52 protein-coding genes (2 of these 52 only partly in view) are annotated in these 57,278 nt (G+C 67.4%); 26 read left to right on the top strand and 26 right to left on the bottom strand.

Annotated features, from left to right (window positions below; all coding sequences use genetic code 11):
• A protein-coding gene (locus tag AC5Y47_RS01515) for a bifunctional FO biosynthesis protein CofGH (RefSeq protein WP_499941298.1) crosses the window boundary here: on the top strand, positions 1-1,650 show its 3' portion. 978 nt of this gene lie to the left of the window's left edge; only the last 1,650 of its 2,628 coding nucleotides appear in the window; the start codon falls outside the window, past its left edge; it ends in the stop codon at positions 1,648-1,650.
• A gap of 62 nt (positions 1,651-1,712) precedes the next feature.
• Here the strand turns inward: AC5Y47_RS01515 and AC5Y47_RS01510 are convergent, their stop codons facing one another.
• Both AC5Y47_RS01510 and AC5Y47_RS01505 read right to left on the bottom strand, forming a co-directional pair.
• Positions 1,713-2,042 carry a hemophore-related protein gene (locus AC5Y47_RS01510; protein WP_499941422.1) on the bottom strand — a complete coding sequence of 110 codons (330 nt, stop codon included), beginning with the start codon at positions 2,040-2,042 and terminating at the stop codon, positions 1,713-1,715.
• Positions 2,043-2,277: 235 nt separating this feature from the next.
• A complete protein-coding gene (locus AC5Y47_RS01505; RefSeq protein ID WP_499941296.1) occupies positions 2,278-4,308 on the bottom strand; it encodes an FAD-dependent oxidoreductase in 2,031 nt (676 codons plus the stop codon).
• Positions 4,309-4,712: 404 nt separating this feature from the next.
• On the opposite strand from AC5Y47_RS01505, the gene fdxA reads away from it, so the two are divergent.
• The 3 genes from fdxA (at position 4,713) to AC5Y47_RS01490 (ending at position 7,563) form a co-directional block, all read left to right on the top strand.
• The gene (gene fdxA / locus AC5Y47_RS01500; protein WP_499941294.1) at positions 4,713-5,036 is read left to right on the top strand and encodes a ferredoxin; all 324 of its coding nucleotides are present in this window, start codon (positions 4,713-4,715) and stop codon (positions 5,034-5,036) included.
• A 26-nt stretch (positions 5,037-5,062) separates the two neighbouring features.
• A complete protein-coding gene (gene dapC, locus AC5Y47_RS01495; protein ID WP_499941293.1) occupies positions 5,063-6,160 on the top strand; it encodes a succinyldiaminopimelate transaminase in 1,098 nt (365 codons plus the stop codon).
• A gap of 149 nt (positions 6,161-6,309) precedes the next feature.
• Positions 6,310-7,563 (top strand): alpha/beta hydrolase fold domain-containing protein, encoded by a 1,254-nt coding sequence (locus AC5Y47_RS01490; RefSeq protein ID WP_499941291.1) that lies wholly within the window; start codon positions 6,310-6,312, stop codon positions 7,561-7,563.
• 44 nt (positions 7,564-7,607) lie between these two features.
• Here AC5Y47_RS01490 and AC5Y47_RS01485 read toward each other — a convergent pair whose 3' ends face one another.
• From AC5Y47_RS01485 to AC5Y47_RS01460, 6 genes are all read right to left on the bottom strand, one after another.
• Positions 7,608-8,069: a DUF2834 domain-containing protein gene (locus AC5Y47_RS01485; protein WP_499941289.1), complete on the bottom strand. Its 462-nt coding sequence runs from the start codon at positions 8,067-8,069 to the stop codon at positions 7,608-7,610.
• A 48-nt stretch (positions 8,070-8,117) separates the two neighbouring features.
• Positions 8,118-8,405 carry a CDGP domain-containing protein gene (locus AC5Y47_RS01480; RefSeq protein ID WP_499941287.1) on the bottom strand — a complete coding sequence of 96 codons (288 nt, stop codon included), beginning with the start codon at positions 8,403-8,405 and terminating at the stop codon, positions 8,118-8,120.
• Between the two features lie 217 nt (positions 8,406-8,622).
• Complete coding sequence (gene cysC / locus AC5Y47_RS01475; RefSeq protein WP_499941285.1) at positions 8,623-10,533, bottom strand: adenylyl-sulfate kinase; 1,911 nt, start codon at positions 10,531-10,533, stop codon at positions 8,623-8,625.
• Complete coding sequence (gene cysD, locus AC5Y47_RS01470; protein ID WP_499941283.1) at positions 10,533-11,450, bottom strand: sulfate adenylyltransferase subunit CysD; 918 nt, start codon at positions 11,448-11,450, stop codon at positions 10,533-10,535. The genes cysC and cysD overlap by 1 nt, the downstream gene beginning before the upstream one ends.
• Positions 11,447-12,250: a trehalose 2-sulfotransferase gene (gene stf0, locus AC5Y47_RS01465; protein WP_499941281.1), complete on the bottom strand. Its 804-nt coding sequence runs from the start codon at positions 12,248-12,250 to the stop codon at positions 11,447-11,449. Before stf0 ends, cysD begins: the two co-directional genes overlap by 4 nt.
• Positions 12,251-12,350: 100 nt before the next feature.
• The gene (locus AC5Y47_RS01460) at positions 12,351-13,907 is read right to left on the bottom strand and encodes a PucR family transcriptional regulator (RefSeq protein WP_499941279.1); all 1,557 of its coding nucleotides are present in this window, start codon (positions 13,905-13,907) and stop codon (positions 12,351-12,353) included.
• An 84-nt stretch (positions 13,908-13,991) separates the two neighbouring features.
• On the opposite strand from AC5Y47_RS01460, the gene pruA reads away from it, so the two are divergent.
• Positions 13,992-15,644 carry an L-glutamate gamma-semialdehyde dehydrogenase gene (gene pruA, locus AC5Y47_RS01455; protein WP_499941420.1) on the top strand — a complete coding sequence of 551 codons (1,653 nt, stop codon included), beginning with the start codon at positions 13,992-13,994 and terminating at the stop codon, positions 15,642-15,644.
• A gap of 122 nt (positions 15,645-15,766) precedes the next feature.
• On the opposite strand, the gene AC5Y47_RS01450 is transcribed toward pruA, so the two are convergent.
• From AC5Y47_RS01450 to AC5Y47_RS01410, 9 genes are all read right to left on the bottom strand, one after another.
• Complete coding sequence (locus tag AC5Y47_RS01450) at positions 15,767-17,026, bottom strand: IS30 family transposase (protein WP_499941277.1); 1,260 nt, start codon at positions 17,024-17,026, stop codon at positions 15,767-15,769.
• A 163-nt stretch (positions 17,027-17,189) separates the two neighbouring features.
• A complete protein-coding gene (locus tag AC5Y47_RS01445; RefSeq protein ID WP_499941275.1) occupies positions 17,190-17,804 on the bottom strand; it encodes a TetR/AcrR family transcriptional regulator in 615 nt (204 codons plus the stop codon).
• Between the two features lie 5 nt (positions 17,805-17,809).
• Positions 17,810-18,976, bottom strand: coding sequence for a lipid-transfer protein (locus tag AC5Y47_RS01440; RefSeq protein WP_499941273.1), 1,167 nt, complete (start codon positions 18,974-18,976; stop codon positions 17,810-17,812).
• Positions 18,973-19,428, bottom strand: coding sequence for a MaoC family dehydratase (locus AC5Y47_RS01435; RefSeq protein ID WP_499941271.1), 456 nt, complete (start codon positions 19,426-19,428; stop codon positions 18,973-18,975). The genes AC5Y47_RS01440 and AC5Y47_RS01435 overlap by 4 nt, the downstream gene beginning before the upstream one ends.
• Positions 19,429-20,535, bottom strand: coding sequence for an acyl-CoA dehydrogenase family protein (locus AC5Y47_RS01430; RefSeq protein WP_499941269.1), 1,107 nt, complete (start codon positions 20,533-20,535; stop codon positions 19,429-19,431).
• Positions 20,536-20,538: 3 nt separating this feature from the next.
• Entirely contained in the window at positions 20,539-20,958 is a 420-nt protein-coding gene (locus AC5Y47_RS01425; RefSeq protein WP_499941268.1) for a Zn-ribbon domain-containing OB-fold protein, read from the bottom strand.
• Positions 20,958-21,500: an FAS1-like dehydratase domain-containing protein gene (locus AC5Y47_RS01420; protein WP_499941266.1), complete on the bottom strand. Its 543-nt coding sequence runs from the start codon at positions 21,498-21,500 to the stop codon at positions 20,958-20,960. Before AC5Y47_RS01420 ends, AC5Y47_RS01425 begins: the two co-directional genes overlap by 1 nt.
• Positions 21,501-22,697 (bottom strand): acyl-CoA dehydrogenase family protein, encoded by a 1,197-nt coding sequence (locus AC5Y47_RS01415; RefSeq protein ID WP_499941264.1) that lies wholly within the window; start codon positions 22,695-22,697, stop codon positions 21,501-21,503.
• A 2-nt stretch (positions 22,698-22,699) separates the two neighbouring features.
• Positions 22,700-23,902, bottom strand: a complete 1,203-nt coding sequence (locus AC5Y47_RS01410) for a cytochrome P450 (RefSeq protein ID WP_499941263.1) — start codon at positions 23,900-23,902, stop codon at positions 22,700-22,702.
• Positions 23,903-24,068: 166 nt separating this feature from the next.
• Between AC5Y47_RS01410 and AC5Y47_RS01405 the strand changes: the two genes are divergently transcribed.
• The 6 genes from AC5Y47_RS01405 to AC5Y47_RS01380 all read left to right on the top strand — a co-directional run bounded on the left by AC5Y47_RS01405 (position 24,069) and on the right by AC5Y47_RS01380 (position 32,589).
• Complete coding sequence (locus AC5Y47_RS01405) at positions 24,069-25,529, top strand: aldehyde dehydrogenase family protein (RefSeq protein WP_499941261.1); 1,461 nt, start codon at positions 24,069-24,071, stop codon at positions 25,527-25,529.
• The gene (locus AC5Y47_RS01400; RefSeq protein WP_499941259.1) at positions 25,526-27,742 is read left to right on the top strand and encodes a CaiB/BaiF CoA transferase family protein; all 2,217 of its coding nucleotides are present in this window, start codon (positions 25,526-25,528) and stop codon (positions 27,740-27,742) included. Before AC5Y47_RS01405 ends, AC5Y47_RS01400 begins: the two co-directional genes overlap by 4 nt.
• A gap of 210 nt (positions 27,743-27,952) precedes the next feature.
• Entirely contained in the window at positions 27,953-28,882 is a 930-nt protein-coding gene (locus AC5Y47_RS01395; RefSeq protein WP_499941257.1) for a GGDEF domain-containing protein, read from the top strand.
• 23 nt (positions 28,883-28,905) lie between these two features.
• Positions 28,906-29,814: an alpha/beta fold hydrolase gene (locus AC5Y47_RS01390; RefSeq protein WP_499941255.1), complete on the top strand. Its 909-nt coding sequence runs from the start codon at positions 28,906-28,908 to the stop codon at positions 29,812-29,814.
• A 1-nt stretch (position 29,815) separates the two neighbouring features.
• Entirely contained in the window at positions 29,816-31,219 is a 1,404-nt protein-coding gene (locus AC5Y47_RS01385; RefSeq protein ID WP_499941254.1) for an acyl-CoA synthetase, read from the top strand.
• Between the two features lie 119 nt (positions 31,220-31,338).
• Positions 31,339-32,589 carry an MFS transporter gene (locus AC5Y47_RS01380; RefSeq protein WP_499941418.1) on the top strand — a complete coding sequence of 417 codons (1,251 nt, stop codon included), beginning with the start codon at positions 31,339-31,341 and terminating at the stop codon, positions 32,587-32,589.
• Here the strand turns inward: AC5Y47_RS01380 and dapD are convergent.
• Complete coding sequence (gene dapD, locus AC5Y47_RS01375; RefSeq protein WP_499941252.1) at positions 32,586-33,530, bottom strand: 2,3,4,5-tetrahydropyridine-2,6-dicarboxylate N-succinyltransferase; 945 nt, start codon at positions 33,528-33,530, stop codon at positions 32,586-32,588. The genes AC5Y47_RS01380 and dapD overlap by 4 nt on opposite strands.
• Before the next feature lie 95 nt (positions 33,531-33,625).
• Between dapD and dapE the strand changes: the two genes are divergently transcribed.
• The 3 genes from dapE to AC5Y47_RS01360 are packed head-to-tail and all read left to right on the top strand — an operon-like array spanning position 33,626 to position 35,369.
• A complete protein-coding gene (gene dapE, locus AC5Y47_RS01370; protein ID WP_499941250.1) occupies positions 33,626-34,690 on the top strand; it encodes a succinyl-diaminopimelate desuccinylase in 1,065 nt (354 codons plus the stop codon).
• 33 nt (positions 34,691-34,723) lie between these two features.
• A complete protein-coding gene (locus tag AC5Y47_RS01365; protein WP_499941248.1) occupies positions 34,724-34,972 on the top strand; it encodes a type II toxin-antitoxin system Phd/YefM family antitoxin in 249 nt (82 codons plus the stop codon).
• A gap of 1 nt (position 34,973) precedes the next feature.
• A complete protein-coding gene (locus AC5Y47_RS01360) occupies positions 34,974-35,369 on the top strand; it encodes a type II toxin-antitoxin system VapC family toxin (RefSeq protein ID WP_499941246.1) in 396 nt (131 codons plus the stop codon).
• A gap of 4 nt (positions 35,370-35,373) precedes the next feature.
• On the opposite strand, the gene AC5Y47_RS01355 is transcribed toward AC5Y47_RS01360, so the two are convergent.
• Entirely contained in the window at positions 35,374-37,491 is a 2,118-nt protein-coding gene (locus AC5Y47_RS01355; RefSeq protein WP_499941244.1) for an AAA family ATPase, read from the bottom strand.
• A 60-nt stretch (positions 37,492-37,551) separates the two neighbouring features.
• Between AC5Y47_RS01355 and log the strand changes: the two genes are divergently transcribed.
• From log to AC5Y47_RS01320, 7 genes are all read left to right on the top strand, one after another.
• Complete coding sequence (gene log / locus AC5Y47_RS01350) at positions 37,552-38,103, top strand: cytokinin riboside 5'-monophosphate phosphoribohydrolase (protein WP_499941243.1); 552 nt, start codon at positions 37,552-37,554, stop codon at positions 38,101-38,103.
• Positions 38,104-38,163: 60 nt separating this feature from the next.
• Entirely contained in the window at positions 38,164-39,945 is a 1,782-nt protein-coding gene (gene fadD6 / locus AC5Y47_RS01345) for a long-chain-acyl-CoA synthetase FadD6 (protein WP_499941241.1), read from the top strand.
• A 215-nt stretch (positions 39,946-40,160) separates the two neighbouring features.
• Positions 40,161-40,985, top strand: coding sequence for a dihydropteroate synthase (gene folP, locus AC5Y47_RS01340; RefSeq protein ID WP_499941416.1), 825 nt, complete (start codon positions 40,161-40,163; stop codon positions 40,983-40,985).
• A complete protein-coding gene (locus tag AC5Y47_RS01335; protein ID WP_499941239.1) occupies positions 40,982-41,935 on the top strand; it encodes a glucosyl-3-phosphoglycerate synthase in 954 nt (317 codons plus the stop codon). Before folP ends, AC5Y47_RS01335 begins: the two co-directional genes overlap by 4 nt.
• A gap of 38 nt (positions 41,936-41,973) precedes the next feature.
• Positions 41,974-42,336, top strand: a complete 363-nt coding sequence (locus AC5Y47_RS01330) for a DivIVA domain-containing protein (protein WP_499941238.1) — start codon at positions 41,974-41,976, stop codon at positions 42,334-42,336.
• Positions 42,333-42,914 (top strand): DNA-3-methyladenine glycosylase I, encoded by a 582-nt coding sequence (locus tag AC5Y47_RS01325; RefSeq protein ID WP_499941237.1) that lies wholly within the window; start codon positions 42,333-42,335, stop codon positions 42,912-42,914. The genes AC5Y47_RS01330 and AC5Y47_RS01325 overlap by 4 nt, the downstream gene beginning before the upstream one ends.
• A gap of 177 nt (positions 42,915-43,091) precedes the next feature.
• On the top strand, positions 43,092-43,259 hold the full coding sequence (locus AC5Y47_RS01320) for a DUF3117 domain-containing protein (protein WP_003406247.1): 168 nt from the start codon (positions 43,092-43,094) through the stop codon (positions 43,257-43,259).
• Between the two features lie 22 nt (positions 43,260-43,281).
• Here the strand turns inward: AC5Y47_RS01320 and glgA are convergent, their stop codons facing one another.
• Positions 43,282-44,445: a glycogen synthase gene (glgA, locus tag AC5Y47_RS01315; protein ID WP_499941235.1), complete on the bottom strand. Its 1,164-nt coding sequence runs from the start codon at positions 44,443-44,445 to the stop codon at positions 43,282-43,284.
• A gap of 163 nt (positions 44,446-44,608) precedes the next feature.
• On the opposite strand from glgA, the gene glgC reads away from it, so the two are divergent.
• Positions 44,609-45,823, top strand: coding sequence for a glucose-1-phosphate adenylyltransferase (gene glgC, locus AC5Y47_RS01310; RefSeq protein WP_499941233.1), 1,215 nt, complete (start codon positions 44,609-44,611; stop codon positions 45,821-45,823).
• 95 nt (positions 45,824-45,918) lie between these two features.
• Here glgC and AC5Y47_RS01305 read toward each other — a convergent pair whose 3' ends face one another.
• The 5 genes from AC5Y47_RS01305 to AC5Y47_RS01285 are packed head-to-tail and all read right to left on the bottom strand — an operon-like array spanning position 45,919 to position 51,471.
• The gene (locus AC5Y47_RS01305) at positions 45,919-47,604 is read right to left on the bottom strand and encodes a CocE/NonD family hydrolase (protein WP_499941231.1); all 1,686 of its coding nucleotides are present in this window, start codon (positions 47,602-47,604) and stop codon (positions 45,919-45,921) included.
• Positions 47,605-47,623: 19 nt separating this feature from the next.
• Entirely contained in the window at positions 47,624-48,298 is a 675-nt protein-coding gene (locus AC5Y47_RS01300) for a methyltransferase family protein (RefSeq protein ID WP_499941229.1), read from the bottom strand.
• Positions 48,295-49,929, bottom strand: a complete 1,635-nt coding sequence (locus AC5Y47_RS01295) for an ABC transporter permease (protein ID WP_499941227.1) — start codon at positions 49,927-49,929, stop codon at positions 48,295-48,297. The genes AC5Y47_RS01300 and AC5Y47_RS01295 overlap by 4 nt, the downstream gene beginning before the upstream one ends.
• Entirely contained in the window at positions 49,926-50,849 is a 924-nt protein-coding gene (locus AC5Y47_RS01290) for an ABC transporter ATP-binding protein (protein ID WP_499941226.1), read from the bottom strand. The genes AC5Y47_RS01295 and AC5Y47_RS01290 overlap by 4 nt, the downstream gene beginning before the upstream one ends.
• A complete protein-coding gene (locus AC5Y47_RS01285) occupies positions 50,839-51,471 on the bottom strand; it encodes a TetR/AcrR family transcriptional regulator (RefSeq protein WP_499941225.1) in 633 nt (210 codons plus the stop codon). The genes AC5Y47_RS01290 and AC5Y47_RS01285 overlap by 11 nt, the downstream gene beginning before the upstream one ends.
• A gap of 123 nt (positions 51,472-51,594) precedes the next feature.
• On the opposite strand from AC5Y47_RS01285, the gene AC5Y47_RS01280 reads away from it, so the two are divergent.
• Positions 51,595-53,355: a PE domain-containing protein gene (locus tag AC5Y47_RS01280; RefSeq protein ID WP_499941223.1), complete on the top strand. Its 1,761-nt coding sequence runs from the start codon at positions 51,595-51,597 to the stop codon at positions 53,353-53,355.
• A gap of 280 nt (positions 53,356-53,635) precedes the next feature.
• Here the strand turns inward: AC5Y47_RS01280 and AC5Y47_RS01275 are convergent, their stop codons facing one another.
• Positions 53,636-54,301: an O-methyltransferase gene (locus AC5Y47_RS01275; RefSeq protein ID WP_499941222.1), complete on the bottom strand. Its 666-nt coding sequence runs from the start codon at positions 54,299-54,301 to the stop codon at positions 53,636-53,638.
• Positions 54,302-54,504: 203 nt separating this feature from the next.
• On the opposite strand from AC5Y47_RS01275, the gene sigE reads away from it, so the two are divergent.
• The 3 genes from sigE to htrA all read left to right on the top strand — a co-directional run.
• Positions 54,505-55,281 (top strand): RNA polymerase sigma factor SigE, encoded by a 777-nt coding sequence (gene sigE / locus AC5Y47_RS01270; RefSeq protein ID WP_499941220.1) that lies wholly within the window; start codon positions 54,505-54,507, stop codon positions 55,279-55,281.
• 144 nt (positions 55,282-55,425) lie between these two features.
• Positions 55,426-55,818, top strand: a complete 393-nt coding sequence (rseA, locus tag AC5Y47_RS01265; protein WP_499941218.1) for an anti-sigma E factor RseA — start codon at positions 55,426-55,428, stop codon at positions 55,816-55,818.
• Positions 55,819-55,957: 139 nt separating this feature from the next.
• On the top strand, positions 55,958-57,278 hold the 5' portion of the coding sequence (gene htrA, locus AC5Y47_RS01260; RefSeq protein WP_499941216.1) for a serine protease HtrA. It continues 194 nt past the right edge of the window; only the first 1,321 of its 1,515 coding nucleotides appear in the window; it begins with the start codon at positions 55,958-55,960; the stop codon falls past the right edge of the window.

Genomic DNA, 57,278 nt, shown 5'->3' with positions numbered 1-57,278 from the left:
ATCGACGACTACCTGGCCACCGTGGCGGTGGCGCGCTTGGTGCTGGGTCCGGGTATGCGCATCCAGGCGCCGCCGAACCTGGTGTCGCGCGAGGAATGCCTGGCCTTGGTGGCCGCCGGTGTCGACGACTGGGGTGGGGTTTCGCCGCTGACTCCCGATCACGTCAACCCCGAACGTCCCTGGCCCGCACTGGATGACCTGGCCGCCGTCACCGCTCAGGCCGGCTACGACCTGGTGCAGCGGCTGACCGCGCAGCCCAAATTTGTGCAGGCCGGAGCGGCGTGGATCGATCCGCGGGTGCGGGGACATGTTGCGGCACTTGCCGACCCGGTGACCGGCTTCGCGCGCGACGTCAACCCGGTGGGCATGCCGTGGCAGGAGCCCGACGAGGTGGCCTCCTCGGGCCGGGTGGACCTGGGCGCCGCGATCGACTCCGAGGGCCGCAACACCGAGGCCCGCAGCGACCTCGAAAGTGCTTTCGGCGACTGGGAATCCATCCGGTCGCGGGTGCATGAGCTCGCGGCTCAGGGAGCCACAGCGCCAGAGCGCCTAGACACCGACGTGCTCGCCGCGTTGCGCGCGGCGGAACGGGATCCGGGCGGCTGCACCGACGACGAGTATCTGGCCTTGGCCACCGCCGAGGGTCCGGCGCTGGAAGCCGTTGCCGCGCTGGCTGATTCGTTGCGCCGCGAGGTGGTGGGCGACGACGTGACGTTCGTGGTCAACCGCAACATCAATTTCACCAACATCTGCTACACCGGATGCCGGTTCTGTGCCTTCGCGCAACGCAAGGGCGACGCCGACGCGTACTCGCTGTCGGCGCAGGAGGTGGCCGACCGCGCGTGGGAGGCCCACGTCGCCGGGGCCACCGAGATCTGCATGCAGGGCGGCATCGACCCCGAATTGCCGGTGACCGGTTACGCGGACCTGGTGCGGGCGGTCAAGGCCCGGGTGCCCTCGATGCACGTGCACGCGTTCTCGCCGATGGAGATCGCCAACGGAGTCACCAAGAGCGGGCTGAGCATCCGGGACTGGCTGACCAGTCTGCGCGAGGCCGGTCTGGACACCATCCCGGGCACGGCCGCGGAAATCCTGGACGACGAGGTCCGCTGGGTGCTCACCAAAGGCAAGTTGCCGACGTCGCTGTGGGTCGAGATCGTCACCACCGCGCACGAGGTGGGCCTACGGTCGTCGTCGACGATGATGTACGGCCACGTCGACAACCCCAGGCACTGGATCGGGCACCTCAACGTGCTGCGGGGCATTCAGGACCGCACCGGCGGCTTCACCGAGTTCGTGCCGTTGCCGTTCGTGCACCAGAACTCGCCGCTGTACCTGGCCGGCGCGGCGCGCCCCGGACCGACCCACCGGGACAACCGCGCGGTGCACGCCCTGGCGCGGATCATGCTGCACGGCCGCATCTCCCACATCCAGACCAGTTGGGTGAAGCTCGGCGTCGAACGCACCCAGGCGATGCTCAACGGCGGCGCCAACGACCTGGGCGGCACGCTGATGGAGGAAACCATCTCGCGGATGGCCGGCTCAGAGCACGGGTCGGCGAAGACCGTTGCTGAGCTGGTCGCTATCGCCGAGGGCATCGGACGGCCCGCGCGTCAGCGGACCACCACCTACGCATCACTGGCGGCATAAACGCCGCAAGCGCAACGCACCCGATCCCGGAGGATCACGGCGTTGCGCTTGCGGGTCAGGACTCAGTAGTTGTTACAGGAAACTGCAACGGACTCGACGAGCCCCACATACTGCGCGGCGCCCGGCATGGCCTGCAACTGCGCCGCCATCTGCCGGCGCTTTGCCGGCGGTGAGGCGATGAAGGAGTTCAGCCAACCGGTCGCCACCGGCGAGGCGGTGAGCTGCGCGGCTGCCGCCGGGTCCTGCGCGTTGAGCGCGGCCATGACCTGCCCGTAGTTGCAGGTCGAGTTAACGGCCGCATCCAGCGGGTCGGCGGAGGCGACACCGGTCCCCAAGCCCAGCGACACTGCCAAGCCCCCAGCCACCACGGCTACTTTGGTAAACGACAACATTTTGGACACCTTCCCCAACTTATTGCACCGTCGACAAGACGGCGACGACATCTGCCCAGCGGTTGCCGTCTGCGTTAAAGGCTACCAGGCTCCCTGGGCATGCTCCCATCAGAATTGTTATCGCCAGATCCCCGCCAGATGTAACTTTTCGCAGGTCAGAGCGGGTATGAGCGGCAGTTTCGCGCAGGGCGAACGGCCTCGGACCGCCGCCCAACGGGCTACCTTCAAAGGTTTTTCACAGCCTGGCCGCGAGCTCGGTGCCCTGTCTGATCGCGCGTTTGGCGTCCAATTCGGCGGCAACGGCCGCCCCGCCGATGACGTAGGGATCGACCCCCGTCCGGCGTAGCTCGTCCTGGAGATCGCGCACCGAATCCTGACCGGCGCACACCACGACGCTGTCCACCGCGAGTATCTGGCGACGCCGCCGGTCCGGGCCGAAGCTGATGTGCAGGCCGGCGTCGCTGACCCGCTCGTAGTTCACCCCGGACAGCTGGTGCACGCCTTTGGCCTGCAACGAAGCTCGATGGACCCAGCCGCTGGTCTTACCCAGTCTCCGTCCCTGCGGGCCCTTGCTGCGCTGCAGCAGGTAGACCACTCGGGCCGCCGGGGTAGGCAAAGCGGGGACCAGGGCTCCCCGCAGGTCCGCGGGACCCTCGTGCGAGTCGACGATTCCCCATTCGGCCTTCCACTCCTTGACGTTCAACGTCGGCGACTGCTCGGTCACCAGGAGTTCGGCGACGTCGAAGCCGACGCCGCCGGCGCCGATGACGGCCACCGTCTTGCCGACCGGCTTGGCGCCGGTGATGGCCTCGGCGTAGGTCAGCACCTTGGGATGGTCGATACCGGGGACGTCCGGGACGCGTGGCGATACGCCGGTGGCCAGTACGACGACGTCGTAGTCGGCCAGGTCGTGGGCGCCCACCCGGGCGCCCAGCCGAACGTCGACGCCGAACTTCGCCAGCATGGTCGAGAAGTACCGGATGGTCTCGCCGAACTCCTCCTTGCCGGGAATGCGGCGAGCCAGGTCGAACTGGCCGCCGATGAAGTCGTTCGCGTCGAACAACGTGACCCGGTGTCCGCGCTGTGCGGCGCTGACCGCCGCGGCCAATCCGGCGGGGCCGGCGCCGACGACGGCCACGTCCCGGGTGTGCCGGGCCGGCGCCAGCACCAGCTTCGTCTCGTGTCCGGCGCGCGGGTTGAGCAGGCACGACACCGTCTTACGGGCGAATGCGTGGTCCAGACACGCTTGATTGCAGGCGATGCACGTGTTGATCTCGTCGGCGTGGCCGGCTGCGGCTTTGTGCACCCACTCCGGGTCCGCCAGCAGGGGTCGGGCCATCGAGACCAGTTGCACTCCGGTGTCGGTAAGGATCTGTTCGGCGGCTTGCGGCATGTTGATCCGGTTGGACGCGATCACGGGGATGCCGACGTGTCCGGCCAACGCGCTGCTGATGGCGACGAACGCGCTGTTGGGGACCGAGGTCACGATCGTGGGTACTCGCGCCTCGTGCCAGCCGAACCCGGAGTTGATGACGGTGGCGCCGGCGGCTTCGACTTCGGTTGCCAGCGCGAGGATTTCGTCCCAACTCTGGCCTTCCTCGACGTAGTCGGCGAGCGACATGCGGTAGGAGATGACGAAATCGGGTCCGACGGCGGCCCGGGTGCGGCGCACGATCTCGACCGGAAATCGGCGGCGGTTGATCGCGGAGCCGCCCCAGGAATCGGTGCGCTTGTTGGTGCGTGGCGCCAGGAACTGGTTGACCAGATAGCCTTCGCTGCCCATGATTTCGACGCCGTCGTAGCCACCGTCACGCGCCAACCGAGCGCACCGCACGAAATCGGCGATGGTCGATTCGACACCACGACCGCTCAGTCTGCGCGGCCGAAATGGGTTGATGGGCGCCTTGATCGACGATGCACTGACCGAAAGCGGGTGGTAGGCATAGCGTCCGGCATGCAGGATCTGCAGCAGGATCCTGCCGCCCTCGTCGTGCACCGCGCGGGTGACGCGACGATGCCGTCGTGCCTGCCGCGAGGTCGTCAGATCCGAGGCGAACGGCAGCAGCCAACCGGTGCGGTTGGGCGCGTACCCACCGGTGACGATGAGCCCGACGCCGCCGCGGGCGCGTTCGGCGAAGTAGCCGGCCAGTCGATCGATGTTGCCGGCGCGGTCTTCCAGCCCGGTGTGCATCGACCCCATGACCACCCGGTTGCGTAACGTGGTGCAGCCGAGATCCAACGGAGACAACAGGTTCGGGTAGTTCACCGGTTCTCCTCGGCGCCGCGCATCTGGGCGGCGATCTCACGAGGACCGTTGTGGCTCAACGCATCACCTCGGCCGGGCGGTCGGGTCGAGCGGCTCGGCGATCCAGCGTGCGAGTTCCGCCCAGCCGTCGTTCTCCATCGTCCGCAGCGTCCGGCATGGGTGGCGCTGCGGGAGACGAGACCAGCGTGGGGAAGCGCCATCCGCGCAGCATAGGGGTGGTTGCACCCGGTTATGCCGCGAGGTGCACCATGACTGGACATATTTACGGGCGTGCCATTTGGTCGGCCTGTATGTGCAACGTCTAGTATCAGTAACCAAAGCAGTACCGGTTCGCGGCTTGGACGCCCCCAGGCCGTGCAGCCGACAGCCCACTTGTTCATGGAGGACACGTTGAGGAGACGTCCGTGACGTACGTGATTGCCCAGCCCTGCACCGACATCAAGGACAAGGCGTGCATCGAGGAATGCCCCGTCGACTGCATCTACGAGGGCGCTCGGATGCTGTACATCCACCCCGACGAGTGCGTGGACTGCGGCGCCTGCGAGCCGGTCTGCCCGGTCGAGGCCATCTACTACGAAGATGACGTGCCCGAGCAGTGGAGCCAGTACACGCAGATCAATGCGGACTTCTTCGCCGAGCTGGGCTCCCCGGGCGGGGCGGCCAAGGTCGGGCTGACCGAAAACGACCCGCAAGCGGTCAAGGACCTGCCGCCCCAGGGCGAGGACTGAATCCGCTGCTGCGCCGCCGGCAACCGGTGTCGGCGTCCTTGCCAGAGTTTCCGTGGGACACCCTGGCCGAGGCGAAGGCGACCGCGGCGGCCCATCCCGACGGCATCGTCGACCTGTCGGTCGGCACCCCCGTCGATCCGGTCGCGCCGCTGATCCAGGAGGCGTTGACGGCCGCCGGAGCGGCACCCGGCTACCCCGCCACCGCGGGCACCCGCAGGTTGCGGGACTCCGCGGTGTCCGCACTGGCCCGTCGCTACGGCGTCACCGGCTTGGCGGAATCCGCGGTGCTGCCGGTGATCGGCACCAAAGAACTCATCGCCTGGTTGCCGACACTACTGGGGCTCGGTGCCGGCGACGTGGTCGTGGTGCCGGAACTCGCCTACCCCACCTACGACGTGGGTGCGCGGCTGGCCGGGGCCCAGGTGATGCGCGCGGACTCACTGACTCAGCTGGGACCGCAGACCCCGGCGCTGATCTACCTGAACTCGCCGAGCAACCCCACCGGCCGGGTACTCGGGGTCGAACACCTGCGCAAGGTGGTCGGGTGGGCGCGTGAGCGCGGGGTGCTGGTGGCGTCCGACGAGTGCTACCTCGGGCTGGCGTGGGACCTGGAGAACGGGTCGGCACCCCTGTCGGTGCTCCACCAGTCGGTCTGCGAGGGCGACCACACCGGGTTGCTGGCCGTGCACTCGTTGTCGAAGAGTTCGTCGCTGGCCGGCTACCGGGCGGGCTTCGTCGCCGGGGACGCGGGTGTGGTCGCCGAGTTGCTGGCGGTGCGCAAGCACGCCGGGATGATCGTGCCGACCGCGGTGCAGGCCGCGATGGTCGCCGCGCTGGACGACGACGACCACGAGAAGGTGCAGCGGGAGCGCTACGCGCAGCGCCGCGCGGTCTTGCTGGCGGCGCTGCGCTCGGCGGGCTTCACCGTCGATCACTCCGAGGCCGGCCTCTACCTGTGGGCGAGCCGCGGTCAGGGCTGCCACGAGACCGTTTCCTGGCTGGCGCAACGCGGCATCCTGGTGGCTCCCGGTGATTTCTACGGTCCCGCGGGCGCGCAGCACGTGCGCGTCGCCCTGACCGCCACCGACGAGCGGATTGCCGCCGCGGCCCACCGCCTGGGTTAGCTTGCTATGGCGAGCAGACGCAAAATCCCCCAAATCACGGGGTGATAGGGGGATTTTGCGTCTGCTCGGCGGGAAGGGAGGGGGCGCTTGGCCGAGGTTCGGCGGGAGCGACCGGATAGATTGGTCAACCAGCGACGGGAGGGAAGACGATGAAGCGGATAGCGGCGATCCTGGTGGCGCTGGCCGGGGTGGTGTTCGCGGCCAACGGTTATCGCCCGTTCAGCAAGCGCGGTTATGGCGCGGGCTACGCGTTCGGCTACGGACTGTTCGCTTCGGAACTGCCGTTGTATGGGCTGGCCGCGCACGTCGCCGCCCTGGCCGCGGTAACTCCTCGGCGGTCGCCGCGGATAAGTCTGCTGAGTTGGGGGTTGGCCTGCGCATCCTGGCTGGCCCTGCTGGGGCTGCGTCGCGCCGGGCACACCGCCCAGGAGACGCTGACGGCGGCGCTGGACGAAGGGCTGGGTCCCGACCGCCGCACCGACGGGGCCGACCTGTGGAAGCGTCCGGCGCCCGATGGTGCGACGGCGAAGAAGCCGGGCCCGGCACGCATGCTGCGCATCTGGCGCGACTACGCCCACGACAGCGACATCAGCTACGGGGAGTTCGGTTCGCGCAACCATCTCGACATCTGGCGCCGCCCCGATCTCGACCGCGACGGGCGGGCGCCGGTGCTGTTGCAGGTGCACGGCGGTGCCTGGATGGTGGGAAACAAACGCGGACAAGCACATCCGTTGATGAGCCACCTGGCCGAGCTGGGCTGGGTCTGTGTGTCGGTGAACTACCGGCTCAGCCCGCGCTCGACCTGGCCGGACCAGATCGTCGACGTCAAACGGGCCATCGCGTGGACCAAAGAGCACATCGCCGAATACGGCGGCGACCCGAACTGGATCGCGATCACCGGCGGCTCGGCCGGCGGGCACCTGTCTTCGCTCGCCGCGCTCACCCCGAACTATCCGCTGTTCCAGCCTGACTTCGAAGACGCCGACACCCGGGTGCAGGCTGCCGTGCCGTTCTACGGGTTCTACGACTTCACCCGCGACGACGCGGTGCATCCGATGATGCACGCAATGATGGCCAAGCGCGTGTTCAAGCTCGGGCGGGCCGACATCGTCGAGCCGTTCCGGCTGGCTTCGCCCATCACCCACGTGTCCGAAGACGCGCCACCGTTCTTCGTGCTGCACGGCGTCAACGACTCGTTGATTCCGGTGGAGCAGGCCCGCAGTTTCACCGCGCGGCTCCGCGAGGTCAGCCGCCAGCCGGTCGTCTACGCCGAATTGCCCTGCGCGCAGCATGCTTTCGACATCTTCGGGTCGACCCGCGCGGCGCACACCGCGGTGGCGGTCGAGCAGTTCCTGGCCGAGGTATATGCCCCGTCTCGGGTGGAGAACCTACGCGCGGGATAGTCGACCCGGACCGCACACGCCCATGTCTTGAGCGCCAGGACCCGTCACGCTATGGCCACCCAGATGGTCTGCGCCGCCGCCAGAACGGCGAAAGCCGTGAGCAGGATGGTGTCCGTCGTGTGCAGCCGTGGGGAATCTGTTGTGCCCAACCGAAATTCGCGGGCGATGAGGAACAACGGAAACGAAACGCTGATCGCGACGGCGAATCCGGCGACGACGTAAAGCCACACGAATCTGATGTCGAGCTTTCTGGCCTCGATCACCATCAGGATGATGACCGCCAGGGCGAGCAGCAACAGGTCGGCCGTCAACGATCGGGACGCCGCTGTGACTTTGGCGTCCAGAGTGAAGTCGTGCAGAAAGCGCGCGGGCCGGTCGAAATACGCGAGATTCTGACTCCAGGTCGCGACGAGTGCGGCTACCGCGATGGCACCGTAGACGACGCAGAGGACCTTGCGTGACGTGGGCATGGGTAGCGCTTGATCGGCTCGGCCGGGAATTGTCATGCGCTCACGCTGGCATAAGAGCCCTCGACGCGCCAGCGTCCCCCGCCGTCAGTCGATGTGCGCGGGCGGGTCGGCGAGCGCCGGATCCCCGGGAGTCCGATCCGGACCCAGCACGTCGCAGTTCTTGACGGGCGTCAGGTAGGAACTGGCGCCGTGCGGAACCAGCTGGGCAACCCCCACGCATCGTTGCCAGGTGCCGTCCGGCTGAACGGGTCCATCGCACTTGCTGATGACGCCTCCGCCGTACACACAGCCGGCGGCGGCCGGCGCCGCCACGGCTACCGGCACCGCGGCCAGCAACAGGGCGGTCAGTCCTGCGACGATGCAGCGTTTCATGGTCGTCTCCCGTCAGCTCGCAGGCGGCGCGCAAGGATCGAGCTTCCGGGTGTCTACCCAACTGTTGGTCCGTTTATGCCGATCAGCTCAGCCGGCCACGCCCCAGTGCAACACACGGGAGGTGAACAGGACGAGCCCCAGCGACACCGAGGCGACGACCGACCAGTGCGATGACCGCGACAACCAGTGGGCGCCAACCGGTTCGGGTGATCTGCCGTTACTTACGCGGACTGCGCTCGTCGAGCAGGCTGATCACCTTGGCGGCGAGATCGTCGATGTCCGCGTCGGTGGTGTCGAGCACCAGGTCGGCTTCCTCCGGCGGCTCGTACGGCGCGTCCACACCGGTCAACCCCTTCAGCTCGCCCTTGCGTGCCCGCGCGTACAGACCCTTGGGGTCGCGGCGCTCGCATTCCTCCAGCGAGGTGGAGATGTGCACCTCGATGAACGGGAGTTTGGCGGCGTCGTTGAGCGCGCGCGCGGTCTCGCGGTCAGACTTCAACGGCGATACCAGCGAGGCCAACGCGACCACGCCCGCGTCGGCCAACAGGCGCGTCAAATGCCCTACCCGCCTGATGTTTTCGGTGCGGTCACCGGGGGAGAAACCCAGGTCGTCGGACAGCCCGTGTCGCAGGTTGTCCCCGTCGAGCAGGTAGGCGACGCGACCGGATTCGACGAGTGCGCGTTCCACGGCCACCGCGACGGTGGACTTGCCCGAGGCCGGCAGGCCGGTGAACCAGATCGTCGCACCCGGTTGGCCCGTCGCCTTCCAGCGGTGCTTGCGGTCCAACGCCGAAGGGTGCCAACGGATGTCGGTGCGCTGACTGGCACCAGGCTTGACTTCCCGCGCCTCGATGATGGTGCCGGCGCCGACGGTGTCGTTGGTGGTCTCGTCGATCAGGATGAACGCGCCGCTGTCCCGGTTGCCGGTATAGGGATCGGCGATGACGACCGAGCTGGTGCGCAACGTCACGGTGCCGATGTCGTTGAGCGTCAACTCGACCGGCTGGTCGATCTCGTCCAGGGTCTCCGGGTCCAGCCGCGAGTGCAGCTCCTGCACGGTGGTCCGCACGGTCTTGGTCGTCTGTTTCAACGCCAGCCGATCGCCGGCGCGCAGCGGATTGTCGATGAACCAGCACACATTGGCGTCCAATTCCCGGGCCAGCACCGGCGGAACCGCATCCTCGGCCCCGCTGACCAGGACGTCGCCGCGACCGACGTCGATGTCGTCCTCCAACTCGATGGACACCGAAAGCGGTGCGACAGCGGTGTTTCGGTCGTCATCGAGGGTGTCCAGAGCGGTCACCGTCGACTTGGTGCCGGCGGGCAGCGAGATCACCGGATCTCCGACGCTCAGCGTGCCCGCCGCCAGCCGGCCGGTGTAACGGCGGCGCTGCTGGTCGGTCGGGCGCGAGACCCACTGCACCGGCAGCCGCAGCCGGGACGCCTCAGCCTGCGGAGCGGCCAGTTCCACGCCTTCCAGATAGTCCAGCAGCGTGGGGCCGTCGTACCACGGCGTCCGGTCGGAGCGGTGCACCACGTTGTCGCCGTGCTTGGCCGCGAGCGGGATCACCTTGATGTCGACTTCGCCCAGCCGCGCCGCCACCTGGCCCAGTTGTTCTTCGACGTCGGAGAACTTGCCCTGGTCGAAGTCGATCAAATCGATCTTGTTGACGGCGGCCACAAAGTGCTTGATGCCCAACAGCTTTGCGATCCGGGCATGCCTGCGCGTCTGCCGCAGCACTCCTTCGCGCGCGTCGACCAGCAGCACCGCCACGTGCGCATTGGAGGCGCCGGTGAACATGTTGCGGGTGTAACGCTCGTGACCCGGTGTATCGGCCAGGATGTAGCTGCGCGTCTCGGTGGAAAAGAACCGGTACGCGACGTCGATGGTGATGCCCTGTTCGCGTTCGGCGCGCAGGCCGTCGGACAGCGCCGCCAGATCGGCCACGCCCTCCTCGTCGGTGACGGCTTCCAGATGGTCCAACGGCAGGCTGTCCGTGTCGTGCAGCAGCCGGCCGATCAGGGTGCTCTTGCCGTCGTCCACCGATCCTGCGGTGGTGATCCGCAGCAGCTGACGCGTTATTCCCTTGGGGTGTACGACTTTCTCGGCCTTGTCGGCGACAGTCATCAGAAATACCCTTCTCGCTTGCGGTCTTCCATCGCAGCGGCTGACGTGCGGTCGTCGGCGCGGGTCTCACCGCGCTCGGACACCGTCGCGGCCGAGATCTCACGGATGACGCCGGTGATGTCGGTGGCCTGCGAACGCACCGCGCCGGTGATGGTCAGGTCCCCGACGGTGCGGTAGCGCACCCATTCCTTGGCGGCTTTCTCCCCGTCCTGCGGGCTGGCGTATTCCGACACCGCCAGCAGGATGCCGTCCCGTTCGAACACCTCACGCTCGTGCGCGTAGTAGATCGACGGAATCTCCAGCTCTTCCAATTCGATGTAGCGCCAGACGTCGAGCTCGGTCCAGTTGCTCAACGGGAACACCCGGACCTGCTCGCCCTTCTTGATCCGGCCGTTGTAGAGCGACCACGGTTCCGGGCGCTGGGCACGCGGGTCCCACTGACCGAACTCGTCACGGAAACTGAGGATCCGTTCCTTGGCCCGCGCGCGTTCCTCGTCGCGTCGCGCGCCGCCGAAGGCCGCGTCGAAGCCGCCCTCCTCGAGGGCGTCGAGCAGGGTGCGGGTCTGGGCGCGGTTGCGCGAAGCCGACGGGCCCGGGTCGGGCACCCGGCCCTTGTCGATCGACTCCTGGACCGACGCGACGATCAGCTTGTGCCCCTCGCCGGTGACCCGCTCGTCGCGGAACTCGATCACCTCGGGGAAGTTGTGTCCGGTGTCGACGTGCATCACCGGGAACGGCAGCGGCAACGGGCGAAATGCCTTCTCCGCCAACCGAAGCAACACGATCGAGTCCTTGCCGGCGGAGAACAGCAGCACCGGCCGCTCCAGTTCGGCGACGACTTCGCGGATGATGTGCACCGCTTCGGCTTCCAGCAGCCTCAGCTCGTCGACGTGCAACGTGTCTGTCGGAGCGCTCATGTGGGGAGCCCCTCTCTTTCGGCATCGGTCCGATAGCGGTCCACCCACTCGTCGGAACGCTGGTCGGCCTGACGCTGGAGCACCGGTTCGGGCGCCAGTCGCGGGTCCAGACCCAGCTCTTCGAGGATGTGGCCGACGACCTGAGTCAGGTTGCGCCACAACACCGGATAGGAAATCTCGATCGGTTTGACGTTTTCTTCGGCAAACCAGTTCTGCCAGCCTTCCTCCTGCGCCCGCAGCATCTTGACCACGTGCGCGATCGCGCCGGCATGGTAGGTGGCGCGCGCATCGCGGACCGGGTCGGGCCGTCCGCGCCACACCCGGGTCTGCACCGCGCGCCAGAACGACACCGCCTGCGAGATGACGTCGGGCCGGTGGATGTGGATGAGCAACGGGTCCTCGCCGACGACGTCACGGATCGCGGACAACAAACCGTCGCCCGACCGGTCGGGCAGGCCGGCCGCCCGGTCCAGCAACAGCGGCGTCTGATTCCACATCAGCTTGCCGCCCCACACCCCGTTCGGCGTGCGGCCGACGGTGCGGATGTAGTCGCGCCAGATCTCCGCCGGTGCGAGGTCGGGCTTTCCCTCGTCGAGCGGGTCCAGCAGGCTCAGGATCGACTCGTCGTCCACGTCGGCGAACCACTGCCGCGGCTGTGGGGACTGACTGGTGGAGGGCAGGTACTGGAAGAACTCCTGCGGCTCGCCGGCCACGCCGGTCGCGCGCAGCGATTCGACCAGCAGCGTGCTCCCGCTGCGCTGGGATGCCAGCACCAGATATGACGACGGATGATCGGCCACGAACCGAAGCCTAACCGCAGGCAAAACCGCTGCAACTCTTGCAGTTACGCTCAGCCTGAGAATAACTATTGCCCGAACAGCGCCGCTGTCTGGGAAAACCTCAGGCCGACGGCTCGGTTGCCCGTAAACCCAGCGAAAACAACAGGCGCGCCTCGGGATCACTCAGCGAGGTCGACAGCACCTTCTCGATTCGGCGCACCCGGTATCGAACCGTGTTCGGGTGCACCTGCAGGCGCAGCGCCGCGGCGGCGACGTCGCCGAAACAGTCCAGGTAGACGCGTAGCGTCTCGGCCAGCATCGGATCCCGGTTGCGCAGGGTGCGGATCCGGGGATCGACGAGTCGTTCGTCGGCGCCGATCAGGGTGACGATCTCGTCGAGCAGCACCGTGGTGCGCGCTTCGGCCAGCGAGGTGACCCGGCCGATGGTGCCGGGGTGGCGCTCGGCGCTGTCGAGTACCCGGTCCACCTCGATGCGGGCTTCCGATACCGCGGCCAGGCCCGGGACCGGCGCGGCGATGGCCGCGCGCAATTCGACGCCGATTTCGGTGCGTAGCGCGGCGATGGTGCCGCGCACCCAGGACGGGATCGACCGGGCTGCGCCGAGCTGCGGTAGCAGGACGTAGACCCGGGACCCGTTGGATGCGAGCTGCGCATCGTGCCGAAAAGCGTTGGCGCTCAGTGCCAAGACGTCGGCGAGGCGCGTCTGGCGGTCGCCGGGCGCGAGGGTGTCCCAGCCGATCAGCACGCCGTCGCCCGCTACCGGCAGGCCGAGTTCGACGGCGATGTCGGTCACCGCGCCGCCGTCGGTCAGGCCGAGTAGCTGCTGCACCCGCAAGGTGTGGGTGGACGGGCGGGCCGCCAAGCGCGACATGATCCGGGCGGCCAGGACCGCGGCCCCGCGCAGCATCTCCTCGGCGTCCTCGGCCAGCGACTGTGACCCCTGCTGCACCCAGATGGTGCCGGTGAACACACCGTTTTCGTGGATGCCGATGGCCAGGCGCGGCCGCAGACCCAAGTTCGGGCGCTCGGCCACCCGCACCACGTCGTTTCCCTTCCGCAGCGCGTCGAAGATGCCCGCTCGACCGATCCACTGCAGATGCTCGGGCGGGCCGGCGCGGCCCAGGATCGACAGCCGGCGCAACTCGTCGGCTTCGTCGTTGGAGGCCGAATAGGCCAGCACGTGCGACTGGGCGTCTTCGATGCTGACCATCCCGTGAATGCGGTCGGCCAGGGACTGCGCCAGCCCGAACAGGTCGGAGCCGGAATCCTGCTGCTGATCGGAAGGGCCGTGCGCCAACACGCGGTTGACCAGCTGGTAGATCCGCTCCCACCGGGCCCGCGGCTCGACGGCCACGACCGCGGCACCGGCCCGCACTGCCGCCGCCACCACCGGCGCCGACGGTTCCTTGACGAAGACCGCCACGGGCGCGTGGGCGGGTGCGGCGATCCAGCGCACCGCGTCGTCGTCGCCGACACCGAGCAGGAAGAAGGCGTCGGCCGAGCCGGCTGCGGCGGCCAGACCCAGTCGCACGTCGTCGGTATCGATCAATGCCGCGCTGGCCACCGGAAGGTCCAGGCCCCGCGGCGCGGCGACCAGGCGCACCATGGTCGCGTCCAGGGCCAGCAGCAAATGGCCGAGTCCGACGCCGGACCGCATGTTGTCCGATGCTACTAGCAACAGCAGCAGTTGTTGGCTGATCAGCCAACCGATCGAGGCGCTGCGGCGCGGATCCTGACCTGCATGGACGCCATCACCCAGGTACCGATGCCGGCCAACGAGCCGGTGCACGACTACGCGCCGAACTCACCCGAGCGCACCCGGCTGCGCACCGAACTGGCTGCGCTGGCCGGTAACCCGGTCGAGCTGCCGCATGTCATCGCGGGCCGGCACCGGATGGGCGAGGGCGAGACGATCGACGTCGTCCAGCCGCACCGGCACGCCGCCAGACTGGGCACGCTGTCCAACGCCACCCACGCCGACGCCGCCGCCGCGGTCGAAGCGGCGATGACCGCGAAGGACTCCTGGGCGGCGATGCCGTTCGACGAACGTGCGGCGATCTTCCTGCGGGCCGCCGACCTGCTGGCCGGGCCGTGGCGGGAAAAGATCGCCGCGGCCACGATGCTCGGCCAGTCCAAGTCGGTGTACCAGGCCGAGATCGATGCACCCTGTGAGCAGGTCGATTTCTGGCGGTTCAACGTCGCGTTCGCGCGACAGATCCTGGCGCAGCAACCGATCAGTGGTCCGGGGGAGTGGAACCGCAGCGACTACCGCCCGCTCGACGGTTTCGTCTATGCGATTACGCCGTTCAACTTCACCTCGATCGCCGCGAACCTGCCGACCGCGCCGGCGCTGATGGGCAACACCGTGGTGTGGAAGCCGTCGATCACGCAGACGCTGTCGGCGTATCTGACCATGCGACTGCTGGAGGCCGCCGGGTTGCCGGCCGGGGTGATCAACCTGGTCACCGGCGACGGTCTGGCGGTGTCCGACGTCGCGCTGGACGACCCGCGGCTGGCCGGCATCCACTTCACCGGGTCGACGGCTACCTTCCAACACCTGTGGCGCCAGGTTGGGGCCAATATCGGCCGCTACCACAGCTATCCGAGGTTGGTGGGGGAGACCGGCGGCAAGGACTTCGTGCTTGCGCATGCCTCCGCGCGGCCAGATGTGTTGCGTACGGCCCTGATTCGCGGTGCGTTCGACTACCAGGGCCAGAAGTGCTCGGCTGCCTCGCGGGCTTTCGTCGCCCACTCGGTGTGGCAGCGGATGGGTGACGAGTTCCTTGGTGCGGTTGCCGAATTGACCTACGGCGACGTCACCGAGCTGTCCAACTTCGGCGGCGCGCTGATCGACCGTCGCGCGTTCGTCAAGAACGTCGACGCCATCGAACGGGCGAAGGGTGCCACCGGTGTCACTGTCGCGGTCGGCGGCGAATACGACGACAGTGAAGGGTATTTCGTGCGGCCCACCGTGCTGCTGTCCGACGACCCGACCGACGAGGCATTCGCGACCGAGTATTTCGGGCCGCTGCTGTCGCTGCACGTCTACCCGGACAGCCAGTACGAGCGGATCCTCGACGTCATCGACACCGGATCCCGGTATGCGTTGACAGGCGCGATTATCGCCGACGACCGTGAAGCGGTGCTGACCGCTTCGCGGCGGCTGCGGTTCGCGGCGGGTAACTTCTACGTCAACGACAAGCCGACCGGGGCGGTGGTCGGACGCCAGCCGTTCGGTGGCTCACGCGGATCCGGGACCAACGACAAGGCCGGGTCGGCGCTGAACCTGATGCGCTGGACGTCGGCGCGCACCATCAAGGAGACGTTCGTCCCGGCCATCGAGCACGCGTATCCGCACATGGGCGCCGATTTGGGTTCTTCCTGCCAGCGTTGACGCATCGATCGTGAGGTTAGGGCGTTGAGAGTGAGCGTGTGGCGTTGAGAGTGAAGGTGCGGCGTTGAGAGTGAAGGTGCGGCGTTGAGAGTGAACTCAGGGCGGCGAAATCGCGGGCGGTTTCACGCGGTCGATGCAACAGTGGGTGGGTTAGACAGTAGTTCGTCGAGAGCTTGGGCGGGTGTTTTCCAGTCCAGTGTTTGGCGTGGTCGGTTGTTGAGTTTGGCGGCGACGTAGTCGAGGTAGTCGGCGGGAAAGACCGATAGGTCGGTGCCTTTGGCAAACCATTGGCGCAGTAGCCCGTTGGTGTTTTCGTTGGTGCCCCGCTGCCATGGTTTGTGCGGATCACAGAAGTAGATGTCGAGGTCGATGGCCTCGGCGATGGCCGCGTGGTTGGCCATTTCTTTGCCTTGGTCCCAGGTCAGGGTGCGGCGCAGCATCGCGGGCAGCTCGGACATCTTGGCGATGATGGCCTCTTGAACGGCCAGGGCTGTGTGGTTGTCGGGCAGGTGCAGTAGCAGCGTGTAGCGGGTGCTGCGTTCGACCAGGGTGCCGATCGCCGAGCCCGATTCGGTACTGCCCAGAATCAAGTCGCCTTCCCAGTGACCGGGCACCGCGCGGTCGGCCACCTCCGGTGGGCGCTCGCTGATGTTGATCATGTCTTTGATGCGCCCGCGGCGCTCGCCGGGACTGTTGCGGGGTTTGCGCATCGCCCGCCCGGTGCGCAGGCAGCGGTGGACATCGCGGCGCAAATTACCCCGCCCTTGGACATAAATCGCCTGGTAAATCGCCTCGTAGGACACGCGCATCTCCGGGTCGTCAGGAAAATCACGGCGCAACATCGTCGCGATCTGGCCGGGACTGTGGAAATCGTCTAACCGAGTCTGCACCTCATCGTGTAACCGCTGGCTTGTGGCTAGCTTGCTCTGCTTGGGCCGCCGGGACCGCGCCTCGGCGCGGGTTTGGGCCACCACCGCCCGATACGGGACCTGTGCGGTCTGTCCGCTCTGGTTGGCGCCGAACGCTTCTTTACGCCGATACCCCGACTTGCGCCCGTCGTAGCGGTTAACGGTGCCGTTGAGATCGATCTCGCGCTTGATCGTCGAGGCCGGCCGGCCCAACCGCTTTCCCATGGATTGCAGGGACTCATTTGTCCTTACACCGATTTCGATCGCGACGCGGTCTTCAAAACTCAACCGCGGCCGAGGTCCGCAGGTCTTGGGTTCACACAGTCGTGGTTTCACCCCTCCAGCATCAGCAAACCAGCGCAAACCCGAGCGCTCCGACACACCGGCCGCAACCCCAGCGTCCGCGGGCGCCAACCCATCGCCGATGTGAACCCAGAATTGACGTACCGTCGACCCCAACGCGGGAACTCCCATAACAACACTCCTGATCAGATGTGTTGCATCGATCCCTTGAACCGAAGGCGATCTGGCCGCCCAGGCTTCACATTGAAAGCCGTGGCTTCACAATCAAAGCCGTGGCTTCACATCCAAAGCCCCGACTTCACAATGAAAACCGTGGCTTCACACCCGAGCGTGTTCAACGAGGCCGAATGCTGCGGGCGGGCCGCGCGCGGTCGTCGGCAAAGCCGCGCACCACGTGCGCGCTGACGAACTCGGCGACAACGTCGGGATCGTCCATATCGCGTATTGGCGAGGCGGTGCTGAACAACGAGAACAGGATCCGCGCGAACCATTCGCCGGCCGACTCCACGTCGAGGTCCTTGCGCACCTCGCCGGTGATCTTCGCCGCAGACAAGTAGGGAGCGAAGAAGTCGACGCATTCACGCAACAGCACCGCGGCGTCCTTGGTGAGGAGCAGGCTGATCGCGTCTTCGTCGAAGTACTCCTCGGAGGCGATCGCCCGGCGCGCCTGGGTGACGAAAACCGCTGCGTTAGCGAGTTTTTCCTCGAGCGAGGAGCCGGGGTTCATCGCTCTGGTCATTTCCCGGTAGAACTGCTCGGAAGCGTGCTCCGCGCAGGCCTCCAGGATGGCCCCTTTGTCGGAGAAGTATTCGTAGATCGTGCTGCGCGATATGCCCGCCTCCCGGGCGATGTCGACGATCGTCGTCTTCAGCAGCCCGTGTTTACGGAAACACGCATACGCGGAATCGAGGATGAGTTCCCGCGTATCGGTCGCTTGGGCCTGGGTCATCGGGCCTACCCGTCCCGGGCGAGAATGAGCCCGCTGGTGGGCACCCCGGTACCCGAGGTGACCAGCACATGCTCGACGTTTTCGACCTGGTTGTAGGAAGTGCCCCGCACCTGCCGAACGCCTTCGGTGATCCCGTTCATGCCGTGAATATAGGCCTCGCCGAGCAGGCCGCCGTTGGTGTTGATCGGGAATTCACCGCCCAGCGACAATCGCTCGACGGTGGCGAAATCCTTGGCCTCGCCGCGTCCGCAGAAGCCGAGTTCCTCGAGTTGGGTGAACACGAACGGCGTGAAATGGTCGTAGATGAAGGCGGTTTGGATGTCTTGCGGTTTCAGGCCCGAATCGCGCCACAGCCGGTCGGCGACGACGCCCATCTCCGGCAACCCGGTGATGTCCTGGCGGTAGTAGCTGGTCATCATCTCGCCGTCGGCGGCGGCGCCCTGGGCAGCCGCCGTGATGATCGCCGGCGGCTGGCGCAGATCGCGGGCCCGTTCGGCGCTGGTCACCACCAGCGCGACACCGCCGTCGCTCTCCTGACAGCAGTCCAGCAGGCGCAGCACCGGTTCGACGATCCAGCGCGAGTTCTGGTGGTCTTCCAACGTGATCGGACGCTCGTAGAACCAGGCGTCGGGGTTGCGGGCGGCGTGCGCGCGGTCGACGACGGCGATCCGGCTGAAATCCTCGTTGGTGACCCCGTAGGTCGACATGTACCGCTGGGCGTGGAGCGCCACCCAGGCGGCCGGTGTGATCAGTCCGAAGGGTGCGTAATGCGCCATGAACAAGGGAGTTTCGGCGCTGGTACGTCCACTGCCGCCGAACCGGAACCCGGATCGCTCGTTGAACGCCCGCCAGCACACCACCACATCGGCGACGCCGGTCGCGACCGCCATCGCGGCATGCACGACGGTGCCGGCCGCCGCGCCGCCGCCGTGATGCACGCGGGAAAAGAAGCTCAGGTCGCCGATGCCGACGTTGCGGGCGATGTCGATCTCGTCGCTGGAGTCCATGGTGAAGGTGACCATGCCGTCGACGTCACTGGGTGCCAGGCCGGCGTCGTCGATCGCGGCACTGACTGCCTCGCAAGCCAATTGGAGTTCACTGCGGCCCGACTCCTTGGAGAACTCGGTCTGGCCGATGCCGGCTATGGCACAACGTCCCGGCAAAGCGCTCATGCGCCCGCCCCGTCGAGCAGGCTGAGCACGGCAGTGCCCGAGACGTGGTCGCCGAGGTTGTTGGAACCCCGGAAGGTCACCTCGACGAAGTTCTCGCCGTCCGTACCAGCGTTCTTGGCGGAGACGGTACCGGCGAAGCTCAGCGTGGAGCCCGGAAAACACGGCACCCCAAGCCGAATCGCGAGATTCTTGACCATCGCCTCGGGTCCGGCCCAGTCGGTGAGGAACCGGACGCAGTACCCGTTGGTGGTCAGGATGTTCATGAACAGGTCCGGGGAGCCCTGCTTCTTGGCGTAGTCGCGGTCGTGGTGCACCGGCATGAAGTCACGCGACGCGATCGCCCCAGCGACGATCTTCGTTGTGTCAATGGGGATTTCGAGGGCGGTGACGTCGTCGCCGACCTCGATGTCGGCCCACTTCAACGTGGTCGTGCGACTGGCGGTGGTCGTCATCTACAGTCCTTCCGAGTATATCGAGCCCAGGCGCGCGAGCTGTTGGGAAGCCGGGCCGAGGGTGAGCTCGTTGTGCTTGGCCCACAGGAAGTAGCGGTGCAAAGGATAGGTGGTGTCGATCCCGATGCCACCGTGGACGTGCTGAGCGGTTGCGGTCACCCGCGCGCCGGCTTCGGCGGCCCAGAACTTCGCAATGCGCGCCGCCCGGTCGGCCGGCTGCTCATTCGCGATCAGCCACGCCGCGTGCCAGGTGGTCCAGCGGATCGCCTCGACGTCGATGAAGGCGTCGGCCATCCGCTGTTGGACCGCCTGGAAACTGCCGATGGGCCGGCCGAATTGTTCACGCCCGGTGGTGTATTCGGCGGCGATGTGCAGCGCGCGATCGGCGACACCGAGCTGGATGGCGCACAGCGCGGCCAGCGCCCGGGTGTACAGCGACTCGACCGAGGCGCCTTCGAGGCGGTCGCCGCCGGAAACCGTTGCGCCATCCAGGAACACGTCGGCGTGGGGTTCGCGGTCGGTGGTCGACACCGGCCGGACCTCGACGCCTGGGTCTTCGGTGGCCAGCAGGAACAGGCCGACGTCCCCGTCGTCGATGGTGGCCGGGATCAGCACTGTGTCGGCGAGTTGGCCTGCCGGAACCAGTTCCTTGGCACCGTCCAGGCGCCAGCTCGCACCGTCGCGGCGCGCAGTCGTGGCCGGGCGAGTCGGGTCGGATCGGCCCGGTTCGGCCAGCCCCGCACTCAGGATGCGGTTGCCGGCAACGACTTCGGGTAGCAGGCGCTGCTGTTGTTCTTCGGTGCCGTGTCGGGCAATCGGATCGGCCCCCAGCACCAGCGTCGCGTAGGCCGGCACCGGCGCCACGCTCCACCCGACCTCGGCCAGCAGCACACCGAGTTCCACGAAGCCACCGCCGTTGCCGCCGTACGCTTCCGGCAGTGCGGTTCCCAACAGGTCGACGGCAGCGAGTTCTTTCCACAGCGCCTCGTCGTAGCGGGCCTCGCCCGCCTCCAGTTCGGTCAACCGCTCCGGTGTGGCCCGGCGCTCGAAGATCTCGCGGGCCAGCTTCGAGATGGTTTCCTGTTCCTCGGTGAAGGTGAAGTCCATGTTCTATCCGCTCGGCCGGAACTGGTGCAGCACAAGGTCTTCCTGAGCCTTCCTGGACACGCCTTCGAAGGCCTCGAAGTAGATTTCGACCGGCATCCCGACCGTCACGTCGGACGGGTCCACATCGGTGAGGTTCGACACCAGCCGCACCCCCTCCTCGAGTTCGACCAGCGCCACGATGTAGGGGTAGTCGAAGAACGGGACGCGCGGCTGATGCGGCAGCACGTAGCTGTAGACGGTGCCCCGTCCGGACGCCTCGACGGTCTCCCAGTCCAGCGAGCGGCACTGCGGGCACATCGGCCGGGGCGGGTGCCGCAGCACGCCGCAGCCTGCGCAACGCTGGATCAGCAGCTTGTGGTCCCGCAGACCGTTCCAGAAGAACTCGGTGTCCGGACTGATCGCCGGCGCCATCCGGGTCGCCATCAGCGCTCCGGCCTGAATCGCAGCACCCGGAATCGCTGCCGCCCCAACACTTCCCCGTCCTGGTTGGTGTAGGTGGTCAGCCAGGTCAGGAAGAATCCGGTGCCCAGCGCGGTCTTCTTCTCGTCCGACACCGACTCGTAGACCGTTGTCGAGCTGATCTGATCGCCCAGTCGCGGATACCGTTCGATCTCGAATTCGGAGTTGGTGGCTACGGTGCTGCTGTACCCGGCCTCGTCGAGAAACGCCGTCGGATTGCTCTTGATCTCGATGGGCGCACCGCCGCGGTCGCCGATCCCTTCCAGCTTCGGCGACGGCATCGTCCAGGTCTGCAGCATCACCGGCGGTGAGACGATACCGCCGAAGCGGGACGTCGCCGCGAAATCGGGATCGATGTACACCGGGTTCAGGTCGTCCATGGCATACGCCCAGTGCCGGATCATCGGCTGGTTGACCGGATCCGGTGCCACCGAAGGCTTTCCGCTGCCCCCGGTCGGTCTGTCGACCAGCCCGCGCAGCTTGGCCAGAAGTTCTGCGTCCGTCATTTAACCTGCCTTTTCTGTTGTGGCGCGAAGGTCACGTGGTGCCCGCGGCATGCCCAACCCGGCCATGGCGATGATGTCACGCTGGATCTCGTTGGCGCCGCCACCGAACGTGTTGATGACGGCCTGCCGGTACGCCGTTTCCAGGGCGCCACGAAGCGGAGCGTCGGCACCACGGCGCACCCCGTTGCCGTCGAGGACCTCGAGCAGCTGGCGGGCGACCTGCTGGGTGAGCTCGGTGCCGAAGACCTTGGCGGCAGAGGCTTCTCCCATGTTGAGTACGCCTTTGGTCATCGCGGCGTTCACCCGCAAATTCACCAATTTGTATGCGGCGACCTGTGCTTCGACCCTGGCCAGCGCGAGCTGCACCCACGGCTGGTCGATCACCCGGGCACCGTCGAGCTCGGTGGATTCGGCCCAGGCCAGCGTCTTTTCGAACAGCGGCTCCAGCGCACCCAGATTGCCCAGGGCGGCGCGCTCGAAATTCAGCTGGGTGGTGATCAGCTGCCAACCCTGGTTCTCCTCGCCCACCAGTGCGCTCACCGGCACCCGCACATTGTCGTAGAACGTGTAGAAGGTCGAGATGCCCGGCATGGTGTGCAGCGGCTGCCAGGAGAACCCCGCTGACGACGTCGGCACGATCAGGATCGAAATGCCTTTGTGTTTCTTGACGTTCGGGTCGGTGCGGGCAGCGAGCCAGATGTAGTCGGCGTAGGCGGCGCCGCTGGTGAACATCTTCTGGCCGTTGATCACGTACTCGTCCCCGTCGCGCACCGCCGTGGTGCGCACCGAGGCCAGGTCGCTACCGGCACCGGGCTCGGAGTAGCCGATGGCGAACTCGACGCTGCCGTCCAGGATGGCCGGCAGAAACTTCTGCTTCTGCTCCTCGCTGCCGCGCTGCATCAGCGTCGGGCCCACGGTATTGAGCGTCACCAACGGGATCGGCGCGCCGGCCCGTCGCGCCTCTTCAGCGAAGATGAACTGCTCGATCGCCGAGAAACCCTGTCCGCCATATTCTTTCGGCCAGCCCACGCCGAGCAGGTCGGCGGCGGCCAGCGCACGGACGCACTCCCGCACGGCGGGGCCGCCCTCGATGTTCTTGCCGATCGCTGCGACGCGTTCGGGGGTCATCACCTGTTGCAACGTGGCGCGCATCTCCGCACGCAGTTGTTGTTGCTGCGGGGTGTATTCCAGTTCCATCGCTAGGCTCCCAACCGGACCGGCATGCGCTTCACCCCGGGAACCATCGTGGCCTTCATCCGGTCGACGTCACCGACAAGTTCGAGTCGCGGGAAGCGACGCAACAACTCGTCGAACAACACGGTCGCCTCCAGTCGCGCCAATTGCGCGCCGATGCAGGAATGTTCGCCGCAGCCGAAGGCGATGTGCGGATTGGGGTGGCGGGTCACCTTGAATTCCTCGGAGTCACTGCCGAATACGTCCTCGTCGCGGTTGGCCGACCCGTAGAGCATCGTCACCACTTGGCCCTCGAGAATCCGCTGGCCGCGGATCTCGGTGTTGGCGGTCGCAACCCGAGACATGCTGACCACCGGGCTGTTCCAGCGCAGCATCTCCTCGACCGCGACGGGGATCAGGGTGGGATCCTGTGTCAGCAGCCGGCATTGGTCGGGATGGTTGATCAGGGCCAGGGTGCCCAGCGCGATCAGGTTTCGCGTGGTCTCGTTGCCCGCCACCAGCAACAGGAACGCGAAGTTCAGCAGGTCTTCGTCGGTGAGCCGGTGTTCGTCGATCTCGGCCTGGGCCAACACCGATAGCAGGTCGTCGCGCGGGTCGGTGCGGCGTGCCGCGATCAGTTTCTGGAAGTACTCGAACAGCTGGCCCATGGCCACGAACGCGTCGAGTTCGATCTCGGGGTCGGCGGTCCCGGTGGCCGCATCCGACCAGGCGCGAAACTGCTCCCAGTCCTCGGCGGGCGCACCGATCAGCTCGGCGATCATCCGGGTGGGCAGCGGCGCGGCGATCTCCTCGGCGAACTCGTGCACCGAACCGGGTTCGACGTGATCGAGGATGCCGCGCACGATTTCACGGATCTTGGGCTCGAGGACTGCGACCCGACGGCGGGTGAACCCGGCGTTGATCAGCTTGCGCATCTGTCGGTGCCGGGGCGGGTCGGTGAAGATCAGATTGCCCTCCTGCACCGGGTTCGGCATCTCCGGGTCGGGAATGCTGATGCCTTTGGTCGAGGTGAACAGGGCCGGGTTGCTCGAGACGAACCGGATGTCCTCGTATTTGAGCAACGCCCAGAACTTGGTCTCGTCGTTCCAGTGCACCGGCGACGTCGCGCGCAACTCCCGGTAGGCCGGGTACGGGTCACCGGCATAGAAGTCAGGGGAGTGCAAGGGGAAGTCGGTACGCACGGCTGGCGTCCCTCCGATCCGACACATTGAGCCAAAGTGTCTTGTGCAATGTGTCTACTCTGCGAGCGGCTGCGCTGTCAATACGCATCCAACACACCGAAAAGTGCGCAAAATCCGCCCATTCCATGATTGACGCCCGAGTCCGACAGGTGTACACCAGGGGGATAGATGACCGACTGGGGTGAGGAAGCAGATGGCTGCGGTACCGGCGCTCGTTGACACCTACCAGCTCTACATCGACGGACGCTGGGTGGAACCCGAGGACGGTCGCTACGACGACATCTCGCCGGCCACCGAGCAGACCATCGCCAGCGCCCCAGACGCCAGCGTCAGCCAGGTCGCCGAGGCGATCGGTGCCGCGCGCCGGGCATTCGACGAGGGCCCCTGGGGCGCCAGCACGCCCGAGGTACGCGCGACGTGCCTCAATCAGCTCGGGGAGGCCCTACTCAAACACGCCGACGACTTCTTCGCGCTGTCCCAGCAGGAATGGGGCTGCATCGAGAACGAGCGGTTGATGCAGGTCGACGGCGCGGCGTTCATGTCCATGCACGCCGCCCAGCTGGCCACTCAGTTGGCCGACGAAGCCGTGACCGGTATCGGGGCCGGAACCACTTTGCTGCGGCACGAACCGCTGGGTGTGGTGTCGATCCTGACGCCGTGGAACTTTCCGCATTGCCTCAACGTGATGAAGCTCAACCACGCGCTGGCGGCCGGTGACACCGTCGTCCTCAAACCGTCGCCACTCACGCCACTGGCCGGGCTGGCCCTGGCGCGGCTGATCGAAGAGCACACCGACATCCCGCCCGGTGTGGTCAATGTCGTCACCCCGTCGGGTGTCGAGGCGGCCAAACTGCTCACCACCGACCCCCGGATCGACATGGTCAGCTTCACCGGCAGCTCGGTGGTCGGGCGGCAGGTGATGTCCGCCGCCGGCGACACCCTCAAGCGGATCCTGCTGGAACTCGGTGGCAAGTCGGCGTGCGTCATCCTCGACGACGCCGACGTCACTGACGAGATGTTGCAGCAGATGCTGTTCGACTGTTGCTCGCTGCACGCCGGGCAGGCCTGCATCCTGCAAAGCAGGCTGCTGCTGCCGGATTCACTGCACGACGACGTCGTCGACCGGTTGGTGTCGATGGCCCGCGCGGTGAAGGTGGGCGACCCGACCGACCCGGGCGTGCAGATGGGTCCGTTGATCAGCGACGCGCAGCGCGAGCGGGTGGCGAACCACGTCGCCGGCGCACTCGACGAGGGAGCCAAGTTGGTGACCGGCGGCGGACGCCCGGCCGGCCTGGACGTAGGGTTCTACTTCGAGCCGACGATCCTGACCGACGTGCAGCCGAATTCGGTTATCGCACAAGAGGAAGTGTTCGGGCCGGTGCTGAGCGTGGTCCGCTACCGCGACGACGACGACGCGGTCGCGATCGCGAACAACTCGCGCTACGGCCTGTCCGGGGCGGTCTGGAGCGGCGATGTGGACCGCGCCGTCGGCGTCGCCCGCCGCATCCGGACCGGGCAGGTTGCGGTCAACGGCTGCGGTGCCGGGGCCGCGCCGTTCGGCGGCTTCAAACTGAGCGGTCTGGGCCGCGAGGGTGGCGGCATCGGCGGGGTGCACCAGTACATGGAGCCGATGGCCATCGGAGTTCCCGCGTGACGGGACCCCTTGCGGGGCTGCACGTCGTCGAAATCGCTACCGAGATCTCCGGCCCCTACGCCACCAAGCTTATGGTCGACCTGGGCGCCGACGTCGTCAAAATCGAGCCACCGGCCGGGGATCCGCTGCGCCGCTGGGGGCCCTTTCCGGGTGCAGCCCCCGACCCCGAACGCAGTGGGCTGTTCGAGTACCTCAATGCCGGAAAGCGTTTCATCACACTGGATTTGAGCCAACCGGCCGATCTCGAGACCGCGCGTGAGCTGATCGCGGGGAGCCACGTCCTGGCCGAGAATCTACCGCCCGGGACGCTGCGGAAATACGGACTCGATGGGCTGACGCAGCTCAATCCAAATCTGGTGCGGCTCAGCATTTCTCACTTCGGTCACTGCGGGCCGTGGTGGGACCGCGCGGCGTCGGCGCTGACCATGCAAGCGGTGTCGGGCTGGATCAGCCACCGGGACCCGCAGCGACCGCCGGTACAGGCCGGTGCCCGGATCTCGGAGTACGTGGCCGGCGTCTACGGGGCGCTGGGTGCGCTGACGGCCCTGCGGCTAGCTTCCGGAGCGGTCAGACACGTCGACGTCTCGGAGTTCGAGTCGCTTCTGTCGACGCTGCCGTATCCGATGCTGATGGCCGAGCGGATGAAAAGCCTTGGCCTGCCGCCGAATATCCGCGCGGCGCCGATGCTGGGTGTGGTGCGCGCCGCCGACGGTTGGGTGGGCATCAACTGCCTGACCGGACAGCACTGGCTGGACGTGTGCGCGATGCTGGGCCTGCCCGAGTTCGGTGAGCACCAGATCGCCATCATGATGGGCGGCCCGGAGCGCGCCGAGTTCTTCGCCAAGGCCGAGCCGCTGCTGGCCGCCCAAACCGTCGCCGAGCTCGTCGAACTCAGCCAGGCGATGCGGATCCCGGCCGCTCCGGTCAACGACGGCGCCACCGTGCTGGATTCGCCGCAGTACGCCAAGCGCGGTTTCTTCGTGCAGGGCAACGGATTTCGGCGACCCGGCGCACCCTTCCGGATGGGCGCGAGCACGTCGGCACCCGCGCCGCCGACGGCGCCCACAGGCGCATTGCCGTTTGCCGGACTGCGGGTGCTGGACCTGAGCACGTTCTGGGCGGGGGCGTATCTGACCTGCTACCTGGGCGCGTTTGGCGCCGACATCGTCAAGGTCGAATCCATCCAGCGCCCCGACGGGCACCGCTACTCCGGCGCCTACCCGTTCGAGGGCGACGACTGGTACGAGCGCAGCGCGCTGTGGCAGGCCACCAACCTCAACAAGAAGGACCTCACGCTCGACCTCGGTTCGGCGGCCGGACGCGACATCGCCCACCGGCTGGCCGCGCAGGCCGACGTCGTCGTGGAGAACTTCTCCCCGCGCGTGGTCGAACAGTTCGGTCTGGACTACGACTCGCTGGTGAAGCTGAAACCCGACGTGATCGCGGTTCGGATGCCCGGCTTCGGACTGGACGGGCCCTGGCGCGACTACGTGGGCTGGGCGCTGAATATCGAGCAGACGTCGGGGATGACCGCGGTGACCGGATACGCCGAGGGGCCGCCGTGCAACCTGCAGGGCCCGGCCGATCCCATCGTCGGGATGCACGCCGGAGTGGCGTTGCTGGCCGCGCTCGAACACCGCCGCCGCACCGGCGAAGGCCAGTTGGTCGAGATCGCTCAGATCGAGGTCGCCGCCTGTGTGACCGCCGAACCGGTGATCGAGTACTCGATGAACGGTGTGGTGCGCCCGCGCGAAGGCAACCGCCGGCGCGGCTGCCTGCAGGGCGTCTATCCGACGAAGGACGAGGCCTGGGTGGCGGTGTCGCTGCCCGACGACGGAACGCTCGACCACGACACGTTCGACGAACTCGTCACCGGCTGGACCCGCACCCTGCCCGCCGATGCCGTCGTCGAAACCCTTCAGGGACAAGGGGTTGCGGCTGAGCGCGTGGCCACCGGCGACCGGATGTACGACTTCGCCCAACTGGACGCGCGGGATTTCTACGAGGATTTCGAGCACCCGGTCACCGGGCTGCGCCGCTTCCCCGGCTGGCCGTTTCGCATCGCCCCCGGACCCGAGCGGCACCACCGCAGCGCGCCGCCGACGCTCGGCCAGCACAACGACGAACTGCTGCGCGGCTTGGGGCTGTCCGACGACGAGATCGCCACGCTGCGCGAGCAACGGGTCATCGGCGAACGCCTACTGAACGCCTAAAACTCAAGGCCGAACCGTTCTAGACTGCTCTGGACGAAAGGGCTTCCGGCCGGTGCTGAGTGCGTTCAGGAACTTCGTGGTCGGCTGGTGGAATCAGCCGTCCGGTTTCGACTGGACCGTGCAGCAACTCCGCAATCGCGGGTTCCTCCGACTGCATCAGGCGTTCATGGGAATCCTGATGTTGTTTATGCCGGCATCAGCATCCTGACGGTGGTCTACCCGAATCTGAAAGTGCCCGAAGTCAGTTACCTGATCGTCGGGGTAGCGGTGGTCTCCGGCATCGGCTGGACATTCGGACCCTTTCCGTCCGAGCGGATCTCGGCTCTGTTCATCCTGGTGTCCAACCTCTGTGTTCTCGGGACCGTCATTAACGTCGGCCAGACCTTCCTGGCGATGCCCGGCCTGACGGTGTTGGCGATCAACGGCTTCTACATCGTGGCCCTGCACGGGCCGCGTGCTCTGACGCTGCACCTGTTGTTCTCCGCGGCATCGATTACCTGGTGCTACCTGGAATCGCTGCGGCAGCACCTGTTTCCGGCGAATGTCGTCACCATCAACGTATTGATCGTGGTGCCGATCGTGCTGGGGTTCCCGGTCGTGATGCAGGCTTATCTGCTGACGTTGCGGACGGGAGCCGTTGAGGCCCTGCATGATCCGTTGACCCGGCTCAACAACCGGCGCGGCCTGGAGGACAGTCTGGACGGTCTGGCGGGCGACACCACAGCGCCGCTGACGGCCCTCACCATCGACATCGACCAGTTCAAGGCGATCAACGACACCCACGGTCACGAAGCCGGTGACCGGGTGCTCACCACCCTCGCCGAATGCATGCGTGCCGCCCTCGCCGAGGCACCGTTCGACACGGCGGCGGCGCGGATCGGTGGCGAGGAGTTCGTGATCGTGCTGCGGGGCGAGAGCGAGGCGGGGCACGGGGTGGCCCGCAGGATCCATGCGGCGCTGGCCGGCAACGCGGCGGCGCCGCAATTCACCGTGAGCATCGGTATCGCCACCGGCACCTGCTCCTCGAGCACGGTGCACAACGTCGTGCACCGCCTCATCGACCGCGCGGACTCGGCGATGTACCTGGCGAAGCGAGCCGGTGGTGACCGTACCGAGGTGAAGCCGGAAAAGGTCGCCTGAACTGCGCTGATAGGCTGCTGCGCATGCCTGTCGCGATCGCCCGACCCAAGCTCGAAGGAAACATCGCCGTCGGCGAGAACCGCCAACTCGGCTTCGCCGAATTCGGCGCGCCGCAGGGTCGCGCGGTCTTCTGGCTGCACGGCACGCCCGGCGCACGCAGGCAGATCCCCACCGAGGCCCGCGTCTACGCCGACCTGCACGACATCCGCCTGATCGGCGTGGACCGCCCCGGCATCGGCTCGTCGACTCCGCACCGGTACGAAACCATCGCGGCCTTCGCCGACGACCTGCGCGTCATCGCCGACACCCTGGGCATCGACAAGATGGCGGTCGTGGGCCTGTCCGGCGGAGGTCCCTACACGTTGGCCTGCGCGGCCGGGCTGTCCGACCGGGTGGTGGCCGTCGGCGTACTGGGTGGCGTGGCCCCGACCCAGGGACCCGACGCGATCAGTGGCGGAGCCATGAACCTGGGCCTGCGGGTGGCGCCACTGCTGAAGTTCGGCGGCAACCCGTTGCGGATCGGTGCCAGCATGCTGATCCAGTCGATCCGGCCGGTCGCATCCAGCGCGCTCGACATCTATGCGCTGTTGTCACCGGAAGCCGACCGGCATCTGCTGACCCGGCCCGAGTTCAAAGCGATGTTCCTCGACGACCTGCTCAACGGCAGCCGCAAACAGCTGGCCGCGCCGTTCAACGACGTCATTCTGTTCGCCCGCGACTGGGGCTTCCGGCTCGAGGACGTGACGGTCCCGGTGCGCTGGTGGCACGGCGACCACGACCACATCATCCCGTTTGCGCACGGCGAGCACGTCGTCTCCCGGCTTCCCGACGCCGAGCTGTACCACCTGCCGGAGGAAAGCCACCTCGCCGGGCTGGGACGCGGCGAGGAGATCCTGGAGACCCTGCTCAAGATCTGGGACGAGCGGGCCTGACGTGCTGCTGACGTCGCTGAATCCCGCGGTAGCCACCGCCCGCGACGTGCCGGACGCGGTCAGCATCGACGGGTTCCGGCTGAGCCGCAGCGACCTGGTGGGTGCCGCGACGTCGGTGGCCGAGCGGGTGGCCGGCGCCCACCGGATCGCGGTGCTGGCCACCCCGACGGCATCGACGGTGCTGGCGATCGTCGGGTGCCTGATCGCCGGCGTGCCGGTCGTGCCGGTACCCGCCGACGTCGGCGTCGCCGAACGCCGGCACATGCTCACCGATTCCGGCGCCCAGGCGTGGCTGGGGCCGCAGCCCGAGGATCCCGATGGGCTGCAACACATTCCGGTGCGGTTGCACGCTCGCTCCTGGCACCGTTACGCCGAGCCGACGCCGGATGCGCTGGCGATGATCGTCTACACCTCGGGGACGACGGGTCTGCCCAAGGGTGTGCAGGTGAGCCGCCGGGCGATCGCCGCGGACCTCGACGCGCTGGCCGAAGCGTGGCAGTGGACGCCCGACGACGTGCTGGTGCATGGGCTGCCGCTCTACCACATCCACGGCTTGGTGCTCGGCCTGCTGGGGTCGCTGCGGGTGGGAAATCGGTTCGTGCACACCGGGAAACCCACACCGGCCGGCTACGCGGGCGCCGGTGGCACGCTCTACTTCGGGGTGCCGACGGTGTGGTCGCGGGTGGTGGCCGACCAGAGTGCCGCGCAGGCGCTGCGACCGGCGCGGCTGCTGGTGTCCGGGAGTGCCGCACTTCCGGTGCCGGTGTTCGAACGGCTCGAGGAACTGACCGGGCACCGGCCCATCGAACGCTACGGCGCCTCGGAGTCGTTGATCACCGTGTCCACCCGGGCCGACGGCGAGCGCCGCCCGGGTTGGGTGGGTCTGCCGCTGGCCGGGGTACAGACCCGGATGGTCGACGACCACGGTGCCCCGGTGCCGCATGACGCGGAAACCGTTGGCAAGCTTCAAGTTCGGGGTCTGACGCTGTTCGACGGATATCTGAACCGACCCGAGGCCACCGCCGAGGCATTCACCGACGACGGGTGGTACCGAACCGGCGACGTCGCCGTCGTCGACGAAGGCGGAATGCACCGCATCGTGGGCCGCGAGTCCGTCGACCTGATCAAGTCCGGCGGGTACCGGATCGGCGCCGGCGAGATCGAGACGGTACTGCTCGCACATCCCGGCGTCGACGAGGCCGCGGTGGTCGGGCCGCCCGACGAAGATCTGGGTCAGCGGATCGTGGCGTACGTGGTGGGATCGGCCAGCCCCGATGAGTTGATTCAGTTTGTCGCTGAGCAACTTTCGGTGCACAAGCGGCCGCGCGAGGTGCGGATGGTGGAGTCGCTGCCCCGCAATGCGCTCGGCAAGGTGCTCAAGAAGCAGTTGCTGGCCGAAGGCTGAGTTCCTGGCTGTACATGCACTGCCAGCGAGTTACCAGCATTTTCCAGGGAAACAGCCGCGTGCCGTCGCCTACCGTTTTCAAGGTGTCTGTCAGCACGATTGCTCCCAAGGTCACGCCGATGCGGCGGGTGGCCCTGGCCTGCCTGGTCGGATCGGCCGTCGAGTACTACGACTTCTTCATCTACGGCACCGCGGCCGCGCTGGTCTTTCCCACCGTGTTCTACCCGCACCTAGGACCGACGATGGCCACCGTCGCCTCGATGGGGACCTTCGCCACCGCGTTCCTGTCCCGGCCGCTGGGCGCCGCCGTCTTCGGGCATCTCGGTGACCGGTTGGGCCGTAAGCGCACCCTGGTCGCCACCCTGCTGATCATGGCGCTGTCCACCGTGACCGTGGGTTTGGTGCCCAGCACGGCAACCGTCGGCGCCGCGGCCCCGCTGATCCTGATCGTGCTGCGGATCATGCAGGGTTTCGCCGTCGGCGGCGAATGGGCCGGATCGGCCCTGCTGAGCGCCGAATCGGCGCCTGTCGGCCGACGAGGGTTCTACGGGATGTTCACCGCGCTCGGCGGCGGTATCGCGCTGGTGCTGACCAGCCTGACGTTCCTGGGCGTCAACGCGACCATCGGTGAAGGCAGCCATGCCTTCATGCAATGGGGATGGCGCATTCCCTTCCTGCTCAGCGCGGTGCTGATCGTCATCGCGCTGTACGTGCGGCTCAACATCAAGGAGACACCCGTCTTCGCCGGTCAGCAGACCAAAGCTGCCGCGCCGCTGGCCGAAGTGCTGCGACTGCAGCGCCGGGAGGTGGTCCTGGCCGGCGGCAGCGTGCTCGGCTGCTTCGCGTTCACGTATCTGGCGAGCGCGTATCTGCCCGGCTACGCCCACACTCAGCTCGGCTATTCGCGCAACCTGATCCTGGTCGTCGGGGTGTTGGGCGGGCTCACCTGCCTGGTGTTCGCCGCGCTGACGGCGGGGTTGTGCGACCGGTTCGGGCGGCGGCGCGTGCTGTTGGTCAGCTGGGCCGCGGCGCTGCCGTGGGCGTTGTCGGTGATGCCGCTGATCGACTCCCGCGACCCCGTGCTGTTCGCGGTCGCCATCCTGGGCATGTACGCCGTCTCCGCGAGCTGCTTCGGCCCGGTCGCTGCGTTCGTCCCCGAACTGTTCGCCACCCGCTACCGCTACACCGCGACCGCGCTGTCCATCAACCTGGCCGGCATCGCCGGCGGCGCGGTTCCGCCGCTGATCGCCGGCTGGCTGTTGGCCGCTCATGGGGCCGCCGGTATCGCGTTGATGCTGGTGATCCTGGTGGTGATCAGCCTGGCGTGCGTCTACCGACTGCCCGAAACGCGCGGCACCCGGCTGCGCTAGTTGGCGTGCAGGTCCTCGTTGAGCGCAATGCCCTGGCCGCCGCGCGGCACCACCTCGACCGCGCCACTGAGCGAATTGCGCCGGAACAACAGGTTGTTGCCGCCGGAGAGTTCGCTGGCCTTCAGCGTCGCGCCGTCGGGTCCGGTGAGCTTGGTGCCCGCGGTGACGTACAGGCCGGCCTCGACGACACAGTCGTCGCCCAATGAGATGCCCAGCCCCGCGTTGGCGCCCAGCAGGCAGCGTTTGCCGATCGAGATGACCTCGGTCCCGCCTCCGGACAGCGTGCCCATGATCGAGGCGCCGCCGCCGACGTCGGAGCCGTCGCCGACGACCACGCCCGCCGAAATGCGACCTTCCACCATCGACGCGCCCAGCGTGCCGGCGTTGTAGTTGACGAAGCCCTCGTGCATGACCGTGGTGCCCGCCGCCAGGTGCGCGCCCAATCGGACCCGGTCGGCGTCGGCGATACGCACGCCGGACGGCACCACGTAGTCGACCATCCGCGGGAATTTGTCGATGCCGTACACCGTAACCGGTCCATGTCGGCGCAGCCGCGCCCGAACCGCCTCGAAGCCCTCGATGGCGCACGGTCCGCGGTTGGTCCAGACCACGTTGGTCAATACCCCGAACAAGCCGCCTGCGTTGAGCCCGTGCGGCGCCACCAGGCGGTGGGAGAGCAGATGCAATCGCAGGTAGGCGTCGTAGGCGTCGCCGGCCTGTTCGTCGAGGGAGCCGATGACCGTGCGGATCGCGATGGTCTCGGTCTGGCGGTCGTCGTCACGGCCGACCAACGCTCCCAGCACGGCGGGAAGATCCGACAGGGCCAATCGCGTTGTGGCGCTGGTGTCCGACTCCGTCAGTTCCGGTTCAGGAAACCAGGCATCGAGGACAGATCCGTCGGAGGCCAGTGTCGCCAGGCCGATACCTGCTGCTCCAGTCACGGCGGCAAGGTTACTTTCCCCCCGCGAGCAGACGCAAAAGTCCCCTTTTTCGTCCCGAATAAGGGGACTTTGCGTCTGCTCGGCATACTTGGTGAGTGTTGGACCTGAAGGGTGATCCCGTTGAGCTGACCGCAGCGCTGGTCGACATCCCCAGTGAGTCGCGCGACGAGGCGCGCATCGCCGACGAGGTCGAGGCGGCGCTGCGCGCCCAGACGACCGGCTTCGAGATCGTCCGCAACGGCAACGCGGTGCTGGCCCGCACAGCGCTGAACCGGCCGTCGCGGGTGCTGCTCGCGGGGCATCTGGACACCGTGCCGGTCGCCGACAACCTGCCCAGCCGGCTGGACGGCGCTGAGTTGCACGGCTGCGGAACCGCGGACATGAAGTCCGGTGACGCGGTCTTCCTGCACCTGGCTGCCACCGTCGCCGACCCGGCGCACGACTTGACGCTGGTGATGTACGACTGTGAGGAGATCGACTCGGCGGCAAACGGTTTGGGCCGTATCGAGCGCGAGTTGCCGGACTGGCTCATCGCGGACGTCGCAGTCCTGGGTGAGCCCACCGCCGGCTTCATCGAGGCGGGGTGCCAGGGCACGTTGCGGGTCGTCGTCAGCGCCACCGGAACGCGGGCGCACTCGGCACGATCGTGGTTGGGCGACAACGCAATTCACAAGCTCGGCGGGGTCATGCAGCGACTCGCGGCGTATCAGCCGCGCAGCGTCGACATCGACGGCTGCGTGTACCGGGAGGGGTTGTCGGCGGTGCGCGTCGAGGGCGGCATCGCCGGGAACGTGATTCCCGACAGCGCCTCGGTGACGGTCAACTTCCGCTTCGCCCCCGACCGGTCGCCGCAGACCGCTCTCGCCCATGTCCACGAGGTGCTCGACGGGCTCGACGTGCAGATCACGCTGACCGACTCCGCGGCCGGTGCGCTGCCCGGCCTGTCGGCCCCCGCGGCGAGGTCTCTGGTCGAGGCCGCCGGGGGACAGGTTCGGGCCAAATACGGCTGGACTGACGTGTCACGCTTTGCCGCGCTTGGCATTCCGGCGATCAATTACGGTCCCGGTGACCCCAACCTGGCGCACAAGCGGGACGAGCGGGTGCCGGTCGCCAACATCACCGCGGCGGTGGAGATGCTGCGCAGCTATCTCAGCGCGTAGCCTGCTGTAGCACAAGTTGCTACAATCGGATGCGTGGTCCGGACGATCCCGCAGCGCGAACTGCGTAACGAGAACGGCAAAGTCATCGAGGCCGTAGCGGCGGGTGAGACCTTCGTTGTGACTCGAAATGGCGAACCGGTAGCCGAGCTTCGCCCCGTCAAGGCCGCTCGAAGCACCTTCGTCTCCCGCGACGAGGTGGCGGCGTTGCGGGATAGCGCGGTGCGCATCGACCATCGGCAGTTCCGGGTTGACCTGGATCGCGCGGTAGACCAAGGAATTTGAGTTGACCCGTGGCTTGCTTGACACCTCGGTCGTCGTCGACTGGCATGATCCCGCGGTGCTGGCCGCAATGCCCGACGAGGTGGCGATCTCGGCGATTACGGTCGCCGAACTGGCCGCCGGTCCGCGGTTGACCTCCGATCCGATGGAAGCGTCCCGACGCCAGGTCCGACTTCAGGAAGTGGAGTCACTTATCCAACCGCTGCCCTTCGATGCAGTCGCTGCACGCAGTTACGGACTTGTGGTCGCGGCTGTGGCCGGCGGAGGTCGCAAGCCGCGCAGCCGGTTCGCTGACCTCCTGATCGCGGCCACAGCACACGCCAACGGTCTCGACCTCTACACCCGGAACGGCGATGATTTCAGCCGACTCGACGACCTCATCCGGGTCGTCTCCATCTGAGTCGCTAGCCCTGCGCCTGCGCCGCGGCATCCCCGGCCGCCGCGCCCATCCCGATCGAGCCGAATTCGTCGGCCACCTCTTGCAGTGCGGCAGCGTCCCGACTGGCCAGCGCACGGGCATGCCGGACGACGAGATCGCCTACCTTGCAATTGATTTCGGCCGCCAAACGGGTCACCGGTTCCACCGCCCGGACATCGCCCAGCCGGATGGCGTCGTGCCACGCGCAGAGCGCGACCGCCGATTGCCCGGCGCGTTCGGCCATGCGGGCAGCATCTCGCGCCGCTGACGTCGCACCCATCGGGTCTCGTGCCGTGGCCCGGGTCCACGCCCGAGCCTGACCCAGCTCAGGGGCGAACACCGCCGACTTGGTTCCGTGCCGGGTTTCAGCGCGCCGCAACGCCTTTGCCGATCCCGGGATGTCGCCTTGGCGGGCGATGGTGGTGGTCAACAACATCAGCGACAGCGGACCCCAGGAGTAGCCGGACCGTTCCAGCACGGCCGCTGCGGGTTCCAACAACGCTGCGGCGGCGCCGAATTCGCCCTTGACGTTGAGCACGTAAGCCAGCAGCACCTCCCCGACGGCCCGTCCGGGTTGCTGCAGTTCGGCGAAGTCGGTGAATTGCTGAGCCAGCGTCTGTGCCTGGTCAGTCTCGCCCGCCATCAGCAGCGACGTGATCTGCGCCAGACCGGCGGTGAACCGCAACAGTCCGGGATGTTCTGCGGCGGTGGCTCTTTCGACCAGCGCGGCGACGTCGCCGAAGCGGCCCATCCGGGCCGAGGACAGCGCGGCCGAACTGGCCGCCCAGGCCACCGCCATGTCCCCTGCAGTCGGTGCCGAGAGCACTTCGGTGGACACCGCGATGGCCCGGTGCAGGTTTCCCGAGTTCATCGCGAACGTGGCGCTCAACCCGTCCAGCACGTTCTGTGACGCCGGCTCGGTCACCCGGTTGCGGGTCGTCTGCAAGAACGCCGTCGCCTTCTCCGGCTCACCGAGCATCCAGAACTGGTTGGCGGCCCGCGGCACCGCCCACGCGATCAAGTCCGCCTCGGACAGGTCGGCGGGGTTCACCGCGGCCAACAACTGGCCGGCCTCCCGGCCGCGGCCCTGCCAGGCCAGCGCCTGACCGAGCACCAGGCGGGCATCCAGGCCGCCCGACCGGTCCAGCACCGCCCGCGCCAACCGTTCGGCGAGTAACAGATCTCCCAGCCGCAGCGCCTGTTGGGCGGCGGCGGTGACTTCGGTGACCGGCTGAAGCGCGTCGCAGTCCAGCGCCAGCGACGCCAGTCGCAACCGGTCGCTGGGGTGCTCACAGGAGTGCTGGGAGAGCAACTCGACCAGCGCGGTGCGCCGCCGTCGCAGTTCGGCGGTGCTCAGCGCGACCCGGGCGCGTTCCCCGAACATCGGGTGCGCGGTGTACACGACCGGTTCGTCGTCGTTGCGGACCCGGGTTTCTGCGGCGCCCAGTTCTGCCGCCTGGGCGACGGCACCGTCGCCTGCCAGCACGGTCAGATCGGCCACCGTCAACGGCTCCACCAAAGCCAGGTAGTCCAGCACCAGGCGCGCGGATGCAGGTAACTCGGCGAGGAACTCGTCGACCTCCGCCGTCGTCGTGGCCCCACCGGGGGGCTCGATGTCGATGCGGTCCAGCAGCTCGTCCGTCCACAACGCCGCGACGGCGGCGGGCGCCGCGTCGGCGCGCGAGGTCACGATCATCCGGGCCGTACCCGTGCGGGCCAGCTGATACACCAGGGTCGCCGACAGGATGTCCAGGTCATGCGCCTCGTCGACGACGAGCAGCAAATCGCCCTGGTGGGCGTGGGCGGCCCGGGTCAGCGACGCGCGGGCGGCCCGCAACAGCTTCGCCGGTTTGCCGATGTCGGAGATCTCGACCAGATGGCCGAAGGCACCGAACGGCACCACGCGCTCGGTCGGGGTGCCCACGACCCAGCGGGTGACGGTTGCCGGATGTTCGCTGCAGAAACGCTCGGCGGCCAACCGGGCCAGGGTCGACTTGCCGACGCCGTCGGGCCCGAGGACGATCGCGCCACCAGAACCCTCCAGCGCGCCGTGCAGCCGCTCCAACGCCTCGGTGTGTTGCGGGACGTTCCAGCGGATCGGCACCGTTCGACTTTATGGCCCACCGGCGTGTGCCGGGGAAGGTGGGCGGTCTACCTTTCGGGTATGCCCTCAGACGGCCGGCTGGCGGTGGCCGTGTACTGCGCTGCCGCACCGACGCACCCCGAACTGCTGGAATTGGCCGCGGAGCTCGGTTCCGCGATCGCCGCGCGCGGATGGACGCTGGTGTGGGGCGGTGGGCACGTGTCGGCGATGGGGGCGGTGGCCTCGGCCGCGCGGGCTGGCGGCGGCTGGACCGTCGGCGTGATCCCCACGATGCTGCTGGACCGTGAACTGGCCGACCGTCAGGCCGACGAACTGATCGTCACCGACACGCTGAGCGAGCGGAAGCAGGTCATGGAAGGGCGGGCCGATGCGTTCATCGCACTGCCGGGGGGTGTCGGCACCCTCGACGAACTGTTGAGCGCGTGGACCGAGGGGTATCTCGGCGTGCACGACAAGCCCATCGTGATTCTGGACCCGTGGGGGCATTACGACGCCGTGCGGACGTGGATCTTCGGATTGCTGGACAGCGGCTACGTCTCCCAGGCCGCGGTGGACCGGCTGGTGGTGGTCGATAAGGTCGGCGAAGCGCTGGACGCCTGCGCACCGGCCTGACCGGTCCAGGCCGCCCGGCGGTATGTACTCAGCGGGTCTGCAAGGGAATCGAGGGATCAGGTGGCCGATCACGGCGGTGGCACGAACACACGAGTCAAACTGACCGATCTCGCGGTACGGATTCCCGGGCTGGTGGCCGACGCGCCCTCGATCCTGCGTGCGGTGAGGACCGGCCTGCTGCCGCGTCCCGGTTCCAGGACGTCGATCGGCGCGGTGTTCCAGGAGCGCGCCGCCCGCTACGCCGACCGCGTTTTTCTGAAGTTCGGCGACCAGCAACTGACGTACAACGAGGCGAACGCCGCCGCCAACCGCTACGCCGCCGTGTTGGCCGCCCGCGGCGTCGGGCCCGGCGACGTGGTGGGCGTGATGCTGCGCAACTCGCCCAACACCGTGCTGACGATGCTGGCGGCGGTCAAGTGCGGCGCGATCGCCGGCATGCTCAACTACCACCAGCGTGGGGACGTCCTGCGGCACAGCTTGGGTTTGCTGGATGCCAAGGTGCTGGTCGCCGAATCCGACCTGGTCAGCGCCGTCAGCGAAGCCGGCGGGTCGGCCGGGGACGTGCTGACCATCGAAGACGTCGAGCAATTCGCCGCGACCGCGCCGGCGACCAACCCGGACTCGGTGTCGACGGTGCGTGCCCGGGACACCGCGTTCTACATCTTCACCTCCGGCACCACCGGCTATCCGAAGGCCAGCGTGATGACGCACTACCGGTGGCTCAAAGCCCTCGGCGCATTCGGCGGGCTGGGGCTGCGGTTGAAGGCCTCCGACACCATGTACAGCTGCCTGCCGCTGTACCACAACAATGCGCTGACCGTCGCGCTGTCGTCGGTGATCAATTCCGGTGCGACGCTGGCGCTGGGCAAGTCGTTCTCGGCTTCACGGTTCTGGGACGAGGTGATCGCCAGCGATGCCACCGCGTTCATCTACATCGGCGAAGTGTGCCGCTACCTGCTCAACCAGCCGGCCAAACCGACCGACCGCAGGCACAAGGTCCGCGTCATCGCCGGCAACGGGCTGCGCCCGGACATCTGGGACGAATTCACCAAACGATTCGGCATCGCCCGGGTCTGCGAGTTCTACGCCGCCAGCGAAGGCACCACCGCGTTCATCAACATCTTCAACGTGCCGCGCAGCACCGGTATCTCGCCGATGCCGCTGGCCTACGTCGAATACGACCCTGACACCGGTGAGCCGGTGCGCGACGACAACGGACGGGTGCGGCGCGTGCCCGCCGGCGAACCGGGCCTGTTGCTCAGCCCGGTCAACCGGCTGCAGCCCTTCGACGGTTACACCGACAAGGAAGCCACCGAGAAGAAGCTGGTGCGCAACGCCTTCAAAGAAGGCGACACGTATTTCAACACCGGCGACGTGATGAGCCCGCAGGGCCTGTTCCACGCCGCGTTCGTCGACCGGTTGGGCGACACGTTCCGCTGGAAGGGCGAGAACGTGGCGACGACCCAAGTCGAGGCCGCGGTGGCGTCGGATTCTCAGGTCGAAGAATGCACCGTGTTCGGCGTCGAGGTGCCCGACACCGGTGGGCGCGCCGGGATGGCGGCGGTCAAGCTGCGCGAGGGCAAGGAATTCGACGGTCAGTCCCTGGCGCGCGCGGTGTACGACAATTTGCCCGGTTACGCGCTGCCGCTGTTCGTGCGGCTGGTGGAGTCGCTGGAGCACACCACGACGTTCAAGAGCCGCAAGGTCGAGCTGCGCAAGCAGGCGTACGGCTCCGATATCGAGGATCCGCTCTACGTGCTGGCCGGCCGTAAGGAAGGCTACGTCGAGTACTACGACGAGTATCCGGGTGAGGTCGCGGCGGGTAAGCGGCCGCAGGGCTGACGGCCGTCGCTTGCGCGCCCGCATTGACTGTGAAGTCTCGGCGTTGCCGGTGAGCTCAGGGCGGGATTTGTTCGATTTTTTCGCCGTACTTTCACCGGCGAAGCCCTCGTTTCACGCTCAATGCCGACAGCACGCCGGTGACCACGACCAGGCACCATAGAGTCGTGCCGGCAACCTTCTGCGGCCGCCCGGTCGCGGCGGATCGCGCGCTGATCATGGCGATCATCAACCGCACCCCGGACTCGTTCTTCGACCGCGGCGCGACGTTCAGCGATGAAGCCGCTCAAGACGCCGTGCACCGCGCGATCGCCGACGGCGCCGACGTCATCGACGTCGGTGGGGTCAAAGCCGGGCCCGGCGAAACCGTCGACCCCGACACCGAGATCGCCCGGCTGGTGCCGTTCGTCGAGTGGCTGCGCAACGCCTACCCCGACCAGCTGATCAGCGTCGACACCTGGCGCTCCGAGGTCGCAGAACTCGCCTGCGCGGCCGGGGCGGACATCATCAACGACACCTGGGCAGGCGTGGATCCACGCCTCCAACTGGTCGCTGCCGAGTTCAACGCGGGCCTGGTGTGCTCGCACACCGGCGGTGCGGCGCCCAGGACACGGCCATTCCGGGTGAGTTACGGTACGACTACCCGCGGCGTGGTGGACGACGTGATTCGCCAGGTCACGACCGCCGCCGAGCGGGCAGTTGCGGTCGGAGTGGCCCGCGACCGGGTACTGATCGACCCCACCCACGATTTCGGCAAGAACACCTTCCACGGGCTGATCCTGCTGCGGCACGTGGCCGAACTCGTCGGTACCGGGTGGCCCGTGCTCATGGCGTTGAGCAACAAGGACTTCGTCGGGGAGACTCTGGGTGTGGACGTGACCGAACGGCTGGAGGGGACACTGGCGGCTACCGCGCTCGCGGCGGCCGCCGGAGCCCGCATGTTCCGGGTCCACCAGGTCGCGGCCACCCGCCGGGTGCTGGAGATGGTCGCCTCGATCCAGGGCACCCGCCCGCCGGCGCGCACCGTGAGAGGACTGGGATGACGGCCTCGGAGCTGGATCTCGCCGCTGACGGCGTGCTCGCGGCGCGACCCGGGGACACCTGGTTCGCCGACCGCAGCTGGAACCGTCCGCGCTGGACGATCGGCGAACTCGTCGCCGCCAAGGCCGGGCGCACGATCTCGGTGGTGCTGCCGGCCTTGAACGAGGAAGAGACCATCGGATCGGTCATCGACAGCATCTCCCCGCTGGTAGACGGGCTGGTCGACGAGCTGATCGTGCTGGATTCGGGCTCGACCGACGACACCGAGATCCGGGCCATCGCGGCGGGCGCCCGCGTCGTCAGCCGCGAGCAGGCCGTGCCCGAGCTGCCGGCCCGGCCCGGCAAGGGCGAGGCGTTGTGGCGCTCGCTTGCCGCCACCAGCGGCGACATCGTCGTGTTCATCGATTCCGACCTGCTCAACCCGCATCCCATGTTCGTGCCCTACCTGGTCGGTCCGCTGCTCACCGGCGACGGCATCCACCTGGTCAAAGGTTTCTACCGGCGACCGCTGAGCGACGGCAACGCCACCGGCGGCGGCCGGGTCACCGAACTCGTGGCCCGCCCGCTGCTGGCCGCGCTGCGACCTGAACTGGGGTGCGTGCTGCAGCCGCTGGGCGGGGAGTACGCAGCCAGCCGGGAGCTGCTGACGTCGCTGCCGTTCGCGCCGGGCTACGGCGTGGAGATCGGCCTGCTGGTCGACACCTTCGACCGGCTGGGACTGGATGCGATCGCGCAGGTCAACCTGGGTGTCCGGGCACACCGCAACCGGCCGCTCGAGGAGCTGGGCGCGATGAGTCGCCAGGTGATCGCCACCCTGTTGTCCCGGTGCGGGGTTTCCGACTCCGGGGTCGGCCTGACCCAGTTCTCGCCGGCCGGTGACGGCTACACCCAGCACACCTGGCCGGTGTCGTTGGCCGACCGTCCACCCATGGATGTGCTCCGGCCGCGCTAGAAACCGACGTGTCAGTGCCGTAGGGCAAGATCGATCCCGTGGCGTTGGTGTTGCTGTACCTGGTGGTGTTGATCCTGGTCGCGGTCGTCCTGTTCGGCGCGGCGAGCCTGTTGTTCGGTCGCGGTGAGCCGCTGCCGCCGCTGCCGCGGGCGACGACGGCGACGGTGCTGCCCGCCTACGGTGTCACCGCCGCTGACGTCGACGCGGTGAAGTTCACCCAGGTCATGCGCGGGTACAAGACCAGCGAAGTCGACTGGGTGCTGGACCGGCTGGGCCGGGAGCTCGAGATACTGCGCGCACAGGTGGCTGCCCTGCAATCGTCCGGTACGGAGGTTCAGTCCGGCGATTCGGAGCCGTCCGACGTCGAACCCGTCGTGTCCGAGCGTTCCGGTCCGACATGAGCGAGGACGGTCGCGTCCGCTGCGGCTGGGCCGAGGTGCGCCCCGGACCTGACGCGCAGCTCTACCGCGACTACCACGACTACGAATGGGGTCAGAAACTCACCGACGGGACGGCGCTGTTCGAGCGGATGAGTCTGGAAGCGTTCCAGAGCGGTCTGTCCTGGCTGATCATCCTGCGCAAACGCGACGATTTCCGGCGCGCCTTCGCTGGGTTCGACGTCGAGAAGATCTCCAGCTTCACCGACGTCGACGTGCAACGGCTGCTGGCCGACACGTCCATCGTGCGCAACCGGGCCAAAATCGAGGCGACGATCGCCAACGCACGTGCCGCCGTCGAGCTGGGGTCCCCGCAGGACCTGTCCGATCTGCTCTGGTCGTTCGCGCCGCCTGCGCGGCCTCGCCTTGCCGACCTGTCTGAAATCCCTTCGGTGAGCGTGGAATCAAAGGCGATGGCGCGCGAGCTGAAGCGACGCGGTTTCCGCTTCGTCGGTCCCACCACCGCGTACTCACTGATGCAGGCGACCGGAATGGTCGACGATCACATCCGTACGTGCTGGGTGCAGCCGGCTACGGTTTGACGACCTCAGTTGGCATCAGGAGTGGGTCTTTGTGCACCTGGTCACCCGGATAGGGAACAATAGACTGGTGATTTGGCAGTTCAATGTCGGGTATGGCTGGAAATCCACTGGCGGGGCATGCTCGGCGCCGACCAGGTCCGCGGGTGCGGGCCAGATCGAATCTGGAGGGAGCACTCGATGGCGGCGATGAAGCCCCGGACCGGCGACGGTCCACTAGAAGCAACCAAGGAGGGGCGCGGCATCGTAATGCGGGTACCACTTGAAGGTGGGGGCCGACTGGTGGTCGAACTCACTCCGGACGAAGCCGCCGCCCTGGGCGACGAGCTCAAAGGCGTCACCAGCTGAGGCCGGCGCGCCTCAGCCTGCCCTACTCACACACCTTGCGGTAGATGTCCAGCGTCTGCTCGGCGATGTGTGTCCAGGAGAATTCTTCGATACAGCGCTGACGTCCCGCGCGGCCGTATTGTTCGGCCTTCGCCGGGTCAGCGATCAGGGCATTGACCGCCTCGGCCAACCGCGCCTCGAAGGCCTCGGGATACTCGGCGTCGTAGTGCACCAACGAACCGGTGACGCCGTCGGCGACCACCTCGGGGATCCCGCCGACGTCGGAAGCCACGACCGCCGTCGCGCAGGCCATTGCCTCCAAGTTCACGATGCCCAACGGCTCGTACACTGACGGGCACACGAAAACCGTTGCCGCTGAGAGTATTTCACGCAGCTTGGTCTTGTGCAGCATGTCGCGTATCCAGAACACCCCGGTGCGGTTGCGTTCGAGTCTGGCCACCGCGGAGCGCACCTCTTCGGCGATCTGCGGAGTATCAGGAGCTCCGGCGCACAACACCAGCTGCACGTCCGGGCTGAATTGGTGCGCCGCCGCGACCAGATGCGACACACCCTTCTGCCGGGTGATCCGCCCGACGAACGCCACGATCGGCCGGTTCACGTCGACGCCGTGTTCTTCCAGCACCGACCCGGTGCGCACCGGTCCGGCGGGATGCCAGACCTCGGTGTCGATGCCGTTGCGGATCACGTGCACCAGATTCGGATCCAACGTGGGGTAGACGCGCAGAATGTCGTCACGCATCCCGGTGCTGACGGCGATGACGGCGTCGGCGGCCAGGACGGCGGTGTTCTCCACCCAGGTCGAAACCTGATAGCCGCCGCCGAGCTGCTCGGCTTTCCACGGCCGCATCGGCTCCAGGGAATGGGCGGTCAGCACGTGCGGGACGTCGTAGAGCAGCTTGGCCAAATGCCCGGCCAGGCCGGTGTACCAGGTGTGCGAGTGCACGACGGTGGCCGCGTTGGCGGCGTTGGCCATCACCAGGTCCGACGACAAGGTCGACAAGGCCGCATTGGCGCTGCGCAGCCGCGGGTCGGGCTGGTGGGCGACGGCGGTGGGGCGCGGCGCGCCTTGGCAATGCACGTCGACCGCACACAGTCGGCGCAGTTGTGCGACCAGTTCGGTGACGTGTACACCGGCACCGCCGTAGACCTCCGGAGGATATTCCCGAGTCATCATTGCCACCCGCATACCCGCACGCTAGTTCGGCGACCGGACAGCCCGCCTGGCGGGTGTCGGGCTGTCGAGAAGCTCGCCAACCCGGCCGAATATCCTTGACCCACCGGTCCTCACGCTTCTCGGGCGAAGCGGGGATCGGTGGCAGGGGTCCACAGGTGCCGATAGGTTGAAGCGCATGAGGGAATCGCCACAAGTGCTGGGCATTGTGCTGGCCGGTGGTGAGGGCAAGCGGCTCTATCCCCTGACCGCCGACCGCGCCAAACCCGCGGTTCCCTTCGGCGGCGGATACCGGCTGATCGACTTCGTGCTGTCCAACCTCGTCAACGCGCGCTACCTGAGGATCTGTGTTCTCACCCAATACAAGTCGCACTCGCTGGACCGCCATATCTCGCAGAACTGGCGGTTGTCCGGTTTGGCCGGCGAGTACATCACCCCGGTCCCGGCCCAGCAGCGCCTCGGTCCGCGCTGGTACACCGGTTCGGCCGACGCGATCTATCAGTCACTGAACCTGATCTACGACGAAGATCCCGACTACATCGTGGTTTTCGGCGCCGACCACGTGTACCGGATGGATCCCGAGCAGATGGTGCGCTTCCACGTCGACAGTGGTGCCGGCGCGACCGTAGCCGGCATCCGGGTGCCGCGAGCCGAAGCGAGCGCGTTCGGCTGCATCGACGCCGACGAATCGGGCCGAATCCGCAACTTCGTCGAGAAGCCGATGGACCCGCCCGGCACCCCCGACGACCCCGACGCCACCTTCGTGTCGATGGGCAACTACATCTTCACCACCAAGGTGCTGATCGATGCGATCCGCGCCGACGCCGACGACGACCACTCCGACCATGACATGGGTGGCGACATCATTCCGCGGTTGGTGGCCGACGGGATGGCCGCGGTTTACGACTTCGCCGACAACGACGTGCCGGGCGCCACCGACCGCGACCGCGGCTACTGGCGTGATGTCGGGACGCTCGATGCGTTCTACGACGCGCACATGGACCTGGTGTCGGTGCATCCGGTGTTCAACCTGTACAACCGGCGCTGGCCGATCCTGGGCGCCACGGAAAATCTGGCCCCGGCCAAGTTCGTCAACGGCGGCTCGGCCCAGGAGTCCGTGGTGGGCGCGGGCAGCATCATTTCGGCGGCCTCGGTGCGCAACTCGGTGTTGTCGTCCAACGTCGTGGTCGACGACGGCGCGATCGTCGAGGGCAGCGTGATCATGCCGGGTGCGCGGGTCGGCCGTGGCGCGGTGGTGCGCCACGCAATCCTGGACAAGAACGTGGTCGTCGGCCCCGGTGAGATGGTCGGGGTGGACCTGGAGAAGGACCGGGAACGGTTTGCGATCAGTGCCGGCGGCGTGGTGGCCGTCGGCAAGGGCACTTGGATCTGACGAAACCCGCCGGCGACCTGGGGCACCTCCCGCCGCGAGCAGACGCAGAATCGCATGAAAGTGCACCCGAACGTGCGATTCTGCGTCTGCTCGCGCTACGAGGGGACTTCCGGGACCAGCAGGTGCGCGTCGTAGCGCGGACCCCAGCGCAGCGTCACCAGGCCGCGCGGCGGGTCCGGGTAGGCCGCCGGGAACTGGCCCGTCAACGGATTGCGCGGGGACAGCCAGCGTCCGGCCACCACCAACCGCAGTTGCTCGCCGGCGCGGAACAGCGTGGCCGACGGTCCCAGCGCCACGTCCACCGAAACCACTTCGCCAGGAGGCACCGGCTGCACCCGGTCGCACGCCGGGACCGGCTGCCAAGGACGGGACAGCTCGGGATCCAAGGCGCGCAACGAGACCCGTTGCCATCCGGTGGCCACCCGGTCGCGGCCGTAGCCGTAGGACCCTTCGAAGCCGACGTAGCATCCGTCGCGCCACTTCTCAACTCCGACAAATAAATTCGCGTCGTCGCAACCGTCCAGCTGGACCCAGAGCCGGGCCGCCATCGGTCCGGCCAGCTCGATGTCCTGCTCCACGGTCCAGCTGAATGATGCTGCGCGAGAATGCGTTTCAAACGTGATGCTGCCGGCCTTCCGGGGCGGCTCAGTCACCAGGAGCCCGGCACCGGCGAGATACATCGGGCGCCATTCGGTGCGGGCCAGTGGCCACTCGTGCTCTTCGCGCACCGCGGCCACCGTGTCGCGGTCCTCGCGCACCTCGAGGCGGACGCTGCGGGATGCGGGCGCGCCGTTCAGCACGTCGCGAAAGAACGCCAGTTGCTCGGCCAACGCGTCGTCGGAGTAGAACGTCTCCCATTTGCCGCCGCGATGGGTGTAGAGGCGGGCGTGAGCGGACCCTCCGTGGATGAACGCCCGCATGGAGCCGCGGCTGTGCAGATTGTTGTCCGAGAAGCTGCCGCAGACCAGCATGGGGACCTTGATCTCCGACAAATCCGGTGCCACCGAACGCCAGAACTCGTCGCGCAGCGGGTGCTGGGTTTGCATCTGTTCCAGGTCGTAGCTCTGCCGGGTGCGGCGTCGCAGGCCGCGGGCCCACATGCGGGTGAACCCCGATTCCCGGATGCCGCCCGGGAACGTCAGGTCGCGGTAGGCGTCGGTCAAGCCTTCCCACGGACAGATCGCACGCAGTGCCGGTGGCTGCAACGCGGCCACCGCGAACTGGGTGATGGCCAGGTAGGAGACACCGAGCATGACCACCCGGCCGTCGCTCCACGGTTGCTCGGCCAACCACTGCACGACGTCGTAGGTGTCCTCGGCTTCCTGGCGTGACAGCAGATTTCCGGTGCCCTCGGACTGACCGCAGCCGCGGCAGTCGGCATTGACCACGACGAAGCCGTGCCCGGTCCACCACACCGGATCCGGAGCCTCCCAACCCGTCAGGGCGGAGAAACGCACCGGCTTGGGTTGGCGCAGGACGCGGTATTGAGCCGAGAACGTCCACCGCTTGCGCCGCCGGGTCGGCAGATCGTCCTTGCCGTACGGATGGATGCTGAGGATGACGGGCCGCGCAGTACCGTCTTCCTCACGAAAGACGTTGAGCCGCAAGAGCGTCCCGTCGCGGGTCGGCACTTCGACATCGCGCTCGACGACGAGGTGCGGGGGAGGGTCGGTGACCGTGAGCGGCGGTCTGACGAGACCGCGAACGCGCTGCACGGCGTAACGGAATGCGCCCGGACGACGCCACGGCCGGTCCAGAGTCGGTGCACAGTTGCGGGCCACGCCCGTTACCCTAGGCGCGCTACCAGACGCGTGGCACCAGCCGATAACGGACTCGCCGGGTGTAGTCGCGGTATCCCGGTAGTTCGTCTTCGAGTGCGCGTTCTTCGTCGAGGATGCGCAGCACGAGGACAGCCGTGCTGGGCACGACCAGCAGCAACCCCCAGTAGGAGCCCAGCGCCAGCGGGATACCGGCCATCAGGATCACGTCCCCGACGTACATCGGGTGCCGCACGATGCCGTACAGGCCGGTGGACACCACCGGTTGGGCTGCCTCCACCGTGACGGTCGCCGCCGCGTAGCTGTTCTGCACCACCGCCAGCATGGCCAGGCCCAATCCGGTTGCGACCAGTACATCGCCGGTCAAAGCGAGCGCCGTCGGCATCGACGACCAGTCGAAGCGGTGGTCCAGGGCGCTGACCACCACCATCCCCGCCAGCGCGGCGAACGCCGCGACGATGACGAACTTCTGCAGGGTTCTGGTTTCGGCCCTCGGTCCGGCACGCATACGTCGCTGCAGGGCATCGGGGTGGGTGCGGGCCAGGTAGATGGTGGGGGCCAGCGTCGCGACGGTGAACACCGCCAGGAAAAGCCATGCCTGCCAATAATTCAACGTGCCCGCCGGGACGAACAGCATGGCACCCAAGAGGATCAGGCCGAAGCCAGACGACAGCGCGATCCGCAGGCCGGTCTTCACGACCGCACATCCCGTCGCCGAAAGGCCAAGACGCCCAACGCAATCAATGCAGCGTCGATGCCCAGCAACCACAACAACGGCACCACGGTGAAATCCCCGCCGCCGACGCGTGGCGTGTGCCCGAACGGCTCCAGGTCGAGCAGCCACTGCGAGAACCCCGACAACGACCCGAGCAGGTACAGCGCGATGAACCCGACCAGCACGCCCCACGCGGCGGAGGTGAATCGCGGTGCCAGCCCGAACAATCCGAGGGTGATCGCCGACAGCAACCACACCGCCGGCACCTGTACGGCCGCCGTCCCGACGACCGCGGGCAACGTGCCGCCGACGTCACCGGCGGCCAAACCGTAGGCCAGTCCCGCGGCCAGGCCGGACAGCAGGATCGCGAATGCCGATCCGCCCAGTGCCAACACCAGATGGCTGGCCAGCAACCGGGTCCGGGACACCGCACCGGCCAGCAGTGTCTCGGCGCGCTGACTGGCCTCCTCATGGTGTAACCGCAGGGACAGCGAGACGGCGAATGCCGCCGCGACCATGCCCAGCATGGTGAATCCGACGCCGAGGAAGGCCTGCTCGAGTGCGCTGGTACCGCCCATCCGCACGACGATCTCGCGCGCACCCGCGCCGCCACCCAGCTCGTCACCGATACCGTGCGTCACACTGCCGATCAGCAACCCGTACAGCGCCAGCCCCACCGTCCACACCACGACGGAGCCGCGGTCGAGTCGCCACGCCAGACCGAAGACATTGCTCAGTGTGTTCCCCGCGACGCCGGGGCCGGGACGTTCGGCGACGAGGCCGGCGCCGACGTCGCGGCCGGCCAGCAACCGGTACGCCACGGCGGTCAGCACCGTGGCCGTCACCAGGTGCAGCAGCAGCACCCACCAGTGATCGCCCGCATAGGGACGCACCTGCAACGACCACCCCAGCGGCGAAAACCACGACAGCCCAGCCCAACCCGCGTCCCCGACGGCCCGCAGTGTGAATGCGGTGCCGAGGACTGCAAAGGCGCAACCGCGGGCAACCCGGGCGCTCGGTGAGAGTTGCGCAGCGACTGCGGCAACCGCGGTGAAGACCAGCCCGGAGCCGGCGAGTGCGGCACAGAAGGCCACGGACCCGCCCGCAGGGACGTCGGTGGTGAGCAGTGCGGCCGCCCCGACAAATCCGGTGGCCAGTGAGGCGCCGAAGGACAACAACAGGGCGGCGGTCAAGGCGGCGTAACGGGCCACGGCGGTCGAATCGAGCAGTTCGGCCCGGCCGGTTTCCTCGTCGGCGCGGGTGTGACGGATCACGGTGAGAATGACGGCCACCGCGATCAGCACGTGGAACACTCCGGCTTTCCAGAGGCCGACCGCGCCGAGGCTGTCGTTGTAGATCTGGCCGTAGAGCGCGCGCTGGGCCGGGCTCGCCATGATCGATGCCGCGAGGTCGGCCCGGTCGGCCTCCGTCGGATAGATCTTCTCGATGCTGCCGATGTACACGCTGGCCAACGGAACTGACAGCAGCAACGCCCACAGCGGCAACACAATCCGGTCGCGGCGCAAGTAGAGCCGCAGCAATTGCAGTGTGCCGGTGAAGTTCGAACTGCGTTGCGGCGCAAGGGCGGAATTCTGCAGTACGGCGGTGCTCATCGCGCCGGCACCTCCGTCCGGGCACCGTTGCTGCTGTAGTGGCGCAGGAACAGTTCTTCCAGCGAGGGCGGCTGACTGACCAGGCTGCGCACTCCGGCGGCACCGAGCACCCGGATCAGTTCGCCCAGGCTTTCGCTGTCGACCTGCGCGCGCAGCGTGTTGCCTTCGATGCTGACGTCCTCGACGCCCTTGATCCGGGTGACATCGCCTGGGTCGCCGATCATCTCGGCTTTGATAGAGGTCCGGCTCAAGTGCCGCATGGATTCCAGCGATCCGCTTTCCACGGTTCTGCCGGCTTGGATGATGGTCACCCGCTCGCACAGCGCCTCGGTCTCGGCCAGGATGTGACTGGACAGCAGCACCGTCGCGCCGCGATCGCGCGCTTCGGCGACGCACTGCTGAAAGACGTTCTCCATCAACGGGTCCAGCCCGCTGGTGGGTTCGTCCAGCAGCAGCAGCCTCGCCCGTGACGAGAACGCCGAGATCAAGGAGACCTTCTGGCGATTGCCTTTGGAGTAGGTCCGCACCTTCTTGTGCGGATCGAATTCGAAGCGCTCGATCAATTCCGCGCGCATCTTTTGGTCGATGCCACCGCGCATCCGGGCCAGCAGGTCGATGGTCTCGCCTCCGGTCAGTGTCGGCCAGAGCGTGACATCACCTGGCACATAGGCGATCTGGCGGTGCAGTTCGACAGCGTCGCCCCACGGGTCGCCGCCGAGCAGTCGGACAGTGCCGCCGTCGGCCTTGACTACCCCCAGCAGGACGCGGATGGTCGTCGACTTGCCGGCGCCGTTGGGGCCGAGGAAACCGTGCACTTCGCCTTCCTCGACCCGTAGGTCGAGTCCGTCGAGTGCGCGCACGGACCCGAATCTCTTTGTCAGACCGGAGACATCGATGGGCGCCCGGTAATCAGTGGTCATTGGACCCTCCTTGATTTTCGAGGAATGCGTCGTACATGGTGCGATCGGTGAGCAGTCCCTCGGAATAGAGCTCGAGGGCGGGCAACACCATGTCGCGGGCGTAGTCGCGCAACACCGCGCGTACATCCGTCGGCGTCTCGTGCATCTGCAGATAGAGCAGGAACCCACCGCCGCCGATGATGCCCAGATACCTTGCGCGCGCGTACGGGTCCCGACTCGGCTTGATGGTGCCGGCCCGGACACCCTCCTGCAGGTAGTCCTCGACGTTGTCAATCATTCTCTGCCACAACATGTTCGCGAGCTCACCCCCGGACTGCATACTGCGGACCAGGTATGCCATCAGTGGCGCATAGGACTCGATCTCGGCCATCGCCCCGAGCCAGGAGGCGGGGTCGTTGGACTGGATGACCTCGGATTTGTCGCTGCGGATCTGTTCGGTGACGTATTCGTCGCAGGCCTTGCGCAGACCTTCCTTGGAGCCGAAGTGATGGATGACCAGAGCCGCGCTGACCCCGGCCGCGTCGGCGATGGCGCGCAGGCCGACCCCGAAACCGTGTTCACCGAACTGGGTGATCGCCGCGTCGCGGATCCGCGCGGTTGCGGTCAAGTCGGCTGAACGCATGTTCAGTACACTAAACGTGTGTTCAGCGCCGTGTCAAGGGTGCCGTTCTTCGCGAATCCGCCGTGCGCCTCGGTCATGGATGCCAAGATGACCGCATCGAATACCGCAACGAGGAGTAGCGAAATGTCATTTGTGGTGGCGGCACTGGACATCTTCGAGACGGCGACGGCCGATGCCGCGCAAATCGGGACGGCGGTAGGGGCCGGAAATCTGTCCGCGCTCGCCCCGACGACCAACGTGGCCGCGGCGGCGGCCGATGAAGTGTCCGCTGCAGTGGCGGCGCTGTTCGGCACGCATGCCAACGAATACCAAGCGGCGGCCGCCCAGGCGGCGGCTTATCACGGCGAGTTCGTCCGCAACTTGGGTGCGGCGGCCGCGTCCTACGGCGCTACCGAGGCGGCCATCTTGCGCGAGCTGGAGAGTGTGCTGCTGGGCGGCGGTGCGGCCGCGGCGCCCTTGGCGGCGCTGAACGAGGTCGTTTCCGGTGGGTTTCAGGCAATTGTCTACCGTCCGATTCACACGGCCGGTCAAGCATGGATCGCCAGCCCGTTGGGCCAGGCGGTGGACCCGATCATCAATGCGCCCACCCAGCTGTTGTTCGGACGCGACCTGATCGGCAACGGCGCAGCCGGAACGGCGACGTCACCGACCGGCGGCGCCGGCGGATTGCTGTTCGGTGACGGCGGCGCCGGCTACAGCCCGACCGGCGGTGCGTTGCCCCTTGCCGGCGGGACCGGTGGAGCTGCCGGGCTGATCGGCAACGGCGGCATCGGCGGTACCGGCTGGGCCGGCGGTGCGGGCGGGACTGGTGGCGTCGGCGGATGGTTGATGGGCAATGGCGGCCCCGGTGGCGCCGGCGGTGCACATCTCGTAACCGGCGGTCCCGGCGGTGCGGGTGGCCAGGCGCTCCTGTTCGGCGACGGCGGATACGGCGGCATCGGCGGGGCCGGTGCCACGGTCGGAGCCACCGGCGCCCGCGGCTACGGCGGCCTGTTCATCGGTCAAGGCGGGCCCACCTACATCCCCGGTACTGGCGAGATCGTCACCATCGAGTTCGTCCGGCACGGGCAAACAATCAGCAACGTGACAAACCTGCTGGATACAGCGATTCCAGGCCCCCCGCTCACCGCGTTGGGCCAGCAACAGGCTGCCGATATCGCCGCCGTGCTCAACGGTCAGGGCACCTTTGCAGGGATCTTCGAATCACAGCTGCTCCGGACCCAGCAGACCGCCGCGGCGCTGACGGCCTACGTGGGACAACCGACCGCGGTCGAGCTAGCCGGGCTCAACGAGATCGGTGCCGGTCTCCTCGAGGACATGGGGCCGATTCCCGCGGGACTGCTCTACTTGGCCGGCCCGTTGGTGTGGACCCTCGGATTCCCTGCCTTCCCGATGCTGGCCCCGCTGTCCACTACCCCCACCGGGTTGAACTTTGCCGCCGGCTTCAACAGCGCGGTGCAGACCATGTACAACGCCGCACTGGCAGCCCCGGGAAACACCGTCGTCGCCTACTCCAGCGCACTCACCATCGAGGCAGGCACGATGATGATGGTCGACAACCCCAACCCGTTGTTACTGCTCACACATTCGCTGCCGAACACCGGCGTCGTAGTGATCCAGGGCAGTCCACAAACCGGCTGGACGATGCTGAGCTACGACGGGGTGCCGCTCGGGCCGGCGAACTTGCCGACCCAGCTATTCGTCGACGTGCGCAACTTCATCACCGCGCCGCAATACGCGGGTTACGACATCGGGACGGCATTGTTCAGCGGCGACCCGGCCACCATCGTCAACGCGGTCCGCGACGGGGTCCGCGAGGTGACCACGGCCACCGTGCACTTCCCGTTCGCGATCGCCGAGACCCTGCTCGGGGCGGTGGCCTAGCGGCAGGCGCGTTCGGATGAACCTGGGCTCCGGCGCGACACCCGGTGTAGCCAGTGTGAAGTCTGGGCCTTGACTGTGAAGCCTGGGCTTTGCGCGGGAAGTCTGGGCGGGATTTCGGCCGAATTTCCCGCCGTGGGCTCACCCCGAACGCCGTCGCTTCACAACCAAAGCCAAGGATTCACACCGAAGTCGTGAAACAGCCGAAACGCCTTACCCTGCCGCGCATTAACCCCGCTACGGGTCTGAAATCAGAGTCAGACGCAGTGACCGTTTCCGGCGCTCAGTCGCGGACCGCGGCCAGCAAGCCGTCGCCCAGCGGTATCAAGGCCGGGGTGAGCCGTTCGTCCTCGGCGATCAACCGCGCCGCCTCGCGAACCGCGACCACTTCGGCGTCGCGCGCCTCGGGGTCACCGGCGCGGCCGCCGAGTGCCGCCCGGTGCACGACTATCACCCCGCCCGACCGCAGCAACCGCACACCTTGCACTACGTATTCGGGCTGGTCGATCGGATCGCCGTCAATGAACACCAGGTCATAGGAGTCGTCGGCGAGCCGGGTCAGCACTTCCTGGGCCCGTCCACTGATCAGCCTGGTGCGCGACGGCCCGACCTGAGCCTCGGCGAACGCCTGCTTGGCCTGGCGCACATATTCGGGCTCGATGTCGATGGTGGTCAGCACGCCGTCGTCGCCCATTCCCGACAACAACCACAGCCCGCTCACGCCCACCCCGGTGCCGACCTCGGCGACCGCCTTGCCGCCGCTGAGTTTGGCCAGCAGGCTGAGCAGCGCACCTACCGCGGGAGTGACCGCGCCGGCGCCGCTGTCGGCGGCCCGCTCCCGCGCGCCGACCAGAATCGCATCCTCGGAAATCGACTTCTCGGCGTGCGCCATCAGCAACTCGGCCCGGCTGGGGGTGGCGGCACCGCCGGCGTCGTCGGAACTGGACATGTCCGCAGAGTATGCCGAACCGTCGGCGCGGTAAGGCAGGCGCGCCCGGCGCGTGCGGCGCGGACACGCCCGGGAGCGGCCGCGCGAGGAACATCACTGCGACATCCATAAGTGCTGGAAAACGCTGGTAACGGTATGGTTTCTCAGCCAAAGCTCAGATTGCTCATACCTCGCCCACACTCGGATAGGCGACGGTGATCGGTATGCAACGCGGAGCACTGTGCGGTGAGAACGACGGGAATACCGGATCGCAGATTCGTGTTTCGGCGAGTGAAGAATGGCCAATCCTGCAAGCCAGGCAAAACCAAGAGGAAGTGAACACCACCACCTTGAGCACGATCACCATGTCTCACCCCCAGCAGGTCAGTTACGACGACTGGGCCGAGCCGTCCGACGCGCTGCTCGGCACAGCGGTTTTCGACGCGACCGGGGACAAGGCGGCCATGCCGTCGTGGGACGAGTTGGTGCGCCAGCACGCCGACCGGGTGTACCGACTGGCCTACCGGCTCACCGGCAATCAGCACGACGCCGAGGACCTGACTCAGGAGACGTTCATCAGGGTCTTCCGGTCCGTCCAGAACTATCAACCCGGCACATTCGAAGGCTGGCTGCACCGCATCACCACCAACCTGTTCCTGGACATGGTCCGGCGCCGCGCCCGCATCCGGATGGAAGCGTTGCCCGAGGACTACGACCGAGTGCCCGCCGACGAGCCGAACCCCGAGCAGATCTACCACGACTCGCGGCTGGGGCCGGACCTGCAGGCGGCGCTGGACTCGCTGCCGCCCGAGTTTCGTGCCGCAGTGGTGCTGTGCGACATCGAGGGTCTGTCCTACGAGGAGATCGGCGCCACGTTGGGCGTCAAGCTCGGCACGGTGCGCAGCCGGATCCACCGGGGACGTCAGGCTCTGCGCGACTACCTGGCCGCCCACCCCGGACATGGGTTGCACGCCGACGACCGCACGGCGAAGGCCAGCTGAGTTTCCGACGGTAGACCGTGCCGTCGCACGGTTGCCGAATGTCGGGAAATACTGGGGTTTTAAGGGCTGAACATGGTTATCGAGCACCGCCTCGCGCTACATTCGAGATACGGATGGCTGGAAAAGGCGCGAAGGGATCTTCTGATGACCGACCGGGGGCATGTGTTTCGGCGCGCGTTCTCCTGGCTGCCCGCTCAGTTCGCTTCCCAGAGTGACGCCCCGATCGGCGCGCCGCGTCGGTTCGGATCCACCGAGCATCTGTCCATCGAGGCCATCGCGGCGTTCGTCGACGGCGAGTTGCGGATGAACGCGCACCTGCGTGCCGCGCATCACCTGTCGCTGTGCCCGGAGTGTGCGGCCGAAGTCGAGGATCACAGCCGCGCGCGCGCCGCGCTGCGTGACTCCCACCCGATCCGCACCCCCAGTTCGCTGCTCGGGTTGCTGTCGGAGATCCCGCACAGCCCGCGGGAAGACGCGCCCCAATTCCCTGAAGCCTTCGCCGACCGCGATGTTCGTGATCAGCGGAAGCGCCGCTAGCTTGACCTTTGCTTGCCTGCGCCGGTGTCGGCTCGTTGCTGGCTGTGCCGGTTCATGCCGACGGGCCGTGGTCCGTGGATACTAGGGTGGACGCGGAGATGCCCGTGTCGGGCGCCGCAATGGATCTGGAAGAGGAACCGTGACCTCCGACGAAGGCAACAGCAAGGGGCAGGACACCGAACGGCTTGCGCCGCGCCCCATTTACCGGCCACCGGTCGACCCGTCCTCCCGTCAGACGTTCGCCCGCCCGACCGGACTGCAGGGATCTTTCGTCGCCGATCGGGTGCGTCCGCAGAAGTACCGGGAACAGTCGGAGTTCCGGCCGCACGATCGACCGGCCGACCCGGTGTTGGCCGATGCGTTCGGTCGGCCCTACGGTGCCACCGAAACCCTGCAGCGTCATCCCATCGACGCCGCCGCGATGGCCGCGGAGAAGAACGGCGACCAGGCCGACGAGCCCGACGATCCGTGGCGTGACCCTGGCGCCGCCGCAGCGTTGGGCACTCCCGCACTGCCCCCGGTCGTCAGCCACGCCGAGTTGCGGCACAGCGGCAAACTCGGCGTCCGCGACGTGCTGTTCGGTGGCAAGGTGTCCTACCTGGCGCTGGCGGTATTGCTGCTCATCGCGCTGGTGATCGGCGCGCTCGGCGGGGTGATCGGTCGCAAGACCGCCGAGGTGGTCGAGGCATTCACTACCTCGAAGGTGACGTTGTCGACCGCGGGCAACACCGAAGAACCGGCCGGGCGGTTCACCAAGGTGGCTGCCGCCGTCGCGGACTCCGTGGTGACCATCGAGGCGAAAAGCGACCAGGAGGGGATGCAGGGTTCGGGCGTCGTCATCGACGGCCGTGGCTACATCGTCACGAACAACCACGTCATCTCTGAGGCCGCCAACAACCCCAGCCAGTTCAAGATGACCGTGGTCTTCAACGACGGCAAGGAAGTTCCCGCCAGCCTGGTTGGCCGCGACCCCAAGACCGACCTGGCCGTGCTGAAGGTCGACAACGTCAACAACCTGAGCGTGGCCCGGCTCGGCGACTCCAACAAGGTGCGGGTCGGCGACGAGGTGATCGCGGCCGGCGCCCCGCTAGGACTGCGCAGTACCGTCACCCACGGCATCGTCAGCGCGCTGCACCGCCCGGTGCCGCTGTCGGGCGAGGGTTCCGACACCGACACCGTCCTGGACGCCATCCAGACCGACGCCTCTATCAACCACGGCAACTCCGGCGGTCCGCTCATCGACATGGACTCTCAGGTGATCGGTATCAACAGCGCGGGTAAGTCGTTGTCCGACAGCGCAAGTGGACTCGGCTTCGCCATCCCGGTCAACGAGATGAAACTGGTGGCCGAGACGCTGATCCGGGACGGCAAGATCGTGCACCCGACGTTGGGCATCAGCACCCGCTCGGTGAGCAACGCGATCGCCTCGGGTGCACAGGTGGCCAACGTGAAGGCCGGCG

It is taken from the genome of Mycobacterium sp. NGS22, from assembly GCF_059813095.1.
Note: the sequence above shows the minus strand (reverse complement) of the source record. Positions and strands in the feature narration are given on the sequence as shown.

What these genes read in the sequence shown, in the direction of transcription:
- cysC (WP_499941285.1), bottom strand. Translation starts at nt 10,533, where the DNA reads ATGACTGTCGCCGACAAGGCCGAGAAAGTCGTACACCCCAAGGGAATA.
- AC5Y47_RS01430 (WP_499941269.1), bottom strand. Translation starts at nt 20,535, where the DNA reads ATGGACTTCACCTTCACCGAGGAACAGGAAACCATCTCGAAGCTGGCC.
- rseA (WP_499941218.1), top strand. Translation starts at nt 55,426, where the DNA reads ATGACCGACCGGGGGCATGTGTTTCGGCGCGCGTTCTCCTGGCTGCCC.
- AC5Y47_RS01510 (WP_499941422.1), bottom strand. Translation starts at nt 2,042, where the DNA reads ATGTTGTCGTTTACCAAAGTAGCCGTGGTGGCTGGGGGCTTGGCAGTG.
- AC5Y47_RS01420 (WP_499941266.1), bottom strand. Translation starts at nt 21,500, where the DNA reads ATGACGGACGCAGAACTTCTGGCCAAGCTGCGCGGGCTGGTCGACAGA.
- AC5Y47_RS01460 (WP_499941279.1), bottom strand. Translation starts at nt 13,907, where the DNA reads ATGCGGTCCGGCGTCGGACTCGGCCATTTGCTGCTGGCCCTGGACGCG.
- AC5Y47_RS01275 (WP_499941222.1), bottom strand. Translation starts at nt 54,301, where the DNA reads ATGTCCAGTTCCGACGACGCCGGCGGTGCCGCCACCCCCAGCCGGGCC.
- glgC (WP_499941233.1), top strand. Translation starts at nt 44,609, where the DNA reads ATGAGGGAATCGCCACAAGTGCTGGGCATTGTGCTGGCCGGTGGTGAG.
- AC5Y47_RS01325 (WP_499941237.1), top strand. Translation starts at nt 42,333, where the DNA reads ATGAGCGAGGACGGTCGCGTCCGCTGCGGCTGGGCCGAGGTGCGCCCC.
- AC5Y47_RS01445 (WP_499941275.1), bottom strand. Translation starts at nt 17,804, where the DNA reads ATGACCCAGGCCCAAGCGACCGATACGCGGGAACTCATCCTCGATTCC.
- AC5Y47_RS01405 (WP_499941261.1), top strand. Translation starts at nt 24,069, where the DNA reads ATGGCTGCGGTACCGGCGCTCGTTGACACCTACCAGCTCTACATCGAC.
- AC5Y47_RS01490 (WP_499941291.1), top strand. Translation starts at nt 6,310, where the DNA reads ATGAAGCGGATAGCGGCGATCCTGGTGGCGCTGGCCGGGGTGGTGTTC.
- glgA (WP_499941235.1), bottom strand. Translation starts at nt 44,445, where the DNA reads ATGCGGGTGGCAATGATGACTCGGGAATATCCTCCGGAGGTCTACGGC.
- AC5Y47_RS01450 (WP_499941277.1), bottom strand. Translation starts at nt 17,026, where the DNA reads ATGGGAGTTCCCGCGTTGGGGTCGACGGTACGTCAATTCTGGGTTCAC.
- cysD (WP_499941283.1), bottom strand. Translation starts at nt 11,450, where the DNA reads ATGAGCGCTCCGACAGACACGTTGCACGTCGACGAGCTGAGGCTGCTG.
- sigE (WP_499941220.1), top strand. Translation starts at nt 54,505, where the DNA reads ATGCAACGCGGAGCACTGTGCGGTGAGAACGACGGGAATACCGGATCG.
- folP (WP_499941416.1), top strand. Translation starts at nt 40,161, where the DNA reads ATGGCGATCATCAACCGCACCCCGGACTCGTTCTTCGACCGCGGCGCG.
- log (WP_499941243.1), top strand. Translation starts at nt 37,552, where the DNA reads ATGCCCTCAGACGGCCGGCTGGCGGTGGCCGTGTACTGCGCTGCCGCA.
- AC5Y47_RS01335 (WP_499941239.1), top strand. Translation starts at nt 40,982, where the DNA reads ATGACGGCCTCGGAGCTGGATCTCGCCGCTGACGGCGTGCTCGCGGCG.
- AC5Y47_RS01390 (WP_499941255.1), top strand. Translation starts at nt 28,906, where the DNA reads ATGCCTGTCGCGATCGCCCGACCCAAGCTCGAAGGAAACATCGCCGTC.
- AC5Y47_RS01485 (WP_499941289.1), bottom strand. Translation starts at nt 8,069, where the DNA reads ATGACAATTCCCGGCCGAGCCGATCAAGCGCTACCCATGCCCACGTCA.
- AC5Y47_RS01285 (WP_499941225.1), bottom strand. Translation starts at nt 51,471, where the DNA reads ATGCGTTCAGCCGACTTGACCGCAACCGCGCGGATCCGCGACGCGGCG.
- AC5Y47_RS01415 (WP_499941264.1), bottom strand. Translation starts at nt 22,697, where the DNA reads ATGGAACTGGAATACACCCCGCAGCAACAACAACTGCGTGCGGAGATG.
- AC5Y47_RS01425 (WP_499941268.1), bottom strand. Translation starts at nt 20,958, where the DNA reads ATGGCGACCCGGATGGCGCCGGCGATCAGTCCGGACACCGAGTTCTTC.
- AC5Y47_RS01295 (WP_499941227.1), bottom strand. Translation starts at nt 49,929, where the DNA reads ATGAGCACCGCCGTACTGCAGAATTCCGCCCTTGCGCCGCAACGCAGT.
- AC5Y47_RS01440 (WP_499941273.1), bottom strand. Translation starts at nt 18,976, where the DNA reads ATGAGCGCTTTGCCGGGACGTTGTGCCATAGCCGGCATCGGCCAGACC.
- AC5Y47_RS01435 (WP_499941271.1), bottom strand. Translation starts at nt 19,428, where the DNA reads ATGACGACCACCGCCAGTCGCACGACCACGTTGAAGTGGGCCGACATC.
- AC5Y47_RS01290 (WP_499941226.1), bottom strand. Translation starts at nt 50,849, where the DNA reads ATGACCACTGATTACCGGGCGCCCATCGATGTCTCCGGTCTGACAAAG.
- pruA (WP_499941420.1), top strand. Translation starts at nt 13,992, where the DNA reads ATGGACGCCATCACCCAGGTACCGATGCCGGCCAACGAGCCGGTGCAC.
- AC5Y47_RS01280 (WP_499941223.1), top strand. Translation starts at nt 51,595, where the DNA reads ATGTCATTTGTGGTGGCGGCACTGGACATCTTCGAGACGGCGACGGCC.
- AC5Y47_RS01320 (WP_003406247.1), top strand. Translation starts at nt 43,092, where the DNA reads ATGGCGGCGATGAAGCCCCGGACCGGCGACGGTCCACTAGAAGCAACC.
- AC5Y47_RS01380 (WP_499941418.1), top strand. Translation starts at nt 31,339, where the DNA reads ATGCGGCGGGTGGCCCTGGCCTGCCTGGTCGGATCGGCCGTCGAGTAC.
- AC5Y47_RS01480 (WP_499941287.1), bottom strand. Translation starts at nt 8,405, where the DNA reads ATGAAACGCTGCATCGTCGCAGGACTGACCGCCCTGTTGCTGGCCGCG.
- AC5Y47_RS01410 (WP_499941263.1), bottom strand. Translation starts at nt 23,902, where the DNA reads ATGTGTCGGATCGGAGGGACGCCAGCCGTGCGTACCGACTTCCCCTTG.